General features: G+C 62.3%; 36 protein-coding genes and 4 tRNA genes. 24 read left to right on the top strand and 16 right to left on the bottom strand.

What is annotated here, in order from left to right; genetic code table 11:
- The first annotated feature begins 51 nt into the window (after window positions 1–51).
- Window positions 52–1,170 carry a glutamate 5-kinase gene (proB, locus tag ACIPL0_RS21410; RefSeq protein ID WP_400596462.1) on the top strand — a complete coding sequence of 373 codons (1,119 nt, stop codon included), beginning with the start codon at window positions 52–54 and terminating at the stop codon, window positions 1,168–1,170.
- Window positions 1,171–1,195: 25 nt separating this feature from the next.
- Window positions 1,196–1,666, top strand: a complete 471-nt coding sequence (locus tag ACIPL0_RS21405; RefSeq protein ID WP_400596460.1) for a CreA family protein — start codon at window positions 1,196–1,198, stop codon at window positions 1,664–1,666.
- Window positions 1,667–1,884: 218 nt separating this feature from the next.
- On the opposite strand, the gene rpsT is transcribed toward ACIPL0_RS21405, so the two are convergent.
- Window positions 1,885–2,163: a 30S ribosomal protein S20 gene (gene rpsT, locus ACIPL0_RS21400; protein ID WP_400596458.1), complete on the bottom strand. Its 279-nt coding sequence runs from the start codon at window positions 2,161–2,163 to the stop codon at window positions 1,885–1,887.
- 249 nt (window positions 2,164–2,412) lie between these two features.
- Here rpsT and murJ point away from each other — a divergent pair, with 249 nt between their 5' ends.
- From murJ to ispH, 6 genes are all read left to right on the top strand, one after another.
- Window positions 2,413–3,951: a murein biosynthesis integral membrane protein MurJ gene (gene murJ / locus ACIPL0_RS21395; protein ID WP_400596456.1), complete on the top strand. Its 1,539-nt coding sequence runs from the start codon at window positions 2,413–2,415 to the stop codon at window positions 3,949–3,951.
- A gap of 118 nt (window positions 3,952–4,069) precedes the next feature.
- Window positions 4,070–5,005, top strand: coding sequence for a bifunctional riboflavin kinase/FAD synthetase (ribF, locus tag ACIPL0_RS21390; protein WP_400596454.1), 936 nt, complete (start codon window positions 4,070–4,072; stop codon window positions 5,003–5,005).
- A gap of 13 nt (window positions 5,006–5,018) precedes the next feature.
- Entirely contained in the window at window positions 5,019–7,850 is a 2,832-nt protein-coding gene (gene ileS / locus ACIPL0_RS21385; RefSeq protein ID WP_400596452.1) for an isoleucine--tRNA ligase, read from the top strand.
- Window positions 7,843–8,358 carry a signal peptidase II gene (gene lspA / locus ACIPL0_RS21380; protein WP_400596450.1) on the top strand — a complete coding sequence of 172 codons (516 nt, stop codon included), beginning with the start codon at window positions 7,843–7,845 and terminating at the stop codon, window positions 8,356–8,358. Before ileS ends, lspA begins: the two co-directional genes overlap by 8 nt.
- Complete coding sequence (locus tag ACIPL0_RS21375; RefSeq protein WP_400596448.1) at window positions 8,351–8,803, top strand: peptidylprolyl isomerase; 453 nt, start codon at window positions 8,351–8,353, stop codon at window positions 8,801–8,803. Before lspA ends, ACIPL0_RS21375 begins: the two co-directional genes overlap by 8 nt.
- A 159-nt stretch (window positions 8,804–8,962) precedes the next feature.
- Window positions 8,963–9,910, top strand: coding sequence for a 4-hydroxy-3-methylbut-2-enyl diphosphate reductase (ispH, locus tag ACIPL0_RS21370; protein WP_400596446.1), 948 nt, complete (start codon window positions 8,963–8,965; stop codon window positions 9,908–9,910).
- A 12-nt stretch (window positions 9,911–9,922) separates the two neighbouring features.
- On the opposite strand, the gene ACIPL0_RS21365 is transcribed toward ispH, so the two are convergent.
- Window positions 9,923–10,426, bottom strand: coding sequence for a GspH/FimT family pseudopilin (locus ACIPL0_RS21365; protein WP_400596444.1), 504 nt, complete (start codon window positions 10,424–10,426; stop codon window positions 9,923–9,925).
- A 168-nt stretch (window positions 10,427–10,594) separates the two neighbouring features.
- On the opposite strand from ACIPL0_RS21365, the gene pilV (ACIPL0_RS21360) reads away from it, so the two are divergent.
- Genes pilV (ACIPL0_RS21360) through ACIPL0_RS21345 form a run of 4 tightly spaced genes read left to right on the top strand, consistent with a single transcriptional unit; the run spans window position 10,595 to window position 12,659 of the window.
- Window positions 10,595–11,044, top strand: a complete 450-nt coding sequence (pilV, locus tag ACIPL0_RS21360; RefSeq protein ID WP_400596442.1) for a type IV pilus modification protein PilV — start codon at window positions 10,595–10,597, stop codon at window positions 11,042–11,044.
- On the top strand, window positions 11,041–11,739 hold the full coding sequence (locus ACIPL0_RS21355; RefSeq protein WP_400596440.1) for a PilW family protein: 699 nt from the start codon (window positions 11,041–11,043) through the stop codon (window positions 11,737–11,739). The genes pilV (ACIPL0_RS21360) and ACIPL0_RS21355 overlap by 4 nt, the downstream gene beginning before the upstream one ends.
- Window positions 11,740–11,748: 9 nt before the next feature.
- Window positions 11,749–12,237 carry a PilX N-terminal domain-containing pilus assembly protein gene (locus tag ACIPL0_RS21350; protein WP_400596438.1) on the top strand — a complete coding sequence of 163 codons (489 nt, stop codon included), beginning with the start codon at window positions 11,749–11,751 and terminating at the stop codon, window positions 12,235–12,237.
- Window positions 12,234–12,659, top strand: a complete 426-nt coding sequence (locus ACIPL0_RS21345; protein WP_400596436.1) for a type IV pilin protein — start codon at window positions 12,234–12,236, stop codon at window positions 12,657–12,659. Before ACIPL0_RS21350 ends, ACIPL0_RS21345 begins: the two co-directional genes overlap by 4 nt.
- 9 nt (window positions 12,660–12,668) lie before the next feature.
- Here ACIPL0_RS21345 and ACIPL0_RS21340 read toward each other — a convergent pair whose 3' ends face one another.
- The 6 genes from ACIPL0_RS21340 to ACIPL0_RS21315 are packed head-to-tail and all read right to left on the bottom strand — an operon-like array spanning window position 12,669 to window position 19,961.
- Window positions 12,669–13,079, bottom strand: coding sequence for a type IV pilin protein (locus ACIPL0_RS21340; RefSeq protein WP_400596434.1), 411 nt, complete (start codon window positions 13,077–13,079; stop codon window positions 12,669–12,671).
- A gap of 7 nt (window positions 13,080–13,086) precedes the next feature.
- Window positions 13,087–17,442: a pilus assembly protein gene (locus tag ACIPL0_RS21335; protein ID WP_400596432.1), complete on the bottom strand. Its 4,356-nt coding sequence runs from the start codon at window positions 17,440–17,442 to the stop codon at window positions 13,087–13,089.
- Window positions 17,443–17,459: 17 nt separating this feature from the next.
- The gene (locus ACIPL0_RS21330; protein ID WP_400596429.1) at window positions 17,460–18,065 is read right to left on the bottom strand and encodes a PilX N-terminal domain-containing pilus assembly protein; all 606 of its coding nucleotides are present in this window, start codon (window positions 18,063–18,065) and stop codon (window positions 17,460–17,462) included.
- A complete protein-coding gene (locus tag ACIPL0_RS21325; protein ID WP_400596427.1) occupies window positions 18,062–18,862 on the bottom strand; it encodes a PilW family protein in 801 nt (266 codons plus the stop codon). The genes ACIPL0_RS21330 and ACIPL0_RS21325 overlap by 4 nt, the downstream gene beginning before the upstream one ends.
- Window positions 18,859–19,413, bottom strand: coding sequence for a type IV pilus modification protein PilV (gene pilV / locus ACIPL0_RS21320; RefSeq protein WP_400596426.1), 555 nt, complete (start codon window positions 19,411–19,413; stop codon window positions 18,859–18,861). Before pilV (ACIPL0_RS21320) ends, ACIPL0_RS21325 begins: the two co-directional genes overlap by 4 nt.
- Window positions 19,413–19,961, bottom strand: coding sequence for a GspH/FimT family pseudopilin (locus tag ACIPL0_RS21315; protein WP_400596553.1), 549 nt, complete (start codon window positions 19,959–19,961; stop codon window positions 19,413–19,415). The genes pilV (ACIPL0_RS21320) and ACIPL0_RS21315 overlap by 1 nt, the downstream gene beginning before the upstream one ends.
- Window positions 19,962–20,148: 187 nt before the next feature.
- Between ACIPL0_RS21315 and thiO the strand changes: the two genes are divergently transcribed.
- Window positions 20,149–21,264 carry a glycine oxidase ThiO gene (gene thiO, locus ACIPL0_RS21310; protein WP_400596424.1) on the top strand — a complete coding sequence of 372 codons (1,116 nt, stop codon included), beginning with the start codon at window positions 20,149–20,151 and terminating at the stop codon, window positions 21,262–21,264.
- A gap of 161 nt (window positions 21,265–21,425) precedes the next feature.
- Here thiO and ACIPL0_RS21305 read toward each other — a convergent pair whose 3' ends face one another.
- The 4 genes from ACIPL0_RS21305 to ACIPL0_RS21290 form a co-directional block, all read right to left on the bottom strand.
- Window positions 21,426–22,766 carry a sigma-54-dependent transcriptional regulator gene (locus tag ACIPL0_RS21305; RefSeq protein ID WP_400596422.1) on the bottom strand — a complete coding sequence of 447 codons (1,341 nt, stop codon included), beginning with the start codon at window positions 22,764–22,766 and terminating at the stop codon, window positions 21,426–21,428.
- A gap of 2 nt (window positions 22,767–22,768) precedes the next feature.
- A complete protein-coding gene (locus tag ACIPL0_RS21300) occupies window positions 22,769–24,361 on the bottom strand; it encodes an ATP-binding protein (protein WP_400596420.1) in 1,593 nt (530 codons plus the stop codon).
- The gene (locus ACIPL0_RS21295; protein WP_400596418.1) at window positions 24,351–24,590 is read right to left on the bottom strand and encodes a PP0621 family protein; all 240 of its coding nucleotides are present in this window, start codon (window positions 24,588–24,590) and stop codon (window positions 24,351–24,353) included. The genes ACIPL0_RS21300 and ACIPL0_RS21295 overlap by 11 nt, the downstream gene beginning before the upstream one ends.
- 139 nt (window positions 24,591–24,729) lie before the next feature.
- Window positions 24,730–25,749, bottom strand: coding sequence for an outer membrane protein assembly factor BamD (locus tag ACIPL0_RS21290; RefSeq protein WP_400596416.1), 1,020 nt, complete (start codon window positions 25,747–25,749; stop codon window positions 24,730–24,732).
- A gap of 151 nt (window positions 25,750–25,900) precedes the next feature.
- Between ACIPL0_RS21290 and rluD the strand changes: the two genes are divergently transcribed.
- The 9 genes from rluD to ACIPL0_RS21245 all read left to right on the top strand — a co-directional run bounded on the left by rluD (window position 25,901) and on the right by ACIPL0_RS21245 (window position 50,168).
- Window positions 25,901–26,863 (top strand): 23S rRNA pseudouridine(1911/1915/1917) synthase RluD, encoded by a 963-nt coding sequence (gene rluD, locus ACIPL0_RS21285; RefSeq protein ID WP_400596414.1) that lies wholly within the window; start codon window positions 25,901–25,903, stop codon window positions 26,861–26,863.
- Between the two features lie 8 nt (window positions 26,864–26,871).
- Window positions 26,872–27,597: a peptidoglycan editing factor PgeF gene (pgeF, locus tag ACIPL0_RS21280; RefSeq protein ID WP_400596552.1), complete on the top strand. Its 726-nt coding sequence runs from the start codon at window positions 26,872–26,874 to the stop codon at window positions 27,595–27,597.
- 310 nt (window positions 27,598–27,907) lie between these two features.
- The gene (gene clpB / locus ACIPL0_RS21275; protein WP_400596412.1) at window positions 27,908–30,472 is read left to right on the top strand and encodes an ATP-dependent chaperone ClpB; all 2,565 of its coding nucleotides are present in this window, start codon (window positions 27,908–27,910) and stop codon (window positions 30,470–30,472) included.
- Between the two features lie 435 nt (window positions 30,473–30,907).
- Window positions 30,908–30,983: transfer RNA gene (locus ACIPL0_RS21270), tRNA-Asn, on the top strand.
- A gap of 19 nt (window positions 30,984–31,002) precedes the next feature.
- Window positions 31,003–31,079, top strand: a tRNA-Pro gene (locus tag ACIPL0_RS21265).
- 6 nt (window positions 31,080–31,085) lie between these two features.
- Window positions 31,086–31,161: transfer RNA gene (locus tag ACIPL0_RS21260), tRNA-Lys, on the top strand.
- 78 nt (window positions 31,162–31,239) lie between these two features.
- Window positions 31,240–31,316: transfer RNA gene (locus tag ACIPL0_RS21255), tRNA-Pro, on the top strand.
- 86 nt (window positions 31,317–31,402) lie between these two features.
- Entirely contained in the window at window positions 31,403–31,900 is a 498-nt protein-coding gene (locus ACIPL0_RS21250; RefSeq protein ID WP_400596410.1) for a hypothetical protein, read from the top strand.
- 886 nt (window positions 31,901–32,786) lie between these two features.
- Complete coding sequence (locus tag ACIPL0_RS21245) at window positions 32,787–50,168, top strand: autotransporter-associated beta strand repeat-containing protein (RefSeq protein WP_400596551.1); 17,382 nt, start codon at window positions 32,787–32,789, stop codon at window positions 50,166–50,168.
- Window positions 50,169–50,339: 171 nt separating this feature from the next.
- Here ACIPL0_RS21245 and pstS read toward each other — a convergent pair whose 3' ends face one another.
- The 4 genes from pstS to ACIPL0_RS21225 all read right to left on the bottom strand — a co-directional run bounded on the left by pstS (window position 50,340) and on the right by ACIPL0_RS21225 (window position 54,965).
- Window positions 50,340–51,359: a phosphate ABC transporter substrate-binding protein PstS gene (gene pstS, locus ACIPL0_RS21240; RefSeq protein WP_400596408.1), complete on the bottom strand. Its 1,020-nt coding sequence runs from the start codon at window positions 51,357–51,359 to the stop codon at window positions 50,340–50,342.
- A 278-nt stretch (window positions 51,360–51,637) separates the two neighbouring features.
- On the bottom strand, window positions 51,638–52,438 hold the full coding sequence (locus ACIPL0_RS21235) for an aldolase/citrate lyase family protein (RefSeq protein ID WP_400596406.1): 801 nt from the start codon (window positions 52,436–52,438) through the stop codon (window positions 51,638–51,640).
- 12 nt (window positions 52,439–52,450) lie between these two features.
- A complete protein-coding gene (gene rhmD / locus ACIPL0_RS21230) occupies window positions 52,451–53,635 on the bottom strand; it encodes an L-rhamnonate dehydratase (RefSeq protein WP_400596404.1) in 1,185 nt (394 codons plus the stop codon).
- A gap of 31 nt (window positions 53,636–53,666) precedes the next feature.
- Window positions 53,667–54,965 carry an MFS transporter gene (locus ACIPL0_RS21225; protein WP_400731601.1) on the bottom strand — a complete coding sequence of 433 codons (1,299 nt, stop codon included), beginning with the start codon at window positions 54,963–54,965 and terminating at the stop codon, window positions 53,667–53,669.
- 127 nt (window positions 54,966–55,092) lie between these two features.
- On the opposite strand from ACIPL0_RS21225, the gene ACIPL0_RS21220 reads away from it, so the two are divergent.
- Window positions 55,093–56,049, top strand: a complete 957-nt coding sequence (locus ACIPL0_RS21220; RefSeq protein ID WP_400596400.1) for a LysR family transcriptional regulator — start codon at window positions 55,093–55,095, stop codon at window positions 56,047–56,049.
- A 69-nt stretch (window positions 56,050–56,118) separates the two neighbouring features.
- A complete protein-coding gene (locus tag ACIPL0_RS21215) occupies window positions 56,119–57,519 on the top strand; it encodes a diguanylate cyclase domain-containing protein (RefSeq protein ID WP_400596398.1) in 1,401 nt (466 codons plus the stop codon).
- Window positions 57,520–57,671: the final 152 nt, after the last annotated feature.

Genomic DNA, 57,671 nt, shown 5'->3' with positions numbered 1-57,671 from the left:
CGGCGTTTTAGTATCTTGAATATGGACTCTCTGGCTTAAGGTTGAAAGATCATGCGCAGCAAGGTAACAGGTGCCCAGCGTTGGGTGGTGAAGATCGGAAGCGCGCTGCTGACAGCAGACGGTAAGGGTCTTGACCGCAATGCGATGGGTGTTTGGGTCGAGCAGATGGTGGCGCTGCATGAAGCAGGCGTCGAACTGGTTCTGGTTTCATCCGGTGCGGTGGCTGCCGGGATGAGTCGACTGGGCTGGGCTGCACGACCGAGTGCCATGCATGAGCTTCAGGCGGCGGCTGCCATCGGTCAGATGGGGTTGGTGCAGGCCTGGGAGTCGAGTTTTGCCGAGCATGACCGGCACACGGCGCAGATTCTGCTGACCCACGACGACCTGTCCGACCGCAAGCGCTACCTCAATGCGCGCAGTACGCTGCGTACGCTGGTCGAGCTGGGTGTGGTGCCGGTGATCAATGAGAACGACACCGTGGTTACCGACGAAATCCGTTTTGGTGACAACGACACGCTGGCGGCGCTGGTGGCCAACCTGGTCGAGGCTGATCTGCTGGTCATTCTGACCGACCGCGATGGCATGTTCGATGCCGATCCGCGCAACAATCCTGAAGCTCAGCTGATCTACGAAGCGCGTGCCGATGATCCGGCGCTGGATGCGGTGGCGGGTGGTACCGGTGGTGCGCTGGGGCGTGGCGGCATGCAGACCAAGCTGCGCGCTGCGCGTCTGGCGGCGCGTTCCGGGGCACATACGGTGATCGTTGGTGGGCGTATCGAGCGCGTGCTGGCGCGTCTCAAGGCGGGTGAGCAGCTCGGTACGCTGCTGTCGCCGGAGCGCGGCATGCTGGCTGCGCGCAAGCAGTGGCTGGCCGGGCATCTGCAGACCCGCGGTACGCTGGTGCTGGACGACGGTGCGGTAAAAGCGCTGACCGAAAGCAACAAGAGCTTGTTGCCGGTGGGTGTGAAAGTGGTTCAGGGCAGCTTCCGTCGCGGCGAAATGGTGGTGTGCGTGGCGGCGGACGGTCGCGAAATCGCCCGTGGTCTGAGCAACTACAGCGCGCTGGAGGCACAGAAGATCATCGGTCAGCCGTCCGACGCCATCGTTCGCGAGTTGGGCTATATGGCCGAGCCTGAATTGGTTCATCGCGACAACCTGATCCTGGTCTGAACGCTGTCTCAATAAGGAAGTCGTGATGCGAATCGTGAAAGGGATCGTGGGTGCGCTGCTGATGTTGCCGCTGCTGGCCTCTGCCGAGGAGATCGGTCAGGTGTCGACGGTGTTCAAATTCGTCGGCCCGAACGACCGGATTGTTGTAGAAGCGTTCGATGATCCGAAGGTCGATGGTGTGACGTGCTACCTGTCCCGTGCCAAGACTGGCGGCCTGAAAGGTGGGTTGGGGCTGGCTGAGGATCGTGCCGAAGCGTCGATTGCCTGTCGCCAGGTCGGGCCGATCCATTTCAAGGATCAGCTCAAGGATGGCGAGGAGGTGTTCAAGGAGCGCACATCGCTGGTGTTCAAGACCATGCAGGTAGTGCGCTTCCTCGACAAGAAGCGCAACACCCTGGTGTACCTGGTCTATAGCGACCGGGTCATCGAGGGCAGTCCGCAGAATGCCGTGACAGCGATTCCGATCCTGCCGTGGGCGCCTGCGCCGGCGCCCTAGGTCGGTATGTAAGTCCCGGGTGATGCATGCCTCTGTGGGAGGGAGCCTTGCTCGCGAAAGTGTCATGCCAGTCGATGATGGGTCGTCTGGTCTGGCGCTTTCGCGAGCAGGGCTCCCTCCCATAGGTTCTGGGTCTGGTCTTTGGGTGGTGTGTCGGTAAATCGCAGGCAATAAAAAACCGACCCTAAGGTCGGTTTTTTAAACAATCAATCAACAGATCAAGCAGCAGCAGCGGCTTTCAGATCCTTGATGTGACCGTTCAGGCGGCTCTTATGACGAGCAGCCTTGTTCTTGTGGATGATGCCTTTATCGGCCATACGGTCGATAACTGGCACAGCCAGAACGTAAGCAGCTTGTGCTTTGTCTGCGTCTTTTGCGTCGATGGCTTTAACTACGTTCTTGATGTAGGTACGAACCATGGAACGCAGGCTGGCGTTGTGGCTGCGACGCTTCTCAGCCTGTTTTGCACGTTTTTTGGCGGAAGGTGAGTTGGCCACCGTCGAGCTCCTCGAAAGACTTGGTAAATAGCTAACAAAATAGGCCGCGAATCATGCCGATGAGTTGAAGGGTTGTCAAGGGCGGATGATGCGTTCCGCTGAGTGGTCGCCGTGTAGAACCGGAGTGATTTCTTTCCGGCGTGCGACCTGTAAACTCGCGGGTTTTGGCTCTGTGCTTTTTGCGGCGCGGAGTATCGCACAAATGGAAGGCGCTTTGGCGCTTCCTTCGGTCGGGCGCATACATTTTCGATGAATCTACTCAAGTCGCTGGCAGCCGTCAGCTCTATCACGATGCTTTCGCGGGTGCTGGGCTTTGTCCGTGACACGATCATCGCCCGCACGTTCGGCGCCGGAATGGCGACCGATGCCTTCTTCATTGCGTTCAAGCTGCCCAACCTGTTGCGGCGAATTTTCGCCGAAGGGGCGTTCTCCCAGGCGTTCGTGCCGATCCTGGCCGAATATAAAAGCCAGCAAGGCGAGGAGGCGAGTCGCACTTTTGTCGCGTATGTCACCGGTCTGCTGACACTGGCGCTCGCGCTGGTCACGGTGCTGGGCATCGTTTTCGCGCCCTGGGTGATCTGGGCGACAGCGCCCGGCTTTGCCGACACCCCGGAAAAATTCCAGCTGACCACCGATCTGTTGCGGGTCACCTTTCCTTATATATTGCTGATCTCGCTGTCCTCGCTGGCCGGGGCGATCCTCAATACCTGGAACCGTTTCTCGGTGCCGGCCTTCGTGCCGACCCTGCTCAACCTGGCGATGATCTTCTTTGCGCTGTTTCTGGTGCCGTACTTCCATCCGCCGGTCATGGCGTTGGGTTGGGCGGTACTGGCGGGAGGCTTGCTGCAATTGCTGTATCAACTGCCGCATCTGAAAAAGATCGGCATGCTGGTGCTGCCGCGCATCAACCTGCGCGATACCGGCGTCTGGCGGGTCATGAAACAGATGCTGCCGGCAATGCTCGGTGTGTCGGTGAGCCAGATTTCCCTGATCATCAACACCATTTTCGCGTCGTTCCTGGTCGCAGGCTCGGTGTCGTGGATGTATTACGCCGACCGTCTGATGGAGTTGCCGTCCGGCGTGCTGGGCGTGGCGCTGGGGACGATCCTGCTGCCGATCCTGTCGAAAACCTACGCCAACAAGGATCGTCACGAGTACTCGCGGATTCTCGACTGGGGCCTGCGCCTGTGTTTTCTGCTGGTGCTGCCGTGCATGCTGGCGCTGGGCCTGCTGGCTGAGCCGCTGACCGTATCGCTGTTCCAGTACGGCAAGTTCGATGCCGAAGATGCGGCCATGACCCAACGTGCTTTGGTCGCGTATTCAGTCGGGCTGCTGGGCATCATCATGATCAAGGTGCTGGCCCCCGGTTTCTACGCCCAACAGAACATTCGCACTCCGGTGAAGATCGCGATCTTCACTCTGGTGGTCACCCAGTTGCTCAACCTTGCCTTTATCGGGCCGCTGCAGCACGCGGGGCTTGCGCTGGCGATCAGCGTCGGCGCCTGTATCAATGCCGGCCTGCTGTACGTGCAGTTGCGCAGGCATGACTTGTTTCAGCCGCAGCCCGGCTGGCCGGTGTTTCTGCTCAAGCTGCTGGCGGCGGTCGGCGTGATGTCGGCGGTGTTGCTGGGGTTGATGCACTTCATGCCGAGCTGGTCCGACGGTCAGATGACCGAGCGTTTCCTGCGCCTTGGCGTGTTGGTGGCGGCGGGCGTGGTGACGTATTTCGGCATGTTGCTGTTGCTGGGGTTCCGTGTCCGGCATTTCGCCCGCAAGGCGATCATGTAGGCTCAATCGTCGGTTTTTGCCGGTTAACGACGGTTGCCGTGTGCTGTCCTGAAGTGTCGCCTGTCGTTGACGGCGGTGTGTGGTTATAATCGGCCACTTTATGAGCAAGAAGCGCGTTATGCAGCTGGTTCGAGGCCTTCACAATCTGCGCCCCCAGCATCGGGGCTGCGTCGCCACCATTGGCAATTTCGACGGTGTTCACCGTGGTCACCAGGCTATCCTGGCGCGGCTGCGTGAACGGGCCGTGGAGTTGGGCCTGCCCAGCTGCGTGGTGATTTTCGAGCCACAGCCGCGCGAATTCTTCGCCCCGGACACCGCGCCGGCGCGTCTGGCCCGGTTGCGTGACAAGCTTCAATTGCTCGCCGGTGAAGGCATCGATCAGGTCGTGTGCCTGGCGTTCAACCAGCGCCTGAGCAAGCTGAGCGCCGCCGAGTTTGTCGACACCGTACTGGTCGACGGCCTGGGCGTGAAGCATCTGGAGGTCGGTGACGATTTCCGCTTCGGCTGTGACCGGGTCGGCGATTTCGACTTTCTGCAACAGGCCGGCGCCGCCAAGGGCTTTACCGTGGAAGCCGCGCAGACCGTGGAAATCGACGGTGTGCGCGTCAGCAGCACGAAAATACGCAACGCGCTGGCGGTGGCCGATTTCACCCTGGCCGAGCATCTGCTGGGTCGTCGTTTCGAAATCACCGGCCGGGTGCTGCATGGCCAGAAGCTGGCGCGTCAGTTGGGTACGCCCACTGCCAACGTGCAGCTCAAGCGTCGCCGAGTGCCGCTGAGTGGCGTGTATCTGGTCAGCGCCGAAATCGACGGCAAGGTCTGGCCGGGTGTCGCCAACATCGGCGTACGACCGACCGTGGCGGGGGATGGACGCCCGCACCTGGAAATACATCTTCTGGATTTTGCCGGCGATATCTATGGCCGGCGTTTGACGGTGGTTTTCCACCAAAAGCTGCGTGATGAGCAGCGTTTTGCCTCCCTGGAGGCGCTGAAGACGGCGATCGATGCGGATGTCGCTGCCGCCCGTGCCCACTGGGGCATGGTCAACCGCTAACCTAGAGCCTGAAATGACCGACTACAAAGCCACGCTTAATCTTCCGGACACCGCCTTCCCGATGAAGGCCGGCCTGCCCCAGCGCGAGCCGCAAATTCTGCAGCGCTGGGACAGCATTGGCCTGTACCAGAAGCTGCGCGAAATTGGCAAGGATCGTCCAAAGTTCGTTCTGCACGACGGTCCTCCCTACGCCAACGGCAATATTCACATCGGTCATGCGGTCAACAAGATTCTCAAGGACATGATCGTCCGCTCGAAGACCCTGTCGGGCTTCGACGCGCCTTACGTGCCGGGCTGGGACTGCCACGGTCTGCCGATCGAGCACAAGGTCGAAGTCACTCACGGCAAGAACCTGCCGGCGGACAAGACCCGCGAACTGTGCCGCGCCTATGCCGCCGAGCAGATTGAAGGCCAGAAAGCCGAATTCATTCGCCTGGGCGTGCTGGGTGACTGGGCCAACCCTTACCGCACCATGGACTTCGTCAACGAAGCCGGGGAAATCCGTGCGCTGGCGGAAATGGTCAAGAACGGTTTCGTGTTCAAGGGCCTGAAGCCGGTCAACTGGTGTTTCGACTGCGGTTCGGCACTGGCCGAAGCCGAAGTCGAATATCAGGACAAGAAATCGTCGACCATCGACGTCGCCTTCCCGGTGGCCGATGCCGACAAGCTGGCCGCCGCGTTCGGCCTGTCGAGCCTGAGCAAGCCTGCCGCCATCGTGATCTGGACCACCACCCCGTGGACCATCCCGGCCAACCAGGCACTCAACGTTCACCCTGAGCTGAGCTACGCGCTGGTCGATACCGGCGAGCGTCTGCTGGTGCTGGCCGAAGAGCTGGTCGAAGCCTGTCTGAAGCGCTGGAGCCTCGAAGGCTCGGTGCTGGCGACTGCGTCGGGTTCGGCGCTGGAGCTGATCAACTTCCGTCATCCGTTCTACGAGCGTCTGTCGCCGGTCTATCTGGCCGAGTACGTCGAGCTGGGCGCCGGCACCGGCGTGGTTCACTCGGCTCCGGCCTACGGCGAAGACGACTTCGTGACCTGCAAGCATTACGGCATGGTCAACGACGACATCCTGACCCCGGTGCAGAGCAACGGTGTCTACGCGCAATCCCTGGAGTTCTTCGGCGGCCAGTTCATCTGGAAGGCCAACCCGGCCATCGTCGACAAGCTGCAGGAAGTCGGTGCGCTGCTGCACACCGAAACCATTTCCCACAGCTACATGCACTGCTGGCGCCACAAGACGCCGCTGATCTACCGCGCCACCGCGCAATGGTTCGTCGGCATGGACAAGCAGCCGAACACTGGCGAAACCCTGCGTAACCGCGCGGTCCAGGCCATCGAAGACACCAAGTTCGTACCGGCCTGGGGCCAGGCGCGTCTGCACTCGATGATCGCCAACCGTCCGGACTGGTGTATCTCCCGTCAGCGCAACTGGGGCGTGCCGATCCCGTTCTTCCTGAGCAAGGAAAGCGGCGAGCTGCACCCGCGTACCGTCGAGCTGATGGAAGAAGTCGCCAAACGCGTCGAACAGGAAGGCATCGAAGCCTGGTTCAAGATGGACGCCGCCGAACTGCTTGGCGATGAGGCCGCGCAGTACGACAAGATCACCGATACCCTCGACGTCTGGTTCGACTCGGGCACCACGCACTGGCACGTCCTGCGCGGTTCGCACCCGATGGGCCACCAGAGCGGCCCGCGTGCCGACCTTTATCTGGAAGGCTCCGACCAGCACCGCGGCTGGTTCCACTCGTCGCTGCTGACCGGTTGCGCCATCGACGGCAACGCGCCGTACCGCGAGCTGCTGACCCACGGTTTCACCGTGGACGAGAACGGTCGCAAGATGTCCAAGTCGCTGGGTAACGTCATCGCACCGCAAAAGGTCAACGACACACTGGGCGCCGACATCATGCGTCTGTGGGTTTCGGCCACCGACTACTCGGGCGAAATGGCCGTCTCGGAAACCATTCTGCAGCGCAGCGCCGACGCTTACCGTCGTATCCGCAACACCGCGCGTTTCCTGCTCTCCAACCTGACCGGCTTCAACCCGGCCACCGACCTGCTGCCGGCCGAAGACATGCTGGCGCTGGATCGCTGGGCCGTTGACCGCGCGCTGCTGCTGCAACGCGAGCTGGAAGAGCACTACAGCGAATACCGCTTCTGGAACGTCTACTCGAAAGTGCACAACTTCTGCGTGCAGGAGCTGGGCGGTTTCTACCTGGACATCATCAAGGACCGTCAGTACACCACCGGTGCCGACAGCAAGGCCCGTCGTTCCTGCCAGACCGCGCTGTTCCACATCTCCGAAGCGCTGGTGCGCTGGATCGCGCCGATCCTGGCATTCACCGCCGACGAGCTGTGGCAGTACCTGCCGGGCGAGCGCAACGAGTCGGTGATGCTCAATACCTGGTACGAAGGCCTGAGCGAACTTCCGGAAGGCTTCGAGCTGGACCGCGCCTACTGGGACCGGATCATGGCGGTCAAGGTGGCAGTCAACAAGGAAATGGAGAACCTGCGGGCGGCCAAGGCCATCGGCGGCAACCTCCAGGCCGAAGTGACGCTGTACGCCGAAGATGCCCTGGTGGCCGACCTGTCGAAGCTGAGCAACGAACTGCGCTTCGTGCTGATCACCTCCACTGCCAGCGTTGCGCCGTTCGTCAGCGCACCGGCCGATGCCGTGGTTACCGATGTCGCCGGCCTGAAGCTGAAAGTGGTCAAGTCCGGTCACGCCAAGTGCGGCCGCTGCTGGCACTTCCGCGAGGACGTCGGTGCGAACCCTGAGCACCCGGAAATCTGCGGTCGCTGCGTCGACAACATCAGCGGTGCCGGCGAGGTGCGTCACTATGCCTGATGCGTCGGCCGGCCGTATGGGCCGCTTGAGCTGGCTGTGGTTGAGCGTGCTGGTCCTGGTCATCGACCAGGCCAGCAAGTACTACTTCGAAAACTCGCTGAGCCTCTACCAGCAGATCGTGGTCATTCCCAGCTACTTCAGCTGGACCCTGGCCTACAACACCGGCGCTGCCTTCAGCTTCCTGGCTGACAGCTCCGGCTGGCAGCGCTGGCTGTTCGCACTGATCGCCATCGTGGTCAGTGCGGTGCTGGTGGTCTGGCTCAAGCGCCTGGGGCGCAACGAAACCTGGCTCGCCGTCGCTTTGGCACTGGTGCTGGGCGGGGCGCTGGGCAACTTGTACGACCGCATCGTGATCGGTCATGTGATCGATTTCGTGCTGGTCCATTGGGATACCCGCTGGTATTTCCCAGCCTTCAACTTTGCCGACAGTGCGATTACTGTCGGCGCGATCATGCTTGCCCTGGATATGTTCAAGAGCAAGAAAACCGGAGAAACCGTTCATGACTGAACACGCTTTACAGGAAACACGCATCGGTCAGAACACGGAAGTCACCCTGCATTTCGCCCTGCGTCTGGAAAACGGCGACACCGTCGACAGCACCTTCGACAAGGCCCCGGCCACGTTCAAGGTCGGTGACGGTAGCCTGTTGCCGGGCTTCGAAGCACTGATCTTCGGCTTCAAGGCCGGCGATCACCGGACACTGGAAGTGCCGCCGGAAAATGCCTTTGGTCAGCCAAACCCGCAAAACGTGCAGATCATGCCGCGTTCGCAGTTTCAAAACATGGAATTGGGCGAAGGCTTGCTGGTGATCTTCAACGATGCGGCCAATACTGAGCTACCGGGCGTGGTGAAGGCGTTCGACGATGATCAGGTCACCGTCGACTTCAACCATCCGCTGTCGGGCAAGACGTTGACCTTCGAAGTACAGATCTTCGAGGTTAAATCGCTGTAATGACCGAACAAGGTCACCTGTAGGAGTGAGCTTGCTCGCGATTGCTGGGTTTCAGTCAACGACCATGTTGAATGTAAGCGCTTCATCGCGAGCAAGCTCACTCCTACAATGGTTTTTATTGTTTTCGCTATTTCTTGCGCGCACGACACGAGGCCCACCATGCAAATCAAACTCGCCAACCCACGTGGCTTCTGTGCCGGGGTGGACCGTGCGATCGAAATCGTCAATCGCGCGCTGGAAGTGTTTGGCCCGCCGATCTACGTGCGGCATGAAGTGGTGCACAACAAATTTGTCGTCGAAGACCTGCGCAGCCGTGGCGCAATCTTCGTCGAAGAGCTGGATCAGGTGCCGGATGACGTGATCGTCATCTTCAGCGCCCACGGTGTTTCCCAGGCCGTGCGCAGCGAAGCGGCCGGCCGTGGCCTGAAGGTGTTCGATGCCACCTGCCCGCTGGTGACCAAGGTGCACATCGAAGTGGCCCGTTACAGCCGCGACGGTCGCGAGTGCATCCTCATCGGCCACGAAGGCCACCCTGAAGTCGAAGGCACCATGGGCCAGTACGACGCTAGCAACGGCGGCGCGATCTATCTGGTCGAAGACGAGGAAGATGTTGCCAACCTGCAGGTACAGAATCCGGAAAAACTGGCGTTCGTCACCCAGACCACGCTGTCGATGGACGACACCAGCCGCGTGATCGACGCCCTGCGTGCGCGTTTCCCGAGCATCGGCGGTCCGCGCAAGGACGACATCTGCTACGCCACGCAAAACCGTCAGGATGCGGTCAAGCAACTGGCTGACGAATGCGATGTGGTGCTGGTGGTCGGCAGCCCGAACAGCTCCAACTCCAACCGTCTGCGCGAGCTGGCCGAGCGCATGGAAACGCCGGCCTATCTGATCGACGGCGCCGAAGATCTGCAGCGCAGCTGGTTCGATGGCGTGCAGCGTATTGGGATCACCGCAGGTGCCTCGGCACCGGAAGTACTGGTACGCGGTGTCATTCAGCAGCTACAGGCCTGGGGCGCCATCGGTGCGGACGAGCTGGCTGGCCGTGAAGAAAACATCACCTTCTCGATGCCCAAGGAATTGCGGGTCAAGCAGGTTCAGTAACGACCTTCTATTTCAGGCGCAGGGCTCGCTGCTGAAGCCCTCGCGCCTGAGCGTGACGCGCCCGGTAACGGCGATCACCACCTGTGAGTGACTGCTGGCGGCGTCTTTCAGGCAGACTGCCAGCGTGCCATTGGCATTGTTCAGCGGCCTTCCCGTGCTGTCGAAACCCACACGGCTCGCCACTTTGCTGTTACCCGTCACCTTGACCTGTGGATAAGCGCTGCGCTCGACCAGCAATGGCTCACCCACGTCGTGCAACAAGTTCTGGTTGCTGTCGACAAACACTCGCCAGCCTTGGCTCCAGTCTTCTTCCTGCGCCTGCATCACCGCCGGTTGCCCTCGTAAAATCGCCTCGGCCCTCGCCAGCCTCAATCCGCTGGAAAGCTGCTGCGCGGCGTCCTGACGACGTTGCGCGTCGATCAGCGAGGCGAAAGCCGGCACCGCAAGTGTTGCCACGATAGCGATCAGTGCCAGCCCTGCCAGCAGCTCGATCAGCGTCAGTCCCTGTTGTTTCATGTTGTCCCTCCGTGAACAGCGGACGCTCAGCAGACCTTCAGCGGGGTGCGCTGACAAGCCTGCCGATTGTCAGCCGATATGTCCGAAAGCTGCGGTAACACAGCCGTCGGGCGGGCCTTTGCCGATCGTCTTCAATGGTGCCTGCCAGTGGATTTGCAGGAGAGACCGATGGGCAGTAGAGCAGGGCAGACAGGGATGGCGTTGACCGAAGTACTGGTGGCGTTGCTGGTGTTTTCGTTGGGCGTGCTGGGCGCGGCGTTGCTGCAACTCAATGCATTGAAGTACAGCGACAGCGCCATGCGCAGCAGCCAGGTCAGCTTCCTTGCCCACGATTTGCTGGAGCGCATCCGCGCCAATCCGGATAGCCACTACGCGTTGTCGTCGCTCGGACAGGCGCCAGCGTTCGGTAATCTGGACAGCCCACGCGATCAGGACCTGTTCGACTTTGCCCGACAACTGCGACGCATGGCCGGTGAGGATGTGCAGGCCAGTGTCGCCGTGACCGGCGCCCAAGTGACAGTGACCGTGGAGTGGAACGACGCCCGCGCCGGGCAACAAGCCGGTGAGAAACAACTGCTCACTGTAAGCAGCCTGATTGCCGGGCGGGACATGCCATGAAACGCAGCTCGGCAGGCTTCGGTCTGGTGGAAATCATGCTGGCGCTGTTGCTGGGATTGATCCTGTCTCTGGCCCTGACCCAAGTATTTCTCAGCTCTAAAAACACCTGGCTGAGCCAGACCTCATCGGCCGCCTTGCAGGAAGATGCGCGCTTCGTGCTGGCAAAAATGCTTCAGGAAATCCGCCTGGCAGGCGTGCCGCGTTGTCTGGCGGAGGTGGAGGATGCCACCAGTGGAGCGTTTTCCAGCGCATTGCAGCAGCCGGTTCACTGGGATGCGGCGCGACAGGCTCTGACCCTGATCGGCGCCGCTGCCGGACCAGACACCACCTGGCACACCTGGACGTTGCATACCGATTGCACCCGCTTCGCGGCGGCTTACCACCGATCAAAGACGCCGAAACTGCAACCGAATGAATTCGCCATCCCGATTTACAAACGCATTTACCGCTTCAACAAGGCGCGCAACGAACTGGCGCTCGACGGCCAGCCGCTGATCAGCAACGTGAAGGCGTTCAGCGTGCTGTTCGGCGTTGCAGATGCTGCTGGTGAGCCCGGTATCGCGCGCTACGCGACCCACGCCGACCCTGCACTGATTCGCAGCGTACGCCTGTCGCTGACCCTGTTCGATCCTGCGAATCGCGCCCGGGAGCAAACCTTCGATGTGGTTGCCACCCTTCGTAACCGTCTTGGATAAGGGCTGATCATGAACACACAACGCGGTGTGGTGATGGTGGTGTGCCTGGTGTTCTTGCTGTTGCTGAGCCTGCTGGCCGTGTCATCCATGCAAAACGCCACGCTTCAGGAAAAGGTCGCCGGCAGTCTCAGGCTGCGCGACGCCACATTTCAACAGGCCGAAGCACTGTTGCGCCAGGGTGAATTACAGACGTTCGGTTCCGCATTGCCGGCATGTTCGACACCTGCACAGTGCCTGCCACCGGCAGAAGCGCTGACGCTGACCACAGGTGGCATGAACGGTCGCTCCGGAATCGACTGGGTCGCCACGCAGGGCGGCTTCTACGGCATTCAGCATCTGGGCGAGACCGATGACCCCACCGGTGTCGAACCAGGCCCGCCCGACAAGACATGGACGCTACACAGGATCACCGCCGTTGCCACGCAAGGCACATCACGCACCGTGCTGGAGAGCGTCTACAGCGAAGGGCAGCGCATCCTGTGGAGGCAGCGCCAATGAACGACCAAGGCGGCAAGGGCTTCACCCTGATCGAACTGCTGATCGCCATCGCCGTCATCGCGATTCTGGCGACGGTGAGTTATCCGCAATACAGCGAATACACGCAAAAAGCCCGGCGCGCGGAAATCGCATCGGTACTGGTGGAGGAGGCGCAGAAGCTTGAGCGTTTCTACTCAAGAGCCGGGCAGTACACAGACGCCGTTGGCCCTCCTGTGCTGAAGCACGAAGTCAGCGACGGCAATGCGTTCTACTCGATCAACGCCGAACGTGCTGAACAGACTTTTACGCTGGTGGCGATGCCACGTGGCGGAACGCCGATGGCGGGGGACCGTTGTGGGGCATTCGTGTTGGAAAACACTGGCAAACGCGACAACCGGGGGATGTCGGCGGATGCCAGTGTGGCGCGGTGTTGGGGGCGTTAGATCCGACGCTTAGAAACAGTTGGCCGCGCCTGTTGACGAGGTTCTGGTCCCGTCCTGGGTGATGCTCAGCGTGCCGCAGGTATCTGTAGCCTGTGCTCCTTGAGGAGCGACTTGCAGCGAGTAGGCCGTTGCAGTCGGCGTTGCGGTGAAGCTCAGCGTATAACGACCGCTTGCCGAGTTGGCGTTGGTGATGCCGATTCCTGCCAGGTTCGTGGCGGCATAGCTGTTGTTTTGCGCGTAAAAGCGCTCCATCCGGGCGACCGCATCATTGAGCATGGCAAGACCTTCCGAGCGATAACCACGCTGGACGTAGCGGGTGTAGCTGGGAAGTGCCACTGCCGCGAGGATGGCGACAATGGCTACCGTCACCATCAGTTCGATCAAGGTGAAGCCGCGCAGTCTCTTCAGTCGCAAATGCATGAAAACCTCATTGGTATGGAATGACGCGCCAATTCTGGCGGCCATCGAGAAACGCATCGTCGTTTGCTCTGGTCAATTGACCCGAGGGGTCGATGACAACCGAGTTGTTACTACCGTCATTGGTTGTGCTGGCTGTAATCGAGCCGGCTGCAGAGCTATAACCGCTGACCACATTGTCGTTGTAGTTGTCGGCGCTACTGATGGTGCCGTTTCGGCGCAAGTTGAAAACGGTAAACGTGGTTCTGCCGCCGGTGTACGGATTCAGGCCATAGATCCAGCCGCTGACGCCCGGACTGCAAACATCATTACTGGGTGTCCTCGTCGAGGCAAGGAGCACGCTACCCACGATGTTAAGCGGGTCCACCAGCCTTTCGCCGAGCAGCGAGCCACCTACGGAAAAGTCCAGATACCAGCCGTATTTGCTGTTCCAGTCCACGGTGTTCTGGCTGACCAGTCGGATGTTGTTACTGGTGCCGGAGAAGTCGACGTTGTTTGCCTGCGACGTGATGGTCTGGGCCTGTAGCGTCGAGCGGTTCAACACCGGCGTCGACGAGGCGGTTTGAGCAGCAGTCTGCTTGTCCCAGATGCCATAAAGTGTTTGCAAGTCTGTGCTGGTCTTGTCTGCCGAGGCGAAATAGCGACCTGTGCCGAAGATGACCAACGTGCCTGCCGCAGATGGATGAGCAATGACGGTGGGCGGGGCGGTGATCGACTGTACGGCCGAGTTGGCTGTATCGCTGACGGTGGCAGTGTAGAGCGGCTTGTTGCTGAACGAGACCTTGTAGTTGCCGGCCACTGCGGTGGCGGTCAGCGAGCCTGAACCAATCAGGTCGAAGCGCCACAGATTGCCCAGCAGATCTCCGGCGTACGCATAATCGGCGATACCGTCGGAGTTGGCATCCAGAATGACCGGCGATGACAGGCCGTTGTTGCCCTGGACCGAGGTGGTCAGTTTGCTGATCACGGCACCTGTAGAGGCATTCAGTACGAACAGTGAGGCGTTGCCGTTGTTGCCGTTGTAGCCGTTGCCAAAGACCACGCCCCATTCTCCGGAGTGGAGCTTGACGACGACGGGGATGGAGAATGTGGAGCCCAGGTCGACGTCGTTCTGCGAAGTGAACTCCCAGAGCAGGGTGATGTTGTCGGGGTTGGTGACATCCAGCGCGAACACTTCACGTCCGCCTCCTCCCAGGCTGCCGACCAGAATCGTGTGCCAGGCTCCGCCGAAATAGACATCGGCCACCACCGGCGTGTTGTCGACAAAATAGCGATGCAATGCCGAGTTGGTGTTGTAGTCCTTGTTGGTCAGCACGTTGAGGTTGGCAATGACGGCAGAAGGAATGAATGCGAACTTCTCGACGCCGGTTGCTGTATCGAAACCATGCAGCATGCCGTCGTTGGAGCCGACGTAAATCTGGCCGCGGCGGGTACTCATCGAAGTTCGGAATGTGGCGTAAGTCCCCGCTGTACCATTGAGCGTGTCGGCGATTGTGGGCTCATACAGCGCGTTACTGACAACCACCGGTGACGAGTTCACCAGATCACCAATCAGGGTGCCGCGGCGACGGAAGTTGGAGACCGCCTTGCTGGTATCACCTTTGATGAAGTCGACCTGATCGGATGTCAGCGTGCCCTGAAGTGCGACGCCTGCGAAGGTGCGGGATGCTAGGTTGGCGTAGGTAAACGGAACCAGAGCGCTACCTGCTTCGTTGGCCATCACGATATTGCGCGAACTCCACACCGGCATCTGGGCGGACGCCGACCAGTTTTGCACGGTTGTGCCGTTGGGGTTGGTTGAGGTGTAGGTGGTGGTGCTCTTGATCAGGTCACCGCTCCAGGTTGCCACGTTCAGGCTGTTCAAGTAGGTGGCAGTTGAATTGTTGGTACCCAGCGCAGGGGTGACCGCCGGGGCGGAGACCGAGCTGTTCTTTTGCAGAATCTGGTTGAAGGCCGCGTCCAGTTGCTGTTTCAGGGTCGAGGCGTTACTCACCAGGAAGTAGTTGTTCGGCGTGCCACTGTTGTTCGAGTCCCACTCGCCATCTGCCGGAGTACTCGTGGAGGTGTTGGCCGCGCCGCCGAATCCGCCCCACTTGGCTGCATACCACAACGGATCCTGCAGGTTGGTCACCGAGCGTGCCGACGACGGTGTAAACCGGCGGGTGTGAGTGTCGCCCCGTGAGGTGGTCTGGTTGGAGCCGTTCTTGCCGGGCAATAGATCGCTGGTGCCGGTACAGGCGTTGGACGGAACGCAATCTCCCGGAAGCCTTGTGCCCGGGGTGTCCAGCGAATAATGCTGGTTGGCGCTGCCACCACCGGTGACTTCGATGTAGATACCGTCGTTGGTTGTGCCCGAGATGGTATAGCCCATGTGCGATTCAGCGCCGGAGACCGAATAGGCGGTCTGCAACGTCACGTCCAGCGTGCCCGAGGCATTGACGGCGACGGTGTACAGGACAATGGCGTCCATGTCGTAGTCGCAACCCTGACCACAGTCGTCGAACACCACGCGGAAAATCGCTTGTGCCCGGCCACCGTTGACGGTGGTGTCGGTGGGCTGGCCGGGCATGTTGTACATCGAGTCGATGTAGAAACCGGTGATCTGTTCGGTGACACCGCTGGTGACCTTGCCGAACGGCAACAGCGTGATGGTGCCGTCACCGACCGGCATCTGAATACGCGGCAAGGTCGAGGACAGAGCGATCGAGAACGTCTGTACCTTCTGGCTGCCCAGCGAGGTAATCGGGTTGGTGTTGCCGAAATAAGCGACAGCACCGGCGTTGAATGTTCCCTGCTTGGTCGGCTCTTCAGGCAGGCCGCGAATGTTGCCCAGACTGGACGCGACCTTCGAGGTGGGCGCGAGGTCACTGACCGAAGGCGTTTGGCCGATGTTGATGTTCTTGTTGCCTGCACCGACATCGGTGTTCCAGATGGTCTGCCCCAGGCTTTGTGCGCTGAAGCCGTTGAGCGCGGTCGTCGTACTGGGGGCGTTGGTGGTGCTATAGGCACTGCCGGGCAGGTCCGAGTCGTAGGTCGGGTTGACGTCGCTGAACAGGGTTTCGAACGGCTTGGCGCAGTACGGGAACGTCGGCGGGCTGGCGTTGGCATCTGGTGTCGACGAATACGGATTGACCCAGCTGGTCAGGCCGCTCAGCCCCAACAGAGTGTCGCCTGCGCCGGACAGGAAGCCGGTGGTCGGTGTGGTGGTGCCGCTGAAGTAGCGCAGAGTCTCGAACATCATTTCGGCCAACGGGTTCCCCCAGTTCTGACAGGCCCCGTTGGTGATGCTGTTGCCGGACGTGCTGCAACCGCTGGAGGTCAGACGCAGACCGTCAAGGGTGCCGATGATGCCGCTTTTGACGTAGACGCCCAGAACGTTCTTGGTGCCGAAAATACCGGTAGACGTCTCGATTTCATCGGAAAAGCTGCTGATCGCCTTGCGAATGGCGCCGCCCTGGATGTTGTTCTGATAGGTGCCGGTCATGAGGCCGAAGTACATCTGGTTGCCTTCACCGTAGTCGTGAAGGATACCGGTGGGCTTGTACTTGCCGTTGGGGTAGAGCTTGCAGTTACTTTCGAGAAAACCGGTTTTGCAGACCTCGACGCGGACCTGATAGTCGGTTGGCGTGACCACGACATCCTGAAAGCTGGTGTTGGTGGCCACCGAACCGCCCTGGGTCACTTCGCGGGATACCCAGCCGAAAATGCGGATGTTGGATACGTTGGACAGTACCCGCAGCAAGGGCGCAGAGGACTGGGTGTTGTTGGCGAACAGGGTGTAGTTGCTGCCCGTCGGGTTGGACAGCGGGGTGTAGTCGGACAGGTTGTAACCGTCGACCGTCGGGCTGCGGTATTCCTTGCCCCAGGTGTGTGCGTCAGTCGGGATATAGGCGCGGGTCAGAATGGTTTGCGTGGTGGTGTCCACCTCGCGATAACCGCCGTACAGCACCTTGCGCAACGCATCGGCGCGGGAAGTGGTCAGGTAGTTGAGGTAGTCGCCACTCCAGCTGCCCGGGCATTTTTTCAGGTTGGCCTTGGTGGTCTTCGACGCCGCCGTGAAGTAGCCACTGCCGTAGCTGTAGCAGGTCAGCGAGTCGAAATAGCCGAGGTAATCGATCGAGGGCTTGTAGCGAATATCGATCGAGCCGTCTCCGTCCAGGTCCGACGCATCGTTGTACGCCGGGAAGAACAGCTTGTGGTCACGTCCCACCACCAGCATGTTCAGTGGCGGCACCGAGTTGTTGACGAACAGCGGCAACTGCGCCGGCACCTGGCTGACCGCAGCCTGGGCGAAAGAAAACGGCACTAATAGCAGACAGGTCAGGATCGCGATGCAACGGCTGAATGCTTTGGGCTGGTTTGTCATTGCGTGACTGACCTGTTTCAAGTTTTGGGAACAGCAACTGAGAACACGCTTCGCATGATGACCCGCTGTGTGGTCGTGTCGCTGGAGCACAATACGGTCGATGCGCAGGAAGTGATTTCGTAATAGCTGCGTATGCAGCCATTCTGATTAAGGGCGCAGCCATTGACGGTCTGGTTGCCGATATTGCTCATACTGACGATGTACCACTGGATTTTTACGTCTCCATATCCGGTGTTGACCGAGTTGACGTATATCAGGTTGGCGGCGGTGAATTGTGCGGCGTAATCGCCATTGGCATTGGGCGTGAGTTTCAGGTAGTTGATACACGGCTTTGGCATGTCGTTCTGGGCACCGGTTCCGGCGCTGCTGCCTGTATCAGTGCCTTGGCATTTCCAGAAGCCAATACTTGATTCGCCCATGCGCAGCCCGGCCTCGGCAGCTGCAGTCAGATTTTTCTGCAGCTTCAGGTTGCCGGTGATTCTCGACTCAAGGGACACGCCCCGCATGCTGGACAGCGCAAGCAGGGTCAACAGCAACAGCATGATGATTGCCACGATCAGAGTCGCGCCTTTTTGCGCGTTGGTTGAACCAATTAGTCGGCTCAGAGGAGGCCAGGCGTTCATTGCATCTGGTTCCTGATCATGGTTGTCCCCTGCACGATCTGATAAATGCTCACGGTGTCGTTGTAGGCGGTGTTGTATCGAGTGTTCCACTCCTGTAGCGCTGGAGCGATTGTTGATGTGTCGCGAGTTCGCGCGGTACCGGGGCTTTGCATCAGTACGCTGTAGCGCACGGCACCAATCATGTCCGCAGCGGGCGGGGCAGCGCTGAATGCCGTCACTGTCCGGCTGCCTTTGGTGCCTGAGCCGTATTCGAAACGGACGTCTTTGACACCGGTAACCATTTGCTGTGCCCCGGCGCTGGTTGTGCAGGTGATCGAACTGCTTGTCGCATCGAACCAGATTTTTTCGACGATTCTTGGGCGCGTCGAGTTCTCGTACCCCTTGGTCGAGTAAGGGGTAGTGATCGCATTTCGGTCTGCTGCAATCAGGCCGGTGCCCTGGCAAGTGAGATCCAGTTGGTTGGTCGTCTGGTATTGCACGCAAAATGAGGTCGAAGACACGGCGACTACAGCAGCGCCGTCCGGAAAATTGCACCCAGCCAGTGACGCATCGGCTGGCAATGTCGATACCAGGTTGCTGCGATAACCGGCCTTGAGCAGTTCCTGATTCAGAATGGCCAACGCAAACCGACCATTTTCCTGATTTCCCAGCTGACCTTGCTGGAACAGGTAACTGCTTTGGTTGCTGATGAAAATCTGCGTGACGCCCAGTATCAGGAATAGCCCGATGAGCATGGCAACCATCAGCTCAATGAGGGACAAACCCGTCTGCCTGGAAAATGAAGAAATCGGCTTCATCTGACGCGGGTCCTCAAGCGATAGGTGCATACACCGGGCGTAGTGGATGCGCTTCCGGCCATGCAGTCGGCTGATTGTTTGACGGTCCAGCCCACCTGAATCTCGACTTCGGTATTGGTGGCATTGGTGGTGGCGCAAGACCCCACGGTCTCGTCTCCGGGCACGACGCTTCGGCAGATAAAAAAATTGCCACTCGACAACAGTGCGGTGGCGCCCGGCAGCGCATTACCTGCGCGTACAGCCCAGCAACCGATCTGATCGGGGAGTAGAGTGGGTGTTGGAATACAGGTCGCGGGAGCCGCCGGGAACGATGCGCCGGGTGCCTTCAAACAGTTGTTGCCGGACGTGCAGTCGTCGCCTTTGGTACGAATGATTTCCACCAGATCGTCGACCAGCATCATTGCGGTGTTGCGCTGTACAGAATCCTGCGTATACGGGATCGCTTTGCTTTGCAGGGCAACCATGCCGAGTATGCCGATGACAATGATCAACAGGCTGACCAATACCTCGATCATGGTGAAACCCGCCGAGCGGGTGCGAGTCAGTGCCATCACGGGCATCCTCCCGGGTTTACTGCCACCGGAGGCGTGACGCGCCCGCTGGTCAGCACCGTGACGTAAGCCGGTGCTACCTGAGCATCGTTGGTGTAAGTGAAAGTGAAGCAGGCCGCTGAAGAGGATGTGCCGATCGGGCTGAACGTCAGCGCGCCAATCCCCGAAGCAACCGTGACATTGTTCTGCAAGCCGGCAGTGCCCAACTGGCGCAGTGAATTGTTCGAGTCGTTGACCCGGAACACCCTGACGTTACCGGCCCAGCCAGTGTTGGCGCCGCCGGCACCCTGGATCGTGATCGCTGCCGACCGGGTGATGGCTTCGCCCCGGGCGTACTGAAGCAGGTCATATAGCTCGTTGCTGGCCGCTCTGACCGCATAGCGATGAATCAGGTTGGAAAAGCCCGGCACGGCAATCGCCGCAAATATCGCCACAATCACCACCACCACGATCAATTCGATCAAGGTAAACCCGCGGCTATCTCGCCCAAAAGGACTTTGCCAGCTGCGACGCGTGGGCGGGCGCGTAAGACCAGAGCTGAAATCCATCAAGGAAATTCCATTTTTCGTTTGAAATATGGTGATACTACTCAGCTTCGAAGTCGCTATGTAGTGGATGTCCGGGGATATTCGCCGGATCAGTGGCATTGCGTCGTTTTTTGGCTATGATCGAGCCGGGTTGTCTGCCAGCGGACGGGGCGCCGGGCTTGTTTCGTGTGTGAGGATCGGGTTGAGCATGTCCAGGCAGCATGTGGTTATCGTCGGGGGCGGGGTGATCGGTTTGCTGACCGCCTACAACCTGGCGGCGAAGGTCGGCAGCGTGACGCTGCTGGACCGTTCCGGGGTGGGGCAGGAGTCGTCGTGGGCCGGTGGCGGTATTGTTTCGCCGCTCTATCCCTGGCGCTACAGCCCGGCGGTGACGGCGCTGGCGCACTGGTCGCAGGATTTTTATCCACAGCTGGGCGAGCATTTGCTGGCGGCCACCGGTATTGACCCTGAGGTGCACAAGACCGGCCTGTACTGGCTGGATCTGGATGACGAGCCGGAGGCGCTGGCCTGGGCGGCGCGTCTGAATCGTCCGCTGAGTGCGGTGGATATTTCGGCGGTGTACGACGCGGTGCCGGTCATGGGCGGCGGGTATTCGCGGGCGATCTACATGGCCGATGTTGCCAACGTGCGTAACCCGCGGCTGGTGAAGTCGTTGAAGGCGGTATTGCTCGCGCTGCCCAATGTCACGGTTCATGAGCAGTGTGAGGTGAACGGATTTGTCCGTGACGGCGAGCGGGTCATTGGCGTGAGTACCGGCGCGGGCGACATGCTCGGCGATCAGGTGGTGCTGGCCGCTGGCGCCTGGAGCGGTGATCTGCTTGGCACGCTGGGTCTGCACTTGCCGGTGGAGCCGGTGAAGGGGCAGATGATTCTCTACAAATGCGCGTCGGATTTCCTGCCGAGCATGATTCTCGCCAAGGGTCGTTATGCGATCCCGCGTCGCGACGGGCATATCCTCATCGGCAGCACGCTGGAGCACGAAGGCTACGACAAGACGCCGACGGGCTCGGCGCTGGAAAGTCTGAAGGCATCGGCTGTGGAACTGATCCCGGCGCTGGCAGATGCCGAGGTGGTCGGGCACTGGGCCGGCTTGCGTCCGGGCTCGCCCGAGGGCATTCCGTTCATCGGTCAGGTGCCGGGGCATGACGGGCTGTGGCTGAACTGCGGGCATTTCCGCAACGGGCTGGTGCTGGCGCCGGCATCGTGTCAGTTGCTGACCGATCTGCTGGTGGGGGATGAGCCGATCATCGACGCGGCGCCGTATGCGCCGGCGGGGCGGGTGCAGGGAACAGGGTTTGCCTGACACCGCACGTCCTGTGGGAGGGAGCTCTGCTCGCGAAGGCGTCCGGTCAGACGCCACGATGTCGACCGACAACGCGCTATCGCGAGCAGAGCTCCCTCCCACGGCCTTCGGCCAGAATCAACAGCAGTCCGCTCGCTATGCTCTGGTGTGCTGGCAGTAGTCTATTCCAAGCCCAGCTTCTTCAACCGGTAACGCATCGATCTGAAGGTCAGGTTCAGCCGTTGCGCGGCGGCGGTGCGGTTCCAGCGGGTTTCTTCCAGCGCTTGCAGGATCAGCTTGCGCTCGATGCTTTCCAGGTAGTCTTCCAGGTTGTCGATGTCGGCCAGGCTCGGGCCGTCCTGCTCTCGGGCGCCGGTCGGCTCGGCCAGACGCAGGTCGTCGGTGTTGATCTGGTCGTTCTCGCACAGGGTGTAGGCCCGTTCGAGCATGTTCTCCAGTTCACGGACGTTGCCGGGGAAGCGATAGCCCTTGAGCGCCGTCAGCGCACTGCCGTTCAGGCGTGCCGCCGGTTGACCGGACGCGTCGGCGAGGCGGCGCAGAACGTTGTCGGCGATTTCTTCGATGTCTTCGCGGCGTTCGCGCAACGGCGGCACCCGCAGTTCGATGACGTTGAGCCGGTAGTACAAGTCCTGACGGAAACGCTGTGCGGCAACTTCGACACTGAGGTCCTTGTGGGTGGCGCACAGTACGCGCACGTCGACGACCTGCTCTTGCTGGCCGCCGACCGCGCGCACCGATTTTTCCTGAATCGCCCGCAGCAGTTTCACCTGCATCGCCAGTGGCAGGTCGGCGACTTCATCCAGAAACAGTGTGCCGCCGTTGGCCGCCTGAAACAGGCCCGGTTTGTCCTCGTGAGCGCCGGTGAAGCTGCCTTTGCGATGGCCGAAAAACTCGCTCTCCATCAGCTCCGTCGGAATGGCGCCGCAGTTGACCGGCACGAATGGCTGATCGATGCGCGGGCCCTGTTCGTGGATCAGCCGCGCGACCAGTTCCTTGCCGCTGCCTGATTCGCCGCTGATGTAAATCGGCGCCTGGCTGCGTGCCAGTTTGCCGATCTGTTTGCGCAGCGCCTGCATCGGCGGTGAATTGCCCAGCAGGCGGTTGTCGATGCTGTTCTCGTTGGACGGTGCCATGTGCAGGCGCAGGGCGCTGCCGACCAGCTCGCGCAAGCGACCCAGATCCACCGGCTTGGTGAGGAAGTCGAACGCGCCGGCTTTCAGGGCATGGATTGCTGTATCGAGGCTGCCATGGGCGGTGATCATCGCCACCGGCACCTGGGTATGACGGCGCTGGATGTGCTGCACCAGTTCCAGGCCGTTGCCGTCGGGCAGGCGCATGTCGGTCAGGCACAGGTCGAACGGCTCGCGCGCCAGCCAGTCTTGCGCTTCCTTGACGTTGCGCGCGCTGCGCGTGTCCAGCTTCATTCGCCCGAGGGTGATTTCCAGCAGTTCACGAATGTCCGGCTCATCGTCGACGATCAGGATCTTTTGCCGTTGGCTCATGTTCAACTCAATTTGAACGGATGGGCGAAGGTGATCCGCATGCAGCTGCCGCCACCTTCCCGTGGTATGTAATTCAGGCTGGCCCGATTGCTTTCACACAGCTCGCGTGAAAGATACAGGCCCAGCCCCGTTCCTTTGCTATCGGTGGTGAAGAAAGGTTCGAAAATTTTCGTCAGGTGCTCGGCGGCCACGCCGGGGCCGTCATCCAGCACTTCGAGGGTGGGCAACTCGCTGCCCGGAGCATGGAACAGGTGCAGCCAGATCTGCGCCTTCTCATTGCTCTGGCCGCTGTAGCGCAGGCCGTTCTGCACCAGATTGGTCATCACCTGATGCAGTTGCCCGGCATCCATATGGGTGGTGAGCAGGCCCGGGCTGATATTCAGGTGTACGACGTGGCCGGCCGGCAAGCTGCTGCGCAGGTCGCTGACATAGTGCTCAAGCCACTGTCCGAGGTCGAGCAGATGAGGTTCGGTCTGACGTCGACGAGACAACTGCAGAACGTTCTCGATCACCAGATTCATCCGTCGCGATTGATCCACGATGATTTCACTGAGACGCCGGTCCGGTCCGCTCAGTTCCTCCGACTCCTGGAGCAACTGCGCAGCATGGCTGATGGCCCCCAGCGGGTTACGGATCTCATGGGCGATGCCGGCGGTCAGCCTGCCCAGCGCAGCCAGCTTGAGCTGTTGAGCCTGCTGGGATATCTGCGAGAGATCATCGAGAAACACTAGCGTATGACGCTGATCACCGCGACTCAGGCCGATGAAACCTGGGCGCAATACCGGCCCAATGGCGGAGGTGGTGATGCTGCGTGGAGGTATCGAGGGGTTGATCAGCCACTGCCGCCAGCGCTCGACCAGTTGCGGCGAATAATCGTCGATGACTTCACCCTGCAGGTGTTCATGGCCCAGCAGCGTCAGCGCGCTCTGGTTGGCCAGCAGCACTTCGCGGCGGGCATCCAGCACCAGAATGCCGGTGCGCATGCGTTGCAGAATCAGCGCGTTGAGTTCTTCGAGGTTATCGACGTCGGCGGCGCGCCGTTCGGCGATGTCCTCGCTGACCTGCAGACGGCGCACCAGCATCTGCACCAGCCACGCGGCGGCGAAGCACAGTGCGCCCAGTGACGCGGCCTGGAGGAAATGCCCGGCGGCGGCCGGCTTGTGGTAGCTGATATAGAACGTCAGGTAGATGATACCGATGGCCGAGACCGCGGCGATCATCAGCCCGATGCGCTTGCGCAGGAGCACGTTGCTGATCGCCACCGAGGCCACGATCAGGTTGCCGATACCGCTGGGCGCGCCGCCGCCGGCGTAGAACAGTGCCGACAGCATCAGCGTGTCGGTCATGGCCAGGGCAAACAGCTGACTCTGTCGGTTCGGCCGCTCCAGCAGCACCACCACCAGAATGTTCAGCACCAGATACAGCCAGCAACCGGTGCGGAACAGCTCGATATCCGCCAGTTCCAGCAGTTCGGCGTCGAGGCTGCTGGAAATCAGCAGCACCAGCAGAATGCCGATGCTCAGGCGGTAAAGGTGATACAGGCGCAGGATGCGCTGGGCTTGAGGCGTGGCCAGCGACAGCGTCTCAACGGTCACGTGCGGCGGGGCCCTGCAGGCGGTGGGCTTCGGTGCAGTACCACTGCTGATCCTGGCTCAGCGCGCGGTCGCGGGGTACGTGCACGCCGCACTGCGCGCAACGCACCATCGGCGCTGCGTCGGATTCCCTTGGCGTGGCCTTGGGTGGCGGTGTCGGGCCTTTGGTGACGCGTTTGAACAACCAGATGATCGCCATGATCAAGGCGATCCACATAATCAAGCGAATCATGTCTACCAGCTTATTAAGTGAAGATGACGCAGTGTAGCCAAGGCACTGGCGGGCGCCCAGCGGTCCGCGTTGCCCGGGTCTGCATAAACGAAAAAGAGGCCCCGCAGGGCCTCTTTGTCTGGCTGAAGTCCGGCTTGGGTCAGTCGAACAGGCCGAAGGTCATGTAGCTGAAGATCGAGCGGTGTTTCGGTGCGTCGTCGGCATCGGTGCTCTTCTGCTCTTCGGCTGGCTGGTTCTCCGGCAGCAGCTCAGGCGGAATGTTTTCCTTGGCTTCCTGGTATTGCTTGATCACGTCCTGGTTGGCGCGGGTCTCTCCCGGCGGCAGCGGCGGACGGCTTTCGATCAGGCCCAGGGTCGCTTTCGACAGCCACGAGCGGTTGTCCGCTTCCGGGGTGCGCGGTTCAAACTTGCCATCGACCAGTTGCGGGTGATCCGGGTAGTTGGCTTTCAGCACTTGCAGGCTGGTGTCGGCCAGATCGTCCAGATGCAGACGCTGGTAGGCTTCGACCATCACGGCCAGGCCGTCACCGACGGACGGGGTTTCCTGGAAGTTTTCCACCACGTAACGGCCACGGTTGGCGGCGGCAACGTACGCCTGACGGGTCAGGTAGTAGTCGGCCACGTGGATTTCGTAGGACGCCAGCAGGTTGCGCAGGTAGATCATGCGCTGCTTGGCATCCGGGGCGTAGCGGCTGTTCGGGTAGCGGCTGGTGAGCTGGGCGAATTCGTTGTACGAGTCGCGGGCGGCACCCGGGTCACGCTTGGTCTGGTCCAGCGGCAGGAAGCGGGCAATGATGCCGACGTCCTGGTCGAACGAGGTCAGACCTTTCAGGTAATAGGCGTAGTCGACGTTCGGGTGCTGCGGGTGCAGACGGATGAAACGCTCGGCAGCGGCTTTCGCGGCCTCAGGCTCACCGTTCTTGTAGTTGGCGTAGATCAGTTCCAGTTGCGCCTGGTCGGCATAGCGGCCGAACGGGTAGCGCGACTCCAGCGCCTTGAGTTTCTCGGTGGCGCTGTTGTAGCTGTTGTTGTCCAGATCGGCCTGCGCCTGCTGGTACAGCTCGACTTCGCTGAGGTTTTCGTCGATGACTTCTTTCTTCGAAGAACAGGCAGCGGTCAGTCCGAGGATGGCTATCAGCAGCAGGTGTTTCACTTGCATGGCGGCTTGCGTCCCTATAACGGCCTGCTGTCTTGCGCAGGACCGTCCTGTTATGATGGGCGCCCCGTGGAACCCCCGGGACAAAAGACGCCGTATTTAACCACAAGCGCACAGCCGAAACCAAAGGCCAGTGCCACCTCCCAGTCTGAGCATGTCCGAGATCATAGAACTTAGCGCAGAGGTGCCGTCCGAATCGGGCGGTCAACGCCTCGACCAGGTCGCCGCCCAATTATTCGCCGAGTACTCGCGCTCGCGCCTTTCCGCCTGGATCAAGGACGGTCGCCTGACCGTGGATGGTGAGGTGATGCGTCCGCGCGACACCGTGTATGGCGGTGCCGTACTGGTGCTCAAGGCCGAGCAGGAAGCCCAGGGCGAGTGGGTGGCCCAGGACATCGAACTGGATATCGTCTACGAAGACGACCAGATTCTGGTGATCAACAAGCCCGCCGGTCTGGTGGTGCACCCGGCTGCGGGCCATGCCGATGGCACCCTGCTCAATGCCTTGTTGCACCACGTACCGGACATCGTCAACGTGCCCCGTGCTGGCATCGTCCACCGCCTGGACAAGGACACCACCGGTCTGATGGTGGTGGCCAAGACCATCCAGGCGCAGACGCAATTGGTCGCGCAGCTGCAAAAGCGTACCGTCAGCCGCATTTATGAGTGCATCGTCATCGGCGTGGTCACGGCCGGTGGCAAGATCGACGCGCCGATCGGTCGCCACGGCCAGCAGCGTCAGCGCATGGCCGTGATGGACGGCGGCAAGCCGGCGGTCAGCCATTACCGCGTGCTGGAGCGTTTCCGCTCGCACACCCATGTGCGGGTCAAGCTGGAAACCGGCCGTACGCACCAGATTCGCGTACACATGGCCCACATCAACTTCCCGCTGGTGGGCGATCCGGCCTACGGTGGCCGCTTCCGCATTCCGCCGGCAGCCAGCGTGACCATGGTCGAGTCGCTGAAAACCTTCCCGCGTCAGGCGCTTCACGCGCGTTTCCTGGAGCTGGATCACCCGACCACCGGCGTGCGCATGAAGTGGGAATCGCCGCTGCCGGAGGATTTCGTCTGGCTGCTGTCGCTGCTCAAGCAAGACCGTGAGGCGTTCATCGGATGAGTGAATTCGTGGCGGACTGGCTGACTCCTGACTGGCCTGCGCGAGCCAGCATCAAGGCGTGTGTCACCACACGTGCTGGCGGTGTCAGTCTGCCGCCATTCGACAGCTTCAACCTGGGCGACCATGTCGACGACAGCCCCGAGGCGGTGGCGCATAACCGCGCCTTGCTGACCTCGCGGCTGAACGTGCAGCCTGCCTGGCTGAAGCAGGTTCACGGCATCGATGTCGTCGAGGCATCGCCCGCTCAGGTCATGCAGGCGGACGCCAGCTGGACCGCGACGCTGGGCGTGGCGTGCACCATCATGACTGCCGACTGCTTGCCCGCATTGTTCTGCAACCGTGCCGGGACGCAGGTGGCTGCGGCCCATGCCGGTTGGCGCGGGCTGGCGGCTGGCGTGCTGGAGGCGGCGGTGGACAGCTTTGCCGATGCCCCTGGCGAGATCCTGGCCTGGCTCGGCCCGGCCATCGGTCCGCAGGCGTTTGAAGTCGGGCCAGAAGTGCGCGAAGCATTCGTCGCCACGCATCCGGAAACGGTCGAAGCTTTCATTCCCAGCGTCAATCCCGGCAAATTCATGGCCGATATCTACCAGTTGGCCCGTTTGCGCCTGGCGGCTCATGGCGTGACAGCGGTTTACGGCGGTGGCTGGTCGACCTACAACGACGAGCGTTTCTTCTCCTATCGTCGCGGCGCACGCACTGGACGCTTTGCGTCGCTGGTGTGGATCGAAAAATAGCCACCCTCACAAAACCTGTAGGAGCTGGCTTGCCCTGCGAGCGGCGGGGAACCCGTCGTAAAACCTGCGCCCCCGTTACATCTGACACTACCAATGCGGATGGATTTACGACTGCTTCGCAGCCGCTCGCGGGGCAAGCCAGCTCCTACAAAGAATTGCGCTGCAATCGTCCGCTACAAGCTAACGTTGGTCAAAGTCAAGTGACCACCGCTTGAATCCTGTGCAATCGGCCACATCTAACGGCTATCCGGCAGGTTTCTTCATTAAGGTGTGTTCATTGCTCCGGCCTGCCCATTTAGGAAGGTGACCAATGCGTATTGACCGATTGACCAGCAAGTTACAGTTAGCGTTATCCGATTCCCAATCTCTGGCGGTGGGCATGGACCATCCCGCCATCGAGCCTGCGCACCTGATGCAGGCGTTGCTTGAACAGCAGGGCGGTTCGATCAAGCCGTTGCTGATGCAGGTTGGCTTTGACATCAACAGCCTGCGCAAAGCGTTGAGCAAGGAGCTCGACCAACTGCCGAAAATCCAGAACCCGACCGGCGACGTCAACATGTCGCAGGATCTGGCGCGCCTGCTCAATCAGGCCGACCGTCTGGCCCAGCAGAAGGGCGACCAGTTCATCTCCAGCGAGCTGGTGTTGCTGGCGGCCATGGACGAAAACAGCAAGCTCGGCAAATTGCTGCTGGGGCAGGGCGTGAGCAAGAAGGCGCTGGAAAACGCCATCAGCAACCTGCGCGGCGGCGATGCAGTCAACGACCCGAACGCCGAAGAGTCGCGCCAGGCCCTGGATAAATACACCGTCGACCTGACCAAGCGCGCCGAAGACGGCAAGCTTGACCCGGTGATCGGCCGTGACGACGAGATTCGTCGCACCATTCAGGTCCTGCAACGGCGCACGAAAAACAACCCGGTGCTGATCGGCGAGCCTGGTGTGGGTAAAACCGCCATCGCCGAAGGCCTGGCCCAGCGCATCATTAATGGCGAAGTGCCGGACGGCCTCAAAGGCAAGCGTCTGCTGTCGCTGGACATGGGCGCGCTGATCGCTGGCGCCAAGTTCCGCGGTGAGTTCGAAGAGCGCCTCAAGGCGGTGCTCAATGAGCTGTCCAAACAGGAAGGCCAGATCATCCTGTTCATCGACGAACTGCACACCATGGTCGGCGCCGGCAAGGCCGAAGGATCCATGGACGCTGGCAACATGCTCAAGCCGGCTCTGGCCCGTGGCGAGCTGCACTGCGTCGGCGCCACCACGCTCAACGAGTACCGCCAATATATAGAGAAGGATGCAGCCCTTGAGCGGCGCTTCCAGAAAGTGCTGGTGGATGAGCCGAGCGAAGAGGACACCATCGCCATTCTGCGCGGCCTGAAAGAACGCTACGAAGTTCACCATAAAGTGGCGATCACCGACGGCGCGATCATCGCTGCGGCCAAGCTCAGCCATCGCTACATCACCGACCGTCAGCTGCCGGACAAGGCTATCGACCTGATCGACGAAGCGGCCAGCCGCATTCGTATGGAAATCGACTCCAAGCCGGAAGTGCTCGACCGTCTTGAGCGTCGTCTGATTCAGCTGAAGGTGGAATCCCAGGCGCTGAAGAAGGAAGACGACGAAGCCGCGAAAAAACGCCTGGAGAAATTGCAGGAAGAAATCGTGCGGCTGGAGCGTGAATACGCCGATCTGGAAGAAGTCTGGACTTCGGAAAAGGCTGAAGTGACTGGCTCGGCGCAGATCCAGCAGAAGATCGAGCAGTCCCGTCAGGAACTGGAAGCGGCGCGCCGTCGTGGCGACCTCAACCGCATGGCCGAGCTGCAGTACGGGGTGATCCCGGATCTGGAGCGCAGCCTGCAGATGGTCGACCAGCACGGCAAACCGGAAAACCAGTTGCTGCGCAGCAAGGTGACCGAAGAAGAAATTGCCGAGGTCGTCTCCAAGTGGACCGGGATTCCGGTGTCGAAAATGCTTGAAGGCGAGCGCGAGAAGCTGCTGAAGATGGAAAGCCTGTTGCACCAGCGCGTCATCGGCCAGAACGAGGCGGTGGTCGCGGTGGCCAACGCGGTGCGCCGTTCGCGGGCGGGATTGTCCGATCCGAACCGGCCAAGCGGCTCGTTCATGTTCCTCGGCCCGACCGGTGTCGGTAAAACCGAGCTGTGCAAGGCGCTGGCCGAGTTCCTGTTCGACACCGAAGAGGCGATGGTGCGCATCGACATGTCCGAGTTCATGGAGAAACACTCCGTGGCGCGGTTGATCGGCGCGCCACCGGGCTACGTCGGTTATGAAGAGGGCGGTTATCTGACCGAGGCCGTGCGGAGCAAGCCTTACTCGGTGGTGCTGATGGATGAAGTCGAGAAAGCGCACCCGGATGTCTTCAACATTCTGTTGCAGGTGCTCGAAGACGGCCGTCTGACCGACAGTCACGGGCGCACGGTGGATTTCCGCAATACCGTGATCGTCATGACCTCCAACCTTGGTTCGGCGCGCATTCAGGAACTGGTTGGCGACCGTGAGGCGCAACGTGCAGCGGTGATGGACGCGGTGAGCTCGCACTTCCGTCCGGAGTTCATCAACCGGATCGACGAAGTGGTGATCTTCGAGCCGCTGGGTCATGACCAGATCGCCGGCATTACCGAGATCCAGATGGGCCGTCTGCGTCAGCGTCTGGCCGAGCGCGACCTGAGCCTGGAACTGACGCCGGAAGCGCTGGAGAAGCTGATCGCGGTCGGTTACGACCCGGTGTATGGCGCACGGCCACTCAAGCGTGCGATCCAGCGCTGGATCGAGAACCCGCTGGCGCAACTAATCCTGTCTGGCGGTTTCCTGCCGGGTACGCAGATCAAGGGCACGGTGGAAGACGACGAGATCGTGTTTGTCTGATCGTCTCGCCTCTATATAGAAGCGTGAAAAAGGGCTCCCCGGGTGGGAGCCCTTTTTTATTCTCCAGCCCGTAGCAGTCCGGCTTGCCGGCGGTCGTGCCCGTGAAATCGCTGCCGCCGGCAAGCCGGACTGCTACGGATGCGATTTGGCGAACGGCCGGCTGACAGTTCGGAAACCCCGGATTTTCGGCCCGGAACCCCCGATCTGAAAAAAAATCGCAAATCATTGTCTTAAAAGCAATTTAGAGGGTTGACAGGGTTTTTTGTAGCTGTAGAATGGCGCGCCTCAGAGACGCGAACGTAGCGATACGGAAACGTCGAAGAGGCTGAAAATGCAGTGAATTCAGGGTAGTAGGTGCAGGATTCGTCCAGCAGAGAAGTACTGAATTTGTTGTGTTGAAAGCGCGGCAAATGTTGCAGCTGAAATTGAATACGTTCCGTGATAGCTCAGTCGGTAGAGCAAATGACTGTTAATCATTGGGTCCCAGGTTCGAGTCCTGGTCACGGAGCCAATTTCACCAGCAGCCTTGTCGGGGTGTAGCGCAGTCCGGTAGCGCGCCTGCTTTGGGAGCAGGATGTCAGGAGTTCGAATCCCCTCACCCCGACCATTATTTGGGTCGTTAGCTCAGTTGGTAGAGCAGTTGGCTTTTAACCAATTGGTCGTAGGTTCGAATCCTACACGACCCACCATTTTTGACCTGGCTTCATCGGGTTGAATCTTAGGGAGTGACGCCAGTCGCGTCATCCGTTAGGTTTCACGTGTTTCATCGGGGTGTAGCGCAGTCCGGTAGCGCGCCTGCTTTGGGAGCAGGATGTCAGGAGTTCGAATCCCCTCACCCCGACCATTTTCGCCCCAGCAGTACCCGGGCAGAAAATCTGACTGAGATGCAAAACACTCAGTCCACAAAAGGCGTCCTTCGGGACGCCTTTTTTGTTTCCGGCGTTTTTTCATCCTCTCCAGATCTCTTTTTCACGCCTCGCCTGTCATTGCCGCGGCCGCGAGCCTGCGTCGGTCACTTATGCGTTTCGTTATGTGAAAAAATATACAGCGGTGGGTATCATGGTGGTCCGCTCGACGTTTTGTGGCATCCCGCCAACGGAGACGACACGCGAGCTCATGACGATTGCGCTGCCAGAGGAGAATGCCATGTGGGCGAACACGCCGAACCGAAACTACCCGTACACCGCCTGGGTGCTGACCCGTGCCTTCGTCGTGCTTGAGGTGGAATTGATTGGCCCTGCGTCCGATGGTCAGCATGAGCGGTCGGTGAAAGGCAAATGGTATGCCGCGGATGCGTTGTATCCGTCCCAGGAAGACGCCGTACAGGCCGGGCGTGAGCGCATCGAGTCGGCGCGTGCCGAGATCGCCCGAAAAGCCGCCGTGCTGGAAGAAAAAAGCGCACTTCTGGACAAGATGTCAGGCCGTTGAAGGGCGGCGTGTCGAACGATATATCTCGAAAGTTAATTGTTCGTGAAGAGTGTTAGCAGCGCTTGAAGTTCAATAAGACTTCGGGCTATCCGATTGACGGCGCCTTGCGTATTTTCGGGGTCAACTGCGTGGACATGCTTCATTGACTTTTATAATGTCCGGCGAGGGTCATTATATTGTCGATATTTCCGCGTGCGCTGTAATTATAAAGACCCGTCTCTGCTGTACTTTTTCAACCCGCTGATTTCTTGCGATTATTGGTTATTTTGCGGGGCGTCGGAAAAATGTTTTTCTGTCGACTAACTAAAGTATTAATACTATTTGAACAGGGGTTATTTTTGACATAAAGGTTGGCGTCAACTAAATCTCACTGCAATGAGTCCACGGGGCTTCTTTGTGGTTATGGGAGTGACATCCCCATATAAAGGGATTTTTGCACGTGAACAAGAAATGTGTGGCCTCGGTCTCTGCCCGCATCACGGCTGTTGCAGGGCTGGTAGCGGTCGGGTTGGTGTCGGTCTTCAGCAGCACCCCTGTATTCGCGGGTTGTACGCCGGTATTTCCAGCGGCGGGCGCCACCATTACCTGTACCGGCGCCAATGGCGGGTATTCCTCTTCACTGAACAACATCACTTTCGAACTGGCTTCGGGCGGTCTGATCAATAACGCCCTGCTCGGCACTGCGTTGCAGTTAAGTGGCAGTGGCGTGACGTTGAACAACTCAGGCACTGTCGACCCGTCATTATTGGGCCTGCTGTCGGTATTGACGTCCGGCGTGAAGGTCGGCAATGCCAGCGCGAGCACGGTCAGTATCAATAACCTGACCGGGGGTGTGCTCAAAGGCACGACCGGCTTGTTGGGTCTGAATCTGGCAAGTCTGGATGGCATGGCGCTGAACGTTCAAAACGGCGCCGGTGGGACGACCAATATATTCAACGCAGGCACGATAAGTTCCAACGGTCTGTTGGGTATTACCCTGTTGGGTGGCGACGCGCCATTGATCGCGGCCTGGGGCGGCGCGCAAGTCAACATGGTGAACACGGCTACCGGCAAGATCATCGGCCGCGTGGCCTTCGAGCGCTCCAATGGCGGCAACACGTTCATCAACGCTGGCGAAATCGTCGGCAGCGTTTCGATGGGGCAGAGCAGTACCAACACCTTTACCGCAGTCACGGGCTCCAGTGTCAGCAGTGGCGGGGGTGTGGGCGTCGCCCTCGGTAACCTGCTGGGTCTGAACCTGGGGTTTGCCGCGACAGGCATCGTCGACGGCGGCGCAGGCGGCAACAACACGCTGGTGCTGCGCAATTCCGGCAACAGCGGCAGCACCGGTACCGGCACCATCAGCAGCGCCAACTACATCAACTTCAACAACCTGACGCTCAACAGCGGCACCTGGACCCTGCAAGGGCCGGTGGTCAGCGGCAGCTCCACGCTCAATGGCGGTCTGGCCCAATTCGACAGCGCGACAACCTTCGGCAGTGGTCTGCTGACGTCCAATGGCGGCTCGATTCAGGCACTGAACAGCGGCCTGACCCTGGGTAACCAGATCAGCCTCGGTACGGGCGGTCTGACCGTGGCGGGCGCCAATGCCCTGACTCTCGGTGGCGTGATTGCGGGCACCGGTCCGCTGATCAAGACCGACGGTGGCGTGCTGAGCCTGATCGGCAACAACACCTTTTCCGGTGGCACGACCCTGGCCGGTGGCGGCATCCGCGTCGGCACTGCTACCGCGCTGGGCAGCGGAGCGCTGAACGTCACGGGCGCTGGCAGCCTGGACAACAGCACGGCGCTGGCGCTGAGCAACAACGTCAACCTCGGTGCGAACCTGACCGTCACCGGCAGCAACGCGTTGACCCTCAATGGCGTGATCGCCGGTGCCAGCAATCTGATCAAGACCGGTGGCGCCAGCCTGACGCTGGGCGGCAACAACACCTGGTCCGGTGGTACCTCGCTCAATGCCGGCTCACTGATCCTCGCGTCGAACACGGCGCTGGGCACTGGCGCGCTCAACGCTGCAGCCGGTACGACGCTGGACACCAGTCTGGCGGTGAGCGTCGGCAACGCCGTCAGTCTGGCGGGCGCGGTGAATATTGGCGGCAGTAACGATCTGGGCCTGACCGGCGTGGTCAGCGGGGCCGGAAGCCTGGTGAAGAATGGTGCCGCCAATCTGCTGCTCAATGGCGCCAATACCTACAGCGGCGGCACCACGCTGAACAGCGGCACGCTCACGGTCGGCAACAACGCGGCACTGGGCAGTGGCGCGCTGACGGTGGGTGGCGCATCGGCGCTGGTAGGCACCGGTAGCCTGAGTCTGACCAACAACGTCGCACTCAATGCCAACCTGGCGTTGAACAACGTCAGTCCATTGGCGCTGGGCGGCGTCATCAGCGGCGCTGGCGGTTTGATCAAGAATGGCAGCGGTACGTTGAGCCTTAACGGCCTGAACACCTTTGCCGGTGGCACCACCCTGAACGCCGGCACGCTGGCACTGGGCAATGCTTCGGCGCTCGGCACGGGCGGTTTGACCGTTGCAGGCGCGGGCGCGCTGACCACCAGCGCGCCGATGACCCTGAACAACAACGTGGCGCTGAATGCCAATCTGACCTTGAACGGCAGCAGTCCGCTGTCGCTGGGCGGCGTGGTCAGCGGGACGGGCGCACTGATCAAGAACGGCGCCTCGGTACTGACCCTGGCCGGCAACAACAGCTACAGCGGCGGCACCAGCCTGAATGCGGGCGGTTTGCTGCTGTCGTCCAACACCGCATTGGGCACCGGTGCGCTGAACGCGGCAGACGGCACGACGCTGGATGCCAGCACCGCAGTGGCGCTGAATAACGCACTCAATCTGGCCGGCAGTCTGGCGGTTGGCGGCGGCGCCGACCTGACCCTCAATGGCGTGGTCGGTGGTCCGGGGGCGCTGGTCAAAAACGGCGCTGCCAACCTGATCCTTAACACCGTCAACGCATTTGCCGGTGGCACGACGCTGAATGCAGGCACGCTTACTCTTGGCAACGCGGCCGCGTTGGGTACGGGTGCCCTGGCCGTCGGCGGCACTGCAACCCTCGCCAACAGTCTCGCGCTGGCGCTGAACAACAACATCGCCCTCAACGGCAATCTGAACATCGACGGCAGCAACCCGCTGACCCTCAACGGTGTGATCAGCGGCGCCAGCCAGTTGATCAAGAACGGCAACGCCAACCTGACCCTCAACGGCAACAACACCTGGCAGGGCGGCACTCTGCTCAATGGCGGCACCCTGACCGCAGGCAATGCGGCGGCTTTGGGTACCGGTGCGCTGACCGTAGGCGGTGCAGCGACACTGGATAACAGCGCGGCATTCTCCCTCGGCAATGCCATTCATCTGGGCGCCGATCTGAGCATCGCCGGGAATAACAATCTGACCCTCGGCGGTGTCATCGACGGCAATGGCGCGCTGATCAAAAACGGCCTCGACGACCTGACCCTGAGCGGCAGCAACAGCTTCACCGGACCGTTGAACATTCTGGCCGGCAGCGTGACTACCACCAGCGCCGGTGCGCTGGGCAACAGCAGTGGCGCCAATATCGCCAGCGGTGCCGTGCTGAATCTGGGCAACAGCGCCAGCCTTGGCGGGTTGAACGGCAGCGGCCTGCTGAACATCGGTGGCAGCAGCACCCTGACCGTGGGCGGCGGCAGCGTCAGCAGTGCGTTCGACGGTGCCATCAACGGCACGGGCGGCCTGACCAAGACCGGCTCCGGTGTACTCGATCTCAACGGTGTCAGCACGCTGACCGGCAACACCCTGGTCAGCGGCGGCACCCTGAACGTCGATGGCAGCCTGGCCAGTGCCAACGTCACCGTTAACAGCGGAGCCACCCTCAGCGGCACCGGCGCACTGCTCGGCGCGGTGAACGTCGCCAATGGCGGACACCTCAGCGGCACCACCGGCAGCACCCTGAGTCTGGGCTCGCTGGTGCTCAACAGCGGTTCCAATCTGGACGTCGGCCTCGGCGCGCCAGTGGCGGGCGGCGGCACCCGGCTGATCAACGTCAACGGCAACCTGACCCTCGACGGCAAGCTCAACGTCAGCGACCTCGGTGGTTTCGGGGTCGGTGTTTACCGGCTGATCGACTACGGCGGCAGCCTGATCGATTTGGGGCTGGATTTCGGCTCGATCCCGGCCAACGTAAGTCTCGGTGATCTGCTGGTGCAGACCAGCATCGGCGGCCAGGTCAACCTGGTGGTGGGCGGCGCCAGCAGCAACATCCGCTTCTGGGACGGCAGCCAGACCACCGCCAACGGCAGCATCGATGGCGGCAGTGGTACGTGGGGCGCAGGCACCACCAACTGGACCTCGGCCAACGGCTCGCTCAATCAGGCCTGGGCCAGCGATTTCGCAGTGTTCCAGGGCACGGCCGGCAACGTCTCCGTGCAGGGCACTCAGAGCTTCACCGGGCTGCAATTCCTCACTGACGGTTACACCCTCAGCACCGGAGCGGGCGGCCAACTCACGGCGGTCGACGGCAGCACCGGCAATACGGCGATCCGCGTCGATCCGAACGTGACGGCGACCATCGGCGTCGGCATCAACGGCAGCGGCACGCTGAACAAACTCGACAGCGGTACGCTGGTGCTCAACGGCAACAACAGCTACAGCGGCGGTACGCTGCTCAACGGCGGCACGCTGGTGGTCGGCAACAACAACGCGCTGGGCAGCGGCACCCTGACCACAGCCACCGGCACCACGCTGGACAGCAACACCGCGACTACCCTGAACAACGCGGTCGATCTGGCCGGCAACCTGACTGTCGGCGGCAGCAACGCGTTGACCCTGGCCGGCACGGTTTCCGGCGCGGGCAGCCTGATCAAGAACGGCGCGGCCAGCCTGACCCTGAGCGGCAACAACAGCTACCTCGGCCCGACCGCGCTGAATGCCGGCGGACTCATCCTGGCGTCCAACACGGCCCTCGGCACTGGCGCGCTGAATGCGGCCGCCAACACCACGCTGGATGCCAGCACGGCGGTCACGGTCAACAACGCGGTCAATCTGGCCGGCAATCTGGGCGTTGGCGGCACTGCCGATCTGACCCTTGGCGGCGTGGTCAGCGGCGCCGGCAGCCTGACCAAGAACGGTGCAGCGCAACTGATCCTCAACGCGTCCAACAGTTACAGCGGCGGCACCACCCTGAATGCCGGCAAGCTGGTGCTGGGCAATGCCGGGGCGCTGGGCACAGGCGCATTGAATGTCGCCGGCACCTCGACCCTGGAAAACAGCGCGGCGTTCGCCTTGGGTAACGCGCTGAACCTCGGCGCCAACCTGACCCTGTCGGGCAACAACGACCTGACCTTGGGCGGCGCAATCACCGGCACTGGCGATCTGAGCAAGACTGGCACCGGCAACCTGATTCTGAGCGGCAACAACAGCTTCAGCGGCGCGCTGAATGTTCTCGGCGGCACCCTGACCACCGTCAACGGCAACAGCCTGGGCAACACCTCCGGGGCCAACATTTCCGCCGGGGCGTTGCTCAATCTTGGCGACAACACCAGCCTGAACAGCCTGACCGGTGCGGGTAACGTGCAGATCGGCGCGGGCAACGCCCTGAGCCTGGGTGGCAGCAACCTGTCCAACACCTTCGACGGCAGCCTCAACGGCGGCGGCAACCTGATCAAGAATGGCACCGGCACCCTCAACCTGACCGGCAGCAACGGTCTGAACGGCAATGCGCTGGTCAATGCCGGTACGCTGAATGTCGGTGGTTCGCTGGCCAGTGCGAACGTCGCGGTCGGCAACGGTGCGACCCTGACCGGCAACGGTTCGCTGGCCGGTGCTGTGAGCATCGCCGATGGCGGCCATCTCAGCGGCATGACCGGCAACACCTTGTCGCTGGGCTCGCTGGTGCTGAGCAACAACGCCAACCTGGATGTTGCGCTTGGCGCGCCGGTGGCTGGCGGCGGTACGCGGCTGTTCAACGTCGGCGGCAACCTGACCCTCGACGGCAAACTGAATGTCAGCGACCTCGGCGGCTTCGGCGTCGGGGTGTATCGGCTGATCGACTACACCGGCAGCCTGACCGATCTGGGTCTGGACTTCGGCAGCCTGCCAGCGGGTGTCAGCCTGGCCGATCTGTTGGTGCAGACCGGCGTCAACGGCCAGGTCAACCTGGTGGTGTCGACTTCGTCCGGTAACCTGCGTTTCTGGGACGGCAGCCAGACCGTCGCCAACGGTGCGGTGGACGGTGGCAGCGGCGTCTGGGGTTCGGGCAGCAACTGGACCTCGGCCAACGGTCTGGTCAATCAGACTTGGGCCAACGATTTCGCTGTGTTCCAGGGCGCCGCCGGCACCATCACGGTGGAGGGCAATCAGAGCTTCACCGGCCTGCAATTCCTCAGCGACGGCTACAACCTGAATGCCGGCACCAACGGCCAGCTGACGGCGGTCAACGGCAGCAACGGTTACACCGCGGTTCGGGTCGATCCGAACGTCACCGCGACACTGGGCGTCGGCGTCACCGGCAGCGCCACTTTGAACAAACTCGACAGCGGCACGTTGGTGCTCAACGGCGCCAGCAGTTACAGCGGCGGCACGCTGCTCAATGGCGGCACGCTGCTGGTCGGCGACAACAGTGCGCTGGGCAGCGGCGCACTGACCGCCGCCGATGGCACCACGCTGGGCAGCAACAGCACGGTGGCGCTGAACAACGCCGTGAACCTGCTCGGCAATCTGAACATCGGTGGCAGTTCCAGCCTGACCCTCAACGGTCTGATCGGCGGCGTCGGCAGCCTGAGCAAGAACGGCGCCACGTCGCTGATCCTCAACAACGCCAACACCTACAACGGCGGCACTAGCCTCAATGCCGGCAGCCTGATCCTCGGCAATGCCGGGGCGTTGGGAACTGGCGCGCTGACCGTGGCCGGTGCGTCGACGCTGGATAACAGTCAGGCCATGACGGTGGGCAATGTCGTCAATCTGAACGCCGACCTGACCCTGGCCGGCAGCAACGATCTGGGTCTGAGCGGTACGCTCAACGGCAGCGGCGGCCTGATCAAGAACGGCAACAGCACCCTCAGCCTGAGCGGCAGCAACGGTTACACCGGCAACACCCTGATCAACCATGGCACGCTGAACGTTGGCGGCTCGCTCGCCAGTGCCAACGTCAACGTCGCCAGTGGCGCGACCCTGGCCGGTAACGGCTCGCTGGCGGGTGCGGTGACGGTTGCCGATGGCGGCCACTTGAGCGGTGCCAGCGGCAGCACGCTGTCGCTGGGCTCGCTGGTGCTGGGTAGCAACGCCAATCTCGACGTTGGTCTTGGCGCTCCCGTGGCCGGTGGTGGCACACGGCTGTTCAACGTCGGCGGCAACCTGACCCTCGACGGCAAGCTGAATGTCAGCGACCTCGGTGGCTTTGGTGTCGGTGTGTACCGACTGATCGACTACACCGGCAGCCTGACTGATCTGGGGCTGGATATCGGCTCCATTCCGGCCAACATCAGCCTTGCCGACCTGCTGGTGCAGACCGGCGTCAATGGTCAGGTCAACCTGGTGGTGTCCGGCCAGACCGGCAACCTGCGCTTCTGGGACGGCAGCCAGACCGTCGCCAACGGTACGGTGGACGGCGGCAGTGGCGTGTGGGGCAGCGGCACCAACTGGACTTCGGCCAACGGCACGGTGAACCAGACTTGGGGCAACGACTTCGCAGTATTCCAGGGCACGGCGGGCACGGTCTCGGTCGAAGGCACCCAGACCTTTACCGGCCTGCAATTCCTCACCGATGGCTACAACCTGGTCAGCGGCACCGCCGGGCAGCTCAATGCGGTCAATGGCAGCGCGGGTTACACCGCCGTGCGGGTCGACCCCAACGTGACCGCTACCATCGGCGCGAACATCGGCGGCACCGGCACCCTGAACAAACTGGACAGCGGCACCCTGGTGCTCAACGGCGCCAACACCTACAGCGGCGGCACGCTGCTCAATGGCGGCACGCTGGTGGTCGGCAACAATGCCGCGCTGGGCGCCAGCCGCCTGACCGCCGCAGACGGCACGACACTGGACAGCAACACGGCGGTCGCGCTGGGCAATGCGGTGGATCTGGCGGGCAATCTGACCATCGCCGGCAGCAGCGCGCTGGCCCTCAACGGCGACATCAGTGGTGTTGGCGGCTTGACCAAAAACGGCGCGGCCAGCCTGACGCTGGGCGGCAACAACAGTTACCTTGGCCCGATCGCACTGAACGCTGGCGGCTTGATTCTGGCCTCCAACACAGCACTGGGTAGCGCCACGCTGAATGCGGCCGCCAACACCACGCTGGACGCCAGCACGGCGGTGACGGCGAATAACGCGATCAATCTGGCCGGCAATCTGGGCATCGGCGGCAGTGCCGATCTCACCCTCAACGGCGTGATCGCCGGTGCTGGTGGCCTGACCAAGAACGGCGCAGCACAACTGGTGCTCAACGGCGCCAACACCTACAGCGGCGGCACCGTGCTCAACGGCGGCACCCTGACCCTGGGCAATTCGGCGGCGGTCGGCAGCGGTGCAGTGACCGTAAGCGGCACCTCGACCTTGCAGAACAGTGCGCCGATCAACCTCGCCAACGCGCTGAACCTGAACGCCAACCTGACCCTCGGCGGCAGCAATACTCTGGGCCTCAATGGCGACATCTCCGGGACCGGTGGCTTGATCAAGAACGGCGCCAGCGACCTGACCCTCAGTGGCAACAACAGCTTCAGCGGCGCGCTGGATATTCTCGCCGGCAGCGTCTCCACCACCAGTGCCGGAGCGCTGGGTAACACCAGCGGCGCCAGCATCGCCTCCGGCGCGCAACTCAATCTGGGCAACAGCGCCAGCCTCGGTTCTCTCAGCGGCAGCGGCGCGCTCAACCTGGGCAACGGCAGCACGCTGACCCTCGGTGGCAGCAATCTGAACAACGTGTTCGACGGTGCCATTGGCGGCGCGGGCGGCTTGATCAAAGCCGGTACCGGCGCGCTGGTGCTCAACGGCGCGAACACCTATGCCGGCGACACGCAGGTCAATGCGGGCGTGTTGAATGTGGCGGGCTCGCTGAGCAGTGCCAACGTCAATGTGAACAGTGGCGGCACCCTGACCGGTACCGGCTCGTTGACGAGCGCAGTGAGCGTGGCCGATGGCGGCCATCTCAGCGGTCGCGCCGGTAGCACGTTGTCCATGGGCTCGCTGGCCATGAGCAACAACGCCAATCTTGATGTCGGCCTCGGCGCGCCAGCGGCTGGCGGCGGCAACCGGCTGTTCTACGTCAATGGCAACCTGACCCTGGACGGCACGCTCAATGTCACCGATCTCGGCGGGTTTGGCGTGGGTGTCTACCGCCTGATCGATTACACCGGCAGCCTTACGAATAACGGGCTCGGCATCGGCGTCATCCCGGTCAGCGTCATGCCGGGCGATCTTTCCGTGCAGACCGCTGCTGCAGGCCAGATCAACCTGGTGGTGTCGGGTTCGTCGAGCAATCTGGGTTTCTGGGATGGCAACCAGACGGTTGCCAACGGGCTGGTGGACGGCGGCACCGGAACGTGGGGGACAGGCACCAACTGGACCTCGGCTGACGGCACGCAGAACCAGACCTGGGGCAATGATTTCGCGGTGTTCCAGGGCACTGCCGGCACGGTCTCGGTGGTCGGCGCGCAGAGCTTCACCGGCCTGCAATTCCTCACCGACAACTATCACCTTATAGCCGGTGCCGGCGGCACGCTCACCGCCGTCAACGGCAGTACCGGTTACACCGCAATGCGGGTCGATCCTAACGTCACCGCTACGCTCGACGTCGCCATCAATGGCAGCGGTACGTTGAACAAACTCGACAGCGGTACGCTGGTGCTCAATGGCGCCAACAGCTACAGCGGCGGCACGCTGCTCAATGGCGGTGCACTGGTGGTCGGCAACGACAGCGCGCTGGGTTCGGGCGCCCTGACAGCCGCCAACGGCACCGTGCTGGACAGCAACAAGGCGGTCACCCTGAACAACGCGGTGGTGCTGGACGGCGCGCTGACCGTGGCGGGCTCCAATACCTTTGCACTGGGCGGCGTGGTCAGTGGCACTGGCGGGTTGATCAAGAGCGGTAACCAGACGCTCTACCTCGACGGCGCCAACACCTATCAGGGCGGCACCACGCTCAATGGCGGCACGCTGGTGGCCGGCAGCAACACGGCACTGGGCAGCGGCGGCCTGAGCGTCGCGGCACCTGCCACGCTGGACAGCGACACCGCAGTAACGCTGGCCAACGGCGTCTCCTTGCTCGGTGATCTGACCATCGGCGGCAGCAACGCTCTGGCGCTGAGCGGCGTCATCAGCGGCGCCGGAAAACTGATCAAGAACGGTGTCGACAACCTCACCCTCAGCGGCACCAACACCTGGACTGGCGGCACCGACCTGAACAGCGGCACCCTGACCCTCGACAATGCCTCGGCACTGGGCACGGGTGTGCTGAACGCCAACGGCACGGCCACACTGGATAACACCAGTGCGACGGCTCTGGGCAACAATGTCAACGTCAATGGCAGCCTGACCGTCGCCGGCAACAACAATCTGGCCCTGTCCGGCGTGCTCGGCGGTGCTGGCAACCTGATCAAGGACGGCCTGGCGGACCTGACGCTGGCTGGCAGCAACACCTTCAACGGTGTGCTGAACATTCTCAACGGCAGTGTCACCACCGTGGGCAACGCGGCGTTGAGCAACGCATCCGGCGCCTCGCTGAATGCCGGCTCCAGTCTGAATCTGGGCGGCAATGCCAGCATCGGCACGCTGAGCGGGCAGGGCAGCGTGGTGGTCGGCAGCGGCAACACGCTGACCCTGGGCGCCGGTAACCTGGACAGCACCTTCGACGGCAGCCTGGACGGCAGCGGTCATCTGGACAAATCCGGCAGCGGCGTCCTCACCCTGACCGGCGTCAACTCGCTGAGCGGCGTGACTCAGGTCGACGCCGGGACCCTCAACGTCACCGGCTCGCTGGCCAGCGCCAGCGTTGGCGTCAACAACGGTGCGACCCTGACCGGCAGCGGTGCGCTGCTTGGTTCGGTCAACATCGGTAACGGCGGCCACCTGCTGGGGAGTTCGGGCAGCACCCTGTCCACCGGTTCGCTGGTGATGAGCAGCGGCGCCAATCTGGATGTCGGCCTGGCCGCGCCGTCCGCCACCCGGCTGATCGACGTCAACGGCAACCTGACCCTCGATGGCAACTTGAACGTGACCGACCTGGGCGGCTTCGGCATCGGTGTCTACCGGCTGATCGATTACACCGGCAGCCTGACTGATCTGGGGCTGGATTTCGGCAGCCTGCCGCCCGGCGTCAGCCTCAGCGATCTGGCAGTCCAGACCGGGGTGAACGGCCAGGTCAACCTGGTGGTGTCCGGCGCGACCAGCAATCTGTTGTTCTGGGACGGCAGCCAGACCACCGCCAACGGCGTGGTCGACGGCGGCAACGGTGTGTGGGGCACAGGCAGCAACTGGACCACCCTCAACGGCGCGACCAACCAGGCGTGGACAGAAGGCTTTGCGGTGTTCCAGGGCGCGGCAGGCACCGTGACCGTGGACGGCAATCAGAGTGTCTCCGGCCTGCAATTCCTCACCGATGGCTATGTTCTGGACCCGGGCACCACCGGCCAGCTGACCGCGGTCAACGGCAGCGGCGGTAACATGGCCGTGCGGGTCAATCCGAACGTGACCGCCACCATCGACACTGACATCGTCGGCACGGCCACGCTGAACAAACTCGACGCCGGTACGCTGGTGCTCAATGGCAACAACACCTACAGCGGCGACACGCTGGTCAACGGCGGCACGCTGAACGTCGGCGGCTCGCTCGCCAGTGCCGACGTCAAGGTGAACAGCGGGGCGACGCTGACCGGTGTCGGTTCGCTGACAGGCACCGTCAACGTGGCCGATGGCGGTCACCTGCGCGGGGCCACCGGCAGCACGCTGTCCATGGGCGGTCTGGTGCTGGGCAGCAATGCCAACCTCGACGTTGCCCTGGGCGCGCCGGTGGCAGGCGGCGGAACCCGGCTGTTCAACGTTGGTGGCGACCTGACCCTCGACGGCAACCTGAACGTGACCGATCTGGGCGGTTTCGGCATCGGCGTGTACCGGCTGATCGATTACACCGGCAGCCTCACCGACCTCGGTCTCGACTTCGGCAGCCTGCCGCCGGGCGTCAATCTGAGCGACCTGCTGGTGCAGACCGGCGTCAACGGCCAGGTCAACCTGGTGGTGTCCGGCGTCAACAACAACCTGCGTTTCTGGGATGGCAGCGAAACCCTCCCCAACGGCAAGGTCGATGGCGGCTCCGGCGTGTGGGGTTCGGACACCAACTGGACCTCGGCCAACGGCACGCTGAACAGCACTTGGGCGGATGATTTCGCTGTATTCCAGGGCACTGCCGGGACCGTGACGGTCGAAGGCAATCAGAACTTCACCGGCCTGCAATTCCTCACCAACGGCTACGTTCTGAATGCCGGCACGAGTGGCCAGTTGACCGCCGTCGATGGCAGCAGCGGTTACACCGCGATCCGGGTCAATCCCAGCGTGACCGCCACGATCAACACCGACATCGGTGGCGCCGCGACCTTGAACAAACTCGACGCCGGTACGCTGGTGCTCAACGGCAACAACACCTATACCGGCGACACGCTGGTCAATGGCGGCACGCTGAACGTCGGCGGCTCGCTGGCGAGCGCCAGCGTCAACGTCAACAGCGGCGCCACGCTGACCGGTAACGGCACGCTCGCCGGCACCGTGACGGTTGCCGATGATGGTCATCTGAGTGGCGCGACCGGCCGTACCTTGACCATGGGCGGTCTGTTACTGAGCAGCAATACCAATCTGGATGTCGCCCTGGGTGCTCCCGTCGTGGGCGGCGGTACGCGGCTGTTCAACATCGGCGGCGACCTGACGCTGGACGGCAAGCTGAACGTGAGCAACCTCGGCGGCTTCGGCGTGGGCGTGTATCGGTTGATCGATTACACCGGCAACCTGAGCGACCTGGGGCTGGATATCGGCAGCCTGCCGGCGGGCGTCAGCCTCAGTGATCTGGTGGTGCAGACCAGCGTGACCGGCCAGGTCAACCTGGTGGTCTCCGGTGCCGCCAGCAATCTGCTGTTCTGGGACGGCAGCCAGACCACCGCCAATGGCACGGTCGATGGCGGTACGGGTACGTGGGGCACGGGCACCAACTGGACCACGGCCAACGGTTCGTCGAACCAGACCTGGTCGGGTGATTTCGCAGTGTTCCAGGGCACTGCCGGTACGGTGACCGTGGCGGGCAACCAGAGCTTCACCGGCCTGCAATTCCTCACCGACGGCTACGTGCTCAACAGCGGTATCGGCGGGCAACTGACAGCGGTCAACGGCACCAGTGGCAACACGGCGGTTCGTGTAGACCCGAACGTGACCGCCACGATCAACGCCAACATCGTCGGCAGCGGCACGCTGAACAAACTCGACAGCGGTACGCTGGTGCTGGGCGGCACCAACACCTACAGCGGCGGCACTCTGCTGGGAGGCGGCACGCTGTCGGTGGGCAACGCCGCGGCGCTCGGCAGCGGCGCCCTGACCGTGAACGGAGCTGGCACGCTGACCAGTGCGGCCGGGTCGGTCGCGCTGGGCAACAACATCACCCTCAACAACGACCTGACGGTCAGCGGCGCCAACGACCTGACTTTGTCGGGGGTGATTTCCGGCCTCGGCGGGCTGATCAAGAACGGTCTCGGCGACCTGACGCTCAGTGGCAACAACACCTTCAGCGGGCTGATCGACATTGTCAGCGGCAGCCTGAGCACCGTGGGTTCCGGCGCGTTGGGTAACAACGCGGGCATCCACCTCGCCAATGGCGCGGCGCTCAACCTGGGCGGCTCCGCCAGCCTCGGCGGCCTCGATGGCAGCGGGCTGGTCACCGTGGACACCGGCAACACGCTCACGGTGGGCGGCAACGATCTGGACAGCACCTACGGCGGCAACCTGAGCGGCAACGGCGCGCTGGTCAAAATCGGCAGAGGCGTGCTGCGCTTCACGGCGCTCAACAGCATCGTCGGCAATACCTCGGTCAATGGCGGCACGCTGGACGTCGACGGCTCGCTCGCCAGTGCGCTGGTCACGGTCAACAATGGCGCCACGCTGACGGGCAGCGGCACGCTGCTCGGTGCGGTGAACATCGCCGACGGCGGTCATCTGGCCGGCAGGACCGGCAGCACCCTGACCACCGGTTCGCTGGTGCTGGCACCCAACGCCAACTTCGATGCCGCACTGGGCGCGCCGGTGGCCGGCGGTGGCAACGCGCTGGTCAGCGTCAACGGCAACCTGACTCTGGACGGCACTCTCAACGTCACCGACATCGGTGGTTTCGGTGCCGGCATCTATCGCCTGATGAACTACACCGGTGGGCTGACCAACAATGGCCTCGCCCTCGGCACACTGCCGGTCGGCGTGACACCGGCCAGCCTGCAGGTGCAGACGGCCGTGGGCAACCAGATCAACCTCGTGGTCACCGCACCGGGCGCGGCCCTGCAATTTTGGGACGGCAGCCAGACCTCGGCCAACGGCGTGATCGATGGCGGCAGCGGCGTGTGGGATGCCGGGTCGACCAACTGGACCTCATCCGACGGCACCGTGAACCAGAACTGGCAGGATGATTTCGCGGTATTCACTGGCGCTGCCGGCACGGTCACCGTCGAAGGCGCTCATGCGTTGACCGGCATGCAGTTCGCCAGCGACGGCTACACCCTGGAGCAAGGCGCAGGTGGTGAGCTGACTGCCGTCAACGGCAGCGGTGGCGCCATGGCGGTGCGGGTCGATCCAAACGTGACGGCGACAATCAACACCGTGATCAACGGCAGCGGCACGCTGAACAAACTCGACAGCGGCACCCTGGTGCTAAACGCTGCCAACGGCTACACCGGCGGCACCACGCTCAACGGCGGCACGCTGGTGGTGGGCAATGACAGCGCGCTGGGCTCGGGCGTTCTGACCGCCGCCAATGGCAGCAAGCTGGCCAACAACAGGTCGACCACCCTGAGCAACAACGTGCTGCTCAACGGCGCGCTGGCGGTCGGCGGCAGCAGCCCGTTCGCATTGGCCGGGGTCATCAGCGGCACCGGCAGCCTGGTCAAGGTCGACGGCAACACCCTGTACCTCAACGGCAGCAACACGTACTCGGGTGGCACCCAGTTGAACGCCGGCACGCTGGTATTGGGCAACGATGGCGCCCTCGGCAGCGGTGCGCTGAGCGTCACCGGCGCCAGCACACTGGACAGCGCCACAGCGCTGCAACTGGCCAATGCCGTCAATCTGGGCAGCCAGCTGACCCTGGCCGGCAACCAGAACACCACGCTCAACGGCGTGATCAGCGGCGCGGGCAGCCTGGTGAAAAACGGCAACGGTTCGCTGCTGCTGAGCGGTGCCAACAGCTACACCGGCGGCACTTTGCTCAACGGCGGCAGCACCACCGGCAACACCAGCAGCCTGCAAGGTTCGATCCTCAACAATGCGGCACTGACCTTCGCCCAGAGTGCCAACGGCACCTATGCCGGCAGCCTCACCGGCAGCGGTTCGCTGATCAAGAGCGGCACAGGTGAATTGCTGCTGACCGGCGCCAACGGCTTTACCGGCAACACCGACGTGCAGGCGGGCAGCCTGCGGGTCAATGGCAGCTTGAACAGTGCCAGCGTCAACGTCGCCAATGGCGCCACACTGGCTGGCAGCGGGCAGATTGCTGGCGCGGTGCAGATTGCTTCCGGCGCCACGCTGGCAGCGGGGGGCGGCGCCACACCGCTGTCAGTCGGTTCGCTGGCACTGGTCTCGGGCAGCAACCTGAACTTCGCCCTCGGCCAGCCCGGCAGCTCCACCACGCTGGTCAACGTCGCCGGCAATCTGGTCCTCGACGGCACCCTCAACCTCAGCGCCGGCAGCCATTTCGGCAAGGGCGTCTACCAACTGTTCCGCTACGGCGGCAGCCTCACCGACAACGGCCTGAATTACGGCACGCTGCCGTCAGGCGTCAGCACCGGCGACCTGACCTTGCAGACCGCCATCGCCAATCAGGTCAACCTGCTGATCCAGGACGAAGACAACGATGTGGTGTTCTGGAACGGTAACCAGAGTGCCGACGGCACCATCAATGGCGGCAGTGGCGTGTGGGGGCCGGACACCATCTGGACCGATTCGACCGGTATGGAAAACCTGCCGACCCGCGCGCACTTCGCGGTGTTCGCTGCGCGTGGTGGTGTGGTGACGGTGTTGGGCAACCAGCGCTTCACCGGCCTGCAGTTCCTCGACAACGGCTACTCGCTGGTGGCCGGCACCAATGGCAGCCTGACGCCGGTCAACAACGCGGACGGCAGCCTGGCACCGGTGCGGGTCAATGCCGATGTGACCACCGAACTGTCGGTGCCACTGGTGGGCGACGGCGGTATCGAAAAATTCGACGCCGGCACGTTGCTGCTGACCGGCGCCAACACCTACAGCGGTGGCACCACGGTCAGCGGCGGTACGCTGGCCGGTAACACCACCAGCCTGCAGGGCCGCATCCTCAACAATGCGCGCATGCTGTTCGCCCAGAACGTCAGTGGCCGTTTCAACGGCACCCTGAGCGGCACCGGCTCGATCATCAAGCAGGGCGCCGGCACCCTGTTGCTGACCGGCAACCAGCCATTCAGCGGCAGCCTGGCGGTGGAAGAGGGCGTGTTGCAGGTGGGTGAAGCAGACAGCCCGGCCACTCTCGCTGCACAGGTCGCCGTGTCCGAGCCTGCGGCAGTGGTCGGTAACGGCAGCATCGCCAGCCTGGACAACACCGGTCTGGTGCAGTCCGGCGGTGACCTGGGCAACCTCAGCGTGGCCGGCAATTTCATCAACGCCTCGACCGGTCGCCTGCGCCTGTTGGTGGCCCAATCGCGCTTCAATGCGCTGGCGATTGCCGGTACCGCCAACCTTGGCGGCACTCTGGAAGTCGTTGCCCTGGAGCCGTTCACCGGCAACAGCCGCTATCGCCTGCTCACGGCAGACGGCGGCATCACCGGCACGTTCAGCACGCTTGATCTGCCGGACTATGCCTTCCTCGACAGCGCGCTGAGCTACAGCACCAACGCCGTGGACCTGAGCGTCACGCGCAATGACGCTGCGTTCGTGGACGTGGCGGCCACCCGTAACCAGCAAGGTGTCGCGGCGGCGCTGGACCGCAATCTGGGCAGCGGTGTACTGCAGAACCAGATCCTCAACCTGACCCGTGGCGAGGCGCAGGCCGCGTACGACAGCCTGTCTGGAGAAATCTTCGCCAGCACCACCAGCGCCATGCTCGAAGACTCGCATTACGTGCGCGATGCCGTGACCGAACGGATGCGTCAGCCGGGCTGCTACCGCGAAGACGATCCGGCCAATGCACTGGTCTCCAGCGAAAACCGCCTGAGCAGCGCGGGCTGCAACGGCGAAATGGTCGGCTGGATGCGGGTGCTGGGTTCGTGGGGCGAAGCCAAGGGCGACAACAACACCGCGAAGCTTGACCACAACGTTTCCGGTTTCATGCTCGGCACCGACAAGCAGGTCGACGACCAGCTGCGTGTCGGCGGTGCCGCCGGGTACACCCGCAGCGATCTCGATGCCCACGACCGCCGCTCCAGCGCCACGGTCGAGAGCTATCACCTGGCGGCGTACATGAACTACCAGTTCACCGACGCGCTGGCGGCGCGCATGGGTGCGGCGTACAGCTGGCACGACATCGAAAGCAAACGTGACGTCAGCGTCGGCAGCTACAACGAACGCATGAAGGCCAACTACAACGCGCGCACCGCTCAGGTGTTTGGCGAAGTCGGTTACACCTTCGACGTCGGCGGCGTGTCGCTGGAGCCATTCGCGGGGCTGGCCTACGTCAACTACGACAGCGATCAGGCCAAGGAAAAGGGCAAGGGGGCAACCGCCGATTCGGGCGCCGCGCGGCTGAAGGCCGACTCCGATCAGGACATCACCTTCTCCACCGTGGGCGTGCGCGCCGGTAAGCGCATCACCTTGAACAACGGCTCGGAAATCACCCCTCGGGGCAGTATCGGCTGGCGTCATGCCTTCGGTGAAACCAAGCCGGATGCCGACCTGACCTTCGTCGACGGCGGCGCCTCGTTCAGCACCCAGGGCGTACCGATCGCCCGCGATGCGGCGGTGGTGGAAGCAGGGCTGGACTTCAAGATCAGCGAAAACAGCAAACTGGGTATCGGCTATTCAGGCCAGCTGTCCAGCGAGAACAAGGACCATGCGATGACCATCAACTTCAGCATGGGATTCTGAGGAGGGCATGCACGGATTTTCCATGCATGCCCCTGTGGGAGGGATCCGAGTTTACGAGGGTCGCGAAAGCGGTTTTCCTGACACTCCGCCTTCGCGACCGTCCTGACGTCCGATCCCTCCCACAGGATCGCCCGCCATTTATGACAAAGGTGTCCTGATCCGCGTGGGTGATTACTGCCCCCAACTCGCCTCGATCTGGCCCTTCAAATCCCCCGGAATCGGCGCGAAGTCCAGCGTGCGGGCGTGCTCCTGGCCGCTCTCCAGCGTCCAGCGGAAGAAGTCCTGCACGGTCTTCTGGCGGTCGGCATCCTTGGGTTGCTTGTACATCAGGATGAAGGTCGCGGCGGTGATCGGGTAGGCGTTCTGGCCCGGCGCGTCGAGCATCGACAGGTCGAAGTCCTTGGCGTTTTTCCAGTCGGCGGTGTCAGCGGCGGCCTGGAAGCTTTCGGTGCTTGGCGCAACGAAAGTGCCAGCGGCGTTTTTCAGCAGGCCGAACGTCAGCTTCTGCTGTTTGACGTAGGCGTATTCGACATAACCGATGGCGCCGGCCATCTGCTTCACGTACGAGGCCACGCCTTCGCTGCCCTTGCTGCCGATGCCCACCGGCCATTTCACCGACGTACCCGCACCGATCTTGCCGTTCCACTCCGGGCTGACCCGCGACAGGTAGCTGGCCCAGTTGAAGGTACTGCCCGAATCATCCGAGCGGTACACCACGATGATCTTGGCATCGGGCAGTTTCAGATCCGGGTTCAGCGCGACCAGCGCCGGGTCGTTCCACTTGTTGATCTTGCCCATGTAGATATCGGCCAGCACGGGGCCGGTGAACTTCATGCTGCCTGACTTGATCGAGGCGATGTTGATCACCGGCACCACGCCGCCGATCACCGAAGGAAATTGCTGCAGACCGAATTTCTGCAGATCGGCCGAACTCATCGGCATGTCGCTGGCACCGAAATCCACCGCGCCTTCCTTGATCTGCGCGATGCCGGCGCCGGAGCCGACGGACTGGTAATTGACCTTGATACCGTGCTTCTGGTTGTAGTCGGTGGCCCACTTGTACAGCACCGGATAGATGAAGGTGGACCCGGCGCCGGTCACCTCCTGCGCCGCAGCGGCGCTGCCAGCCAGCGACAGATTGAGAGCCAGGCCTAAGCCTGCGGCCAGTACCATTCGGGAGAGCTGCAACATGGACGACTTCCTGTAATCGAGCGACATCGGGGTGTGATGTCTTTATGGGATCACAGTAATCAGCATGTTTTTATGACAGAACGTAACCGGGCAACGAATCTCATCCATGACGGATTGGTTGCTGGATACACAGGTATCTGAACACTGCATTCCCTGTGGGAGGGATCCGAGGTTACGAGGGTCGCGAATGCATTTTGTCTGACACACCGCCTTCGCGACCCTCGTGACCTCGGATCCCTCCCACGGCCTTCGGCCAGAATCAGAGGGGCTGGCAGGCCTCAATACGTCCGCGACACCGCCGCCGCTTCACTCGGCTCGCGATACCGCGCCAGATTCGCCTGGGCCGCCTGGCGCAGCAGCAGAATGTCGATCCCCACCGCCACGAACTGGCAACCCCAGCTCATGTAACGCCGTGCATCCTCTTCGGCCGGGGCGAGGATGCCGCAGACCTTGCCGGCGGCCAGGGTCGCATCCACTGCGTGGCGAATGCTCGCCTGCACTTCCGGGTGCGACGGATTACCGATGTGGCCCATGCCGGTGGACAAGTCCGCCGGGCCGATGAACACCGCGTCGACACCCTCCACCGCGGCAATCGCCTCGACGTTCTCCACACCCGCGCGCGACTCCACCTGCACGATCAGGCACAGCTCCTCATGGGCGGTATTCAAGTAATCCGGCACCGCGTCCCAACGAGTCGCGCGGGTCAGGCCGCCGCCGACACCGCGCACGCCATACGGTGGATAACGCATGGCGCGTACCAGTTCGCGGGCCTGCTCGGCGGACTCCACCATCGGCACCATCAGCGTCTGCACACCGATGTCCAGCAACTGCTTGATCAGCACCGTGTCGCCGGTTACGCAGCGCACCACCGGCGCGGTCGGGTAGGGCATCACCGCCTGCAACTGGGCGAGGATGCTCGGCACCGTGTTGGGCGCGTGCTCGCCGTCGATGAGCATCCAGTCGTAACCCAGGCCGGCGACGATCTCCGAGGCGTAACTGGTGGCGAAACCGGCCCAGATGCCGTACTGCGGCTCGCGTTTCGCCAGGGCGGCCTTGAAGGCATTGCGGGGCATTTTCATGTAGGACTCCTGTCAGTGGCTGTAGGGACGGTGCAGTTGGCACTCAGGGTTGAGCGTCACCCCGAAACCCGGTTGATCGAGCCTGGACAGGCGCATGCGGCCATTCTCCGGCACCGGTTCGCCCAGCAGTTGCGGGTGGAACATCGGCACCACTTCATCGGCCTTCGGCGCCATCATCAGGAACTCGGCGAACGGGCTGTTGGTGCGCGTGGCGACGAAATGATAGCTGTACACCGACGAGCCGTGGGGCACCACCAGCGCGTTGTGGGCGTCGGCCAGTGCGGAAATCTTGATCAGCTCAGTCAGGCCGCCGCACCAGCCGACGTCCGGCTGGATGATGTCGCAGCAGCCCATTTCCAGCAGCATGCGGAAGCCCCAGCGGGTGGCTTCGTGCTCGCCGGTGGTGACCAGCATGCCCTTGGGCACGTTCTGGCGCAGGGCGGCGTAGCCCCAGTAATCGTCCGGCGACAGCGCTTCTTCGATCCACTTCAGGCCGAATTCATGGGCGCCTTGGGCCAGCCGCGTTGCGTAGTTCAGGTCCAGGCTCATCCAGCAATCGAGCATCAGCCAGAAATCCTTGCCGACCCGCTCGCGCATCACCGCCAGCTCTTCGAGGTTCTTGCGCAGGCCTTCTTCGCCCTCCGCCGGGCCGTGGTGCAACGGCAGCTTGCCGCCGATGAAACCCATCTTCTGCGCCAGATCCGGCCGTGCGCCGGTGGCGTAGAACTGCAGCTCATCGCGTACCGCGCCGCCGAGCAACTGATGCACCGGCTCCTGACGCACCTTGCCGAGCAGATCCCACAGCGCCAGATCGATGCCGGAAATGGTGTTGATCACCAGCCCCTTGCGTCCGTAGTACTGCGACGACAGGTACATCTGGTCCCAGATTTTCTCGATGTCGGTGACCTTGGCACCTTCAAGGAAACGCGCCAGATGCTTCTCGACGATGTACGCCGCCGGCTCGCCGCCGGTGGTCACGGCGAAGCCGACGTTGCCCGCCGAATCCTCGATTTCCACCACCAGCGTGCCCAGCACGTTGATGCCGAAACTGCGGCGGCTCTGGCGGTATTCCGGGTATTTGCTCATGGGCGTGGCGATGTGGTCGTCGATCCAGTGGCCGTCGCCCTGATCGTGATAATCGGCGCCGCCGCCACGCAGAACGAAAGCGCGGACGTGCTTGATGGTGGGCGTGCTCATGGAGGACTCCTGTGATTCCAGTGAATGACGATCAGTGTTGAAAGGTCGGTAATGTGTGCGCGGTGCCGGCCTTGGGCGGGCGGATGCCCATCACCAGCGCGGCGGCGATCAGGGTGGTCAGCGACAGCAGATAAAGCCCTGCGCTGGGCGTCTGAAACGCGCCTTCGGCCCAGTTCTTCAAAATCGGTGCGATAAAGCCGCCCAGCGCGCCGAACGAGTTGATCAGGGCGATAGCGCCTGCCGCCGCGCTGCCGGCCAGGAAGCTGCCGGGAAAGGTCCAGAACACTGGCTGCACGGCGATGAAGCCGGAGGCGGCACAGCACAGCGCCAGAATCGCCAGCAGCGGGTTGGCAAAAGTCACCGACGCGGCGATGCCCAGCCCCGACACCACCAGTGTCAGCGCGGCGACGCTGCGCCGTTGGCCGCTGCGGTCGGCAATCGCCGGCACTTTCCAGGCGGCGAATAGGGCGCAGAGCCACGGAATGGCACTGACCAGTCCGACCATGAAGCCGACCTTGCTGCCCATCAGCCCGGCGACCTGGCTCGGCAGGTAGAACACCACGCCGTACACGCTGGCCTGGATCAGCAGATAGATCGCGCAGAGGTACAGCACCGCTGGCTGGCACATGGCTTTGAGCACGCTGCCGTGACCCTGCTTGTGGCTGTCTTCGGCGTCCAGCACCGCCTGCAGTTGCTGGCGCTCATTGGCACTCAGCCACTTGGCGTCAGCCGGGCGGTTGTTCAGATAGAAATACGCCCACACGCCGACTGCCGAGGCGAGCAAGCCTTCCACGGCGAACAGCCACTGCCAGCCGTGGCTGCCGAACACGCCGTCCAGCTCCAGCAGCAACCCGGACAACGGGCTGCCGAAGATGAACGCCAGCGGCGCGCCGAAGTAGAAAAAGCCCATGGCCTTGCCGCGTGAGGCCTGCGGAAACCAGTAGGTGAGGTAGAGGATTACGCCGGGGAAGAAACCGGCTTCGGCGACACCCAGCAAGAAGCGCAGCACGTAGAACGTGGTTTCGTTGTGGGCGAAAACCATGGCCGCCGACACCAGGCCCCAGGTCACCATGATCCGGCACATCCACAGCTTGGCGCCGACCTTGTGCAGGATCAGATTGCTCGGCACTTCCAGCAGCGCATAACCGGCGAAGAACACCCCGGCACCGAAGGCGAAGGCCGTGTCGCCGATCCCGGTGTCGGCCTGGAACGCCTGTTTGGCAAAGCCGACGTTGGCACGGTCGAGGAAGGCCATGATGTACATCAACAGCAGGAAGGGCAGCAGACGCCATGACACCTTGGCGAGCAAGGACGCGGGGAGTGTGTTCACGACAGTTTCCTTTTTGGAATTATTCGACTGCGTACGGCAGCGACTCTACTGCCGTAAAACGATGCGTGACCAATCGTTTTTAGCTTAGGATCGATACCCTCACGGTATCGATACCAGGTTGCCCGCCATGCCCGATCACAGCTCGCCGCATCACCTGTTCAGCCGCCTGCGTTACAAGCATCTGCAAATGCTGGTGGTGCTCGGCTCCAGCCTCAACCTGCACCGCGCTTCGCTGAACATGCACATGTCGCAGCCGGCGGCGACGCGCATGCTGCACGAGATCGAAGACATGTTCGGCTGCGAACTGTTCGAGCGTTTGCCGCGCGGCATGCGCCCGACGGCGCTGGGCAAGGAGCTGTTGCGCTTTGCCGAATCGGCTCTGAGCGGGCTGGACCGCTGCGCCGCCGACATGCAGGCGCGTTTGCAGGGCGGCTACGGTTATCTGGCCATCGGCACCATCATGGGCGCCGCGCCGGATCTGGTGATCAACGCCGTGGCGGAGATCAAAAGCCTCAACCCGCAACTGCGCATCCGCATCATGGGCGACACCAGCGATCAGGTGATTCAGTTGCTGGAGCAGGGCCGCATCGACCTGGCCATCGCCCGCCGCAACGCCGCCACCGACCGCGAGCATTATGCTTTCGAGCCCTTGGGCAACGAGCGCTTGATGGTGGTGGTGCATCAGGGCCACCCGCTGGCGAAGCGGCGCAAACTGGACTGGGCCGAGCTGGTCAGCGACTGGCCGTGGATCCTGCAACCGGACAGCAGCCCGGCGCGCATCGCTTTCGATCAGGCGTTGGAACGCCTGGCCCTGCCGGTGCCCGCCGACATCATCGAGTGCAGTTCGGTGTACTCCATGCAGCAACTGGTGCAGCTCACCGACGCCATCATGGTGCTGTCCGAGTCAGCCCTGCGCGACTACCTGAAAATGGGCCTGGTCAAGGCGCTGCCGGTGCAGATCGAAGAACGCATGGCGCCCTTCGGCCTGCTGACCCGCAAGGGCGAAGCGGCGAGCCGGGAATTGCAGCAATTTATCGAATTGTTGCGACGCAGAGCGGCTGAGCAGGCGTCGCCATCCGTTTGAAGTGGGCAAACGTGCGAATCCCCAGGACCGGGTATAGACTCAGACGGTCTTTTCAGGACCGGACGACCCATGGAAGCGCCCATTCCTCCATACGAAAAAGAACGTCTCGAAGCGTTGCATTTCCTCGAGATTCTCGACACGCCGGCTGAGGCCTCGCTCGACCGCATCACCCGGCTGGTGGCGCGGGTGCTGAATGTGCCGATCGCGCTGGTGTCGTTGGTCGACGAGGACCGTCAGTGGTTCAAGTCGCGGGCCGGCCTGGAGGCTTCGGAGACGCCGAGAGAAATGGCGTTCTGTGCTCACGCCATTCTGCAGACCTCGCCGCTGGTGGTGCCGGACGCTCAGGAAGACGAGCGCTTCCGCGACAACCAGTTGGTCACCGGGGCACCGAACATCCGCTTCTATGCCGGGGTGCCGATCCGCACCAGCCAAGGGTTTGCCGTCGGTACTCTATGCGCTATCGACGAGCGGCCACGGCAGTTGAGCCAGGAAGACATCGACACCCTGCGCGACCTGGCCGATATCGTCAGCCGCGAAGTGCAATTGCGCGAAAACCTGATGTTGGCACGCCAGCAGCGCGCCCGCTCCGATGCCTTGTTCAAGGCCAGCGAAGCCGGTTATCGCTCGATGTTCGAACTGGCCTCGGTGGGCATTGCGCTGGTGGCGCCGGATGGCGGCTGGATCAGCGTCAACACCGCGCTGTGCGACATCCTCGGCTACACGGCTGACGAGCTGAAATACCTGACCTTCCAGGACATCACCCACCCCGACGACCTGAACAGCGATCTGGAGCTGCTGAACCAGTTGATCGATAACGAGATCGACCGTTATCAACTGGAAAAGCGCTACGTGCGCAAGGACGGCCGGGCGGTGTGGGCCAGCCTGGGGGTGACCAAGAAGCTCTCCGAAGAAGGCCATCTGGAGTACTTCATCGCCATCATTCAGGACATTCAGGCGCGCAAGGAATTCGAGCAGGAGGCGCGGCATGATGCGCTCACCGGCCTGTACAACCGCCGCGCGCTAGACGTGATCCTGCCCACCGCGCAGGCACGGGCGGACCGCTCGAAACTGCAAATGGCGCTGATGTTCATCGATCTGGATGGCTTCAAGGGCATCAACGACACCTACGGCCACGATGCCGGTGACGACCTGCTCAAGACCATTTCCTCACGCCTGCAAAGCTGCGTGCGCCGCACCGACAGCCTGGTGCGCCTGGCGGGTGACGAGTTCATCGTGATTCTGGAAGGCATCGTCCCCGGCGCCGACGAAGCGCGTGTGGTGGCGCAGAAACTGCTGGCGGCGATCGCCGAGCCGATCATCCTCAAAGGCAACGTGGTGCGCAGCAATGCCAGCGTGGGCTTTGCCATGTACGAACCCGGTTCCGGGAAGCAGCAGGATGAGTTGATGCGCGAGGCCGATCGCTGGATGTACAAGGCCAAACATCTGGGCAAAGGGCGGGTGATGCCGTAGGCGCGCGAGTGCGGTGTGTCAGCCAATGCCGTGGTGCCTGAGCTGACGCTTTCGCGAGCAGGGCTCCCTCCCACGGATTGCGTTGATGCCCATCTCCTGCGGCTGACAATGATCCTGTAGGAGCCGGCTTGCTGGCGAACCGGGGTGTCAGT

The sequence above is a fragment of the Pseudomonas sp. NPDC090208 genome, from assembly GCF_044746785.1.
GTDB lineage: Bacteria > Pseudomonadota > Gammaproteobacteria > Pseudomonadales > Pseudomonadaceae > Aquipseudomonas.
This window is presented reverse-complemented; position numbering and strand designations above follow the sequence as displayed.

What these genes read in the sequence shown, in the direction of transcription:
- ACIPL0_RS21350 (WP_400596438.1), top strand. Translation starts at nt 11,749, where the DNA reads ATGAACACACAACGCGGTGTGGTGATGGTGGTGTGCCTGGTGTTCTTG.
- ribF (WP_400596454.1), top strand. Translation starts at nt 4,070, where the DNA reads ATGCAGCTGGTTCGAGGCCTTCACAATCTGCGCCCCCAGCATCGGGGC.
- ispH (WP_400596446.1), top strand. Translation starts at nt 8,963, where the DNA reads ATGCAAATCAAACTCGCCAACCCACGTGGCTTCTGTGCCGGGGTGGAC.
- ACIPL0_RS21215 (WP_400596398.1), top strand. Translation starts at nt 56,119, where the DNA reads ATGGAAGCGCCCATTCCTCCATACGAAAAAGAACGTCTCGAAGCGTTG.
- ACIPL0_RS21245 (WP_400596551.1), top strand. Translation starts at nt 32,787, where the DNA reads ATGGCGCTGAACGTTCAAAACGGCGCCGGTGGGACGACCAATATATTC.
- ACIPL0_RS21305 (WP_400596422.1), bottom strand. Translation starts at nt 22,766, where the DNA reads ATGAGCCAACGGCAAAAGATCCTGATCGTCGACGATGAGCCGGACATT.
- ACIPL0_RS21345 (WP_400596436.1), top strand. Translation starts at nt 12,234, where the DNA reads ATGAACGACCAAGGCGGCAAGGGCTTCACCCTGATCGAACTGCTGATC.
- ACIPL0_RS21330 (WP_400596429.1), bottom strand. Translation starts at nt 18,065, where the DNA reads ATGAACGCCTGGCCTCCTCTGAGCCGACTAATTGGTTCAACCAACGCG.
- ACIPL0_RS21315 (WP_400596553.1), bottom strand. Translation starts at nt 19,961, where the DNA reads ATGGATTTCAGCTCTGGTCTTACGCGCCCGCCCACGCGTCGCAGCTGG.
- ACIPL0_RS21220 (WP_400596400.1), top strand. Translation starts at nt 55,093, where the DNA reads ATGCCCGATCACAGCTCGCCGCATCACCTGTTCAGCCGCCTGCGTTAC.
- ACIPL0_RS21355 (WP_400596440.1), top strand. Translation starts at nt 11,041, where the DNA reads ATGAAACGCAGCTCGGCAGGCTTCGGTCTGGTGGAAATCATGCTGGCG.
- ACIPL0_RS21405 (WP_400596460.1), top strand. Translation starts at nt 1,196, where the DNA reads ATGCGAATCGTGAAAGGGATCGTGGGTGCGCTGCTGATGTTGCCGCTG.
- pilV (WP_400596442.1), top strand. Translation starts at nt 10,595, where the DNA reads ATGGGCAGTAGAGCAGGGCAGACAGGGATGGCGTTGACCGAAGTACTG.
- ACIPL0_RS21325 (WP_400596427.1), bottom strand. Translation starts at nt 18,862, where the DNA reads ATGAAGCCGATTTCTTCATTTTCCAGGCAGACGGGTTTGTCCCTCATT.
- ACIPL0_RS21375 (WP_400596448.1), top strand. Translation starts at nt 8,351, where the DNA reads ATGACTGAACACGCTTTACAGGAAACACGCATCGGTCAGAACACGGAA.
- murJ (WP_400596456.1), top strand. Translation starts at nt 2,413, where the DNA reads ATGAATCTACTCAAGTCGCTGGCAGCCGTCAGCTCTATCACGATGCTT.
- thiO (WP_400596424.1), top strand. Translation starts at nt 20,149, where the DNA reads ATGTCCAGGCAGCATGTGGTTATCGTCGGGGGCGGGGTGATCGGTTTG.
- pstS (WP_400596408.1), bottom strand. Translation starts at nt 51,359, where the DNA reads ATGTTGCAGCTCTCCCGAATGGTACTGGCCGCAGGCTTAGGCCTGGCT.
- rluD (WP_400596414.1), top strand. Translation starts at nt 25,901, where the DNA reads ATGTCCGAGATCATAGAACTTAGCGCAGAGGTGCCGTCCGAATCGGGC.
- pilV (WP_400596426.1), bottom strand. Translation starts at nt 19,413, where the DNA reads ATGGCACTGACTCGCACCCGCTCGGCGGGTTTCACCATGATCGAGGTA.
- ACIPL0_RS21340 (WP_400596434.1), bottom strand. Translation starts at nt 13,079, where the DNA reads ATGCATTTGCGACTGAAGAGACTGCGCGGCTTCACCTTGATCGAACTG.
- proB (WP_400596462.1), top strand. Translation starts at nt 52, where the DNA reads ATGCGCAGCAAGGTAACAGGTGCCCAGCGTTGGGTGGTGAAGATCGGA.
- ACIPL0_RS21335 (WP_400596432.1), bottom strand. Translation starts at nt 17,442, where the DNA reads ATGACAAACCAGCCCAAAGCATTCAGCCGTTGCATCGCGATCCTGACC.
- lspA (WP_400596450.1), top strand. Translation starts at nt 7,843, where the DNA reads ATGCCTGATGCGTCGGCCGGCCGTATGGGCCGCTTGAGCTGGCTGTGG.
- clpB (WP_400596412.1), top strand. Translation starts at nt 27,908, where the DNA reads ATGCGTATTGACCGATTGACCAGCAAGTTACAGTTAGCGTTATCCGAT.
- ACIPL0_RS21365 (WP_400596444.1), bottom strand. Translation starts at nt 10,426, where the DNA reads ATGAAACAACAGGGACTGACGCTGATCGAGCTGCTGGCAGGGCTGGCA.
- ACIPL0_RS21290 (WP_400596416.1), bottom strand. Translation starts at nt 25,749, where the DNA reads ATGCAAGTGAAACACCTGCTGCTGATAGCCATCCTCGGACTGACCGCT.
- ACIPL0_RS21235 (WP_400596406.1), bottom strand. Translation starts at nt 52,438, where the DNA reads ATGAAAATGCCCCGCAATGCCTTCAAGGCCGCCCTGGCGAAACGCGAG.
- ileS (WP_400596452.1), top strand. Translation starts at nt 5,019, where the DNA reads ATGACCGACTACAAAGCCACGCTTAATCTTCCGGACACCGCCTTCCCG.
- ACIPL0_RS21295 (WP_400596418.1), bottom strand. Translation starts at nt 24,590, where the DNA reads ATGATTCGCTTGATTATGTGGATCGCCTTGATCATGGCGATCATCTGG.
- rhmD (WP_400596404.1), bottom strand. Translation starts at nt 53,635, where the DNA reads ATGAGCACGCCCACCATCAAGCACGTCCGCGCTTTCGTTCTGCGTGGC.